At 66.4% G+C, this 55,203-nt stretch carries 59 protein-coding genes (1 of these 59 only partly in view); 36 read left to right on the forward strand and 23 right to left on the reverse strand.

Annotation, left to right across the window (positions count from 1 at the left end):
* Positions 1-88: 88 nt before the first annotated feature.
* Positions 89-706, reverse strand: coding sequence for a TetR family transcriptional regulator (locus AC3XQU_RS19860; protein WP_489875888.1), 618 nt, complete (start codon positions 704-706; stop codon positions 89-91).
* A 156-nt stretch (positions 707-862) separates the two neighbouring features.
* Between AC3XQU_RS19860 and AC3XQU_RS19865 the strand changes: the two genes are divergently transcribed.
* From AC3XQU_RS19865 to AC3XQU_RS19885, 5 genes are all read left to right on the forward strand, one after another.
* Positions 863-2,071, forward strand: a complete 1,209-nt coding sequence (locus AC3XQU_RS19865; protein WP_489875889.1) for an efflux RND transporter periplasmic adaptor subunit — start codon at positions 863-865, stop codon at positions 2,069-2,071.
* Positions 2,072-2,098: 27 nt separating this feature from the next.
* On the forward strand, positions 2,099-5,263 hold the full coding sequence (locus tag AC3XQU_RS19870) for an efflux RND transporter permease subunit (RefSeq protein WP_489875890.1): 3,165 nt from the start codon (positions 2,099-2,101) through the stop codon (positions 5,261-5,263).
* An 8-nt stretch (positions 5,264-5,271) separates the two neighbouring features.
* Positions 5,272-6,705, forward strand: coding sequence for an efflux transporter outer membrane subunit (locus AC3XQU_RS19875; RefSeq protein ID WP_489875891.1), 1,434 nt, complete (start codon positions 5,272-5,274; stop codon positions 6,703-6,705).
* 140 nt (positions 6,706-6,845) lie between these two features.
* Positions 6,846-7,286 (forward strand): thioesterase family protein, encoded by a 441-nt coding sequence (locus AC3XQU_RS19880; RefSeq protein WP_489875892.1) that lies wholly within the window; start codon positions 6,846-6,848, stop codon positions 7,284-7,286.
* Between the two features lie 103 nt (positions 7,287-7,389).
* Entirely contained in the window at positions 7,390-8,373 is a 984-nt protein-coding gene (locus AC3XQU_RS19885; protein WP_489875893.1) for a M28 family peptidase, read from the forward strand.
* Positions 8,374-8,537: 164 nt separating this feature from the next.
* Here AC3XQU_RS19885 and hemW read toward each other — a convergent pair whose 3' ends face one another.
* The 5 genes from hemW to AC3XQU_RS19910 form a co-directional block, all read right to left on the reverse strand.
* Positions 8,538-9,773, reverse strand: coding sequence for a radical SAM family heme chaperone HemW (gene hemW / locus AC3XQU_RS19890; protein WP_489875894.1), 1,236 nt, complete (start codon positions 9,771-9,773; stop codon positions 8,538-8,540).
* The gene (gene rdgB / locus AC3XQU_RS19895; protein WP_489875895.1) at positions 9,770-10,354 is read right to left on the reverse strand and encodes an RdgB/HAM1 family non-canonical purine NTP pyrophosphatase; all 585 of its coding nucleotides are present in this window, start codon (positions 10,352-10,354) and stop codon (positions 9,770-9,772) included. Before rdgB ends, hemW begins: the two co-directional genes overlap by 4 nt.
* Positions 10,355-10,492: 138 nt before the next feature.
* A complete protein-coding gene (gene rph / locus AC3XQU_RS19900; RefSeq protein ID WP_489875896.1) occupies positions 10,493-11,227 on the reverse strand; it encodes a ribonuclease PH in 735 nt (244 codons plus the stop codon).
* A gap of 13 nt (positions 11,228-11,240) precedes the next feature.
* Positions 11,241-12,164 carry a PP2C family protein-serine/threonine phosphatase gene (locus AC3XQU_RS19905; protein ID WP_489875897.1) on the reverse strand — a complete coding sequence of 308 codons (924 nt, stop codon included), beginning with the start codon at positions 12,162-12,164 and terminating at the stop codon, positions 11,241-11,243.
* 11 nt (positions 12,165-12,175) lie between these two features.
* Complete coding sequence (locus AC3XQU_RS19910; protein ID WP_489875898.1) at positions 12,176-13,168, reverse strand: serine/threonine protein kinase; 993 nt, start codon at positions 13,166-13,168, stop codon at positions 12,176-12,178.
* A gap of 111 nt (positions 13,169-13,279) precedes the next feature.
* Between AC3XQU_RS19910 and AC3XQU_RS19915 the strand changes: the two genes are divergently transcribed.
* The 4 genes from AC3XQU_RS19915 (at position 13,280) to AC3XQU_RS19930 (ending at position 17,603) form a co-directional block, all read left to right on the forward strand.
* Positions 13,280-14,167 (forward strand): YicC/YloC family endoribonuclease, encoded by an 888-nt coding sequence (locus AC3XQU_RS19915; protein WP_489875899.1) that lies wholly within the window; start codon positions 13,280-13,282, stop codon positions 14,165-14,167.
* Positions 14,168-14,386: 219 nt separating this feature from the next.
* A complete protein-coding gene (gmk, locus tag AC3XQU_RS19920) occupies positions 14,387-15,031 on the forward strand; it encodes a guanylate kinase (RefSeq protein ID WP_489875900.1) in 645 nt (214 codons plus the stop codon).
* 49 nt (positions 15,032-15,080) lie between these two features.
* Positions 15,081-15,284, forward strand: a complete 204-nt coding sequence (rpoZ, locus tag AC3XQU_RS19925; protein WP_091874733.1) for a DNA-directed RNA polymerase subunit omega — start codon at positions 15,081-15,083, stop codon at positions 15,282-15,284.
* A 75-nt stretch (positions 15,285-15,359) separates the two neighbouring features.
* On the forward strand, positions 15,360-17,603 hold the full coding sequence (locus AC3XQU_RS19930) for a RelA/SpoT family protein (protein WP_489875901.1): 2,244 nt from the start codon (positions 15,360-15,362) through the stop codon (positions 17,601-17,603).
* A gap of 39 nt (positions 17,604-17,642) precedes the next feature.
* Here AC3XQU_RS19930 and AC3XQU_RS19935 read toward each other — a convergent pair whose 3' ends face one another.
* From AC3XQU_RS19935 to greB, 4 genes are all read right to left on the reverse strand, one after another.
* A complete protein-coding gene (locus AC3XQU_RS19935; protein WP_489875902.1) occupies positions 17,643-18,122 on the reverse strand; it encodes a VOC family protein in 480 nt (159 codons plus the stop codon).
* A gap of 22 nt (positions 18,123-18,144) precedes the next feature.
* Positions 18,145-18,570 (reverse strand): YciI family protein, encoded by a 426-nt coding sequence (locus tag AC3XQU_RS19940; RefSeq protein WP_489875903.1) that lies wholly within the window; start codon positions 18,568-18,570, stop codon positions 18,145-18,147.
* Between the two features lie 102 nt (positions 18,571-18,672).
* Positions 18,673-19,263, reverse strand: coding sequence for a biliverdin-producing heme oxygenase (locus tag AC3XQU_RS19945; RefSeq protein ID WP_489875904.1), 591 nt, complete (start codon positions 19,261-19,263; stop codon positions 18,673-18,675).
* A 48-nt stretch (positions 19,264-19,311) separates the two neighbouring features.
* Positions 19,312-19,881, reverse strand: coding sequence for a transcription elongation factor GreB (gene greB / locus AC3XQU_RS19950; protein WP_489875905.1), 570 nt, complete (start codon positions 19,879-19,881; stop codon positions 19,312-19,314).
* A 58-nt stretch (positions 19,882-19,939) separates the two neighbouring features.
* Between greB and AC3XQU_RS19955 the strand changes: the two genes are divergently transcribed.
* The 4 genes from AC3XQU_RS19955 (at position 19,940) to AC3XQU_RS19970 (ending at position 24,408) form a co-directional block, all read left to right on the forward strand.
* Positions 19,940-20,596, forward strand: coding sequence for a hypothetical protein (locus AC3XQU_RS19955; protein ID WP_489875906.1), 657 nt, complete (start codon positions 19,940-19,942; stop codon positions 20,594-20,596).
* Positions 20,593-22,086 (forward strand): sensor histidine kinase, encoded by a 1,494-nt coding sequence (locus AC3XQU_RS19960; protein WP_489875907.1) that lies wholly within the window; start codon positions 20,593-20,595, stop codon positions 22,084-22,086. The genes AC3XQU_RS19955 and AC3XQU_RS19960 overlap by 4 nt, the downstream gene beginning before the upstream one ends.
* The gene (locus AC3XQU_RS19965) at positions 22,079-22,726 is read left to right on the forward strand and encodes a response regulator (protein WP_489875908.1); all 648 of its coding nucleotides are present in this window, start codon (positions 22,079-22,081) and stop codon (positions 22,724-22,726) included. Before AC3XQU_RS19960 ends, AC3XQU_RS19965 begins: the two co-directional genes overlap by 8 nt.
* A 113-nt stretch (positions 22,727-22,839) precedes the next feature.
* A complete protein-coding gene (locus tag AC3XQU_RS19970) occupies positions 22,840-24,408 on the forward strand; it encodes a GGDEF domain-containing protein (RefSeq protein ID WP_489875909.1) in 1,569 nt (522 codons plus the stop codon).
* 37 nt (positions 24,409-24,445) lie between these two features.
* Here the strand turns inward: AC3XQU_RS19970 and AC3XQU_RS19975 are convergent, their stop codons facing one another.
* Positions 24,446-24,706 carry a hypothetical protein gene (locus tag AC3XQU_RS19975; RefSeq protein WP_489875910.1) on the reverse strand — a complete coding sequence of 87 codons (261 nt, stop codon included), beginning with the start codon at positions 24,704-24,706 and terminating at the stop codon, positions 24,446-24,448.
* A gap of 243 nt (positions 24,707-24,949) precedes the next feature.
* On the opposite strand from AC3XQU_RS19975, the gene fliB reads away from it, so the two are divergent.
* From fliB to AC3XQU_RS20025, 10 genes are all read left to right on the forward strand, one after another.
* Complete coding sequence (gene fliB / locus AC3XQU_RS19980) at positions 24,950-26,185, forward strand: flagellin lysine-N-methylase (protein WP_489875911.1); 1,236 nt, start codon at positions 24,950-24,952, stop codon at positions 26,183-26,185.
* 334 nt (positions 26,186-26,519) lie between these two features.
* A complete protein-coding gene (locus tag AC3XQU_RS19985; protein ID WP_489875912.1) occupies positions 26,520-27,965 on the forward strand; it encodes a flagellin N-terminal helical domain-containing protein in 1,446 nt (481 codons plus the stop codon).
* 83 nt (positions 27,966-28,048) lie between these two features.
* Complete coding sequence (locus AC3XQU_RS19990) at positions 28,049-28,414, forward strand: flagellar protein FlaG (RefSeq protein WP_489875913.1); 366 nt, start codon at positions 28,049-28,051, stop codon at positions 28,412-28,414.
* Between the two features lie 215 nt (positions 28,415-28,629).
* A complete protein-coding gene (gene fliD / locus AC3XQU_RS19995) occupies positions 28,630-31,305 on the forward strand; it encodes a flagellar filament capping protein FliD (RefSeq protein WP_489875914.1) in 2,676 nt (891 codons plus the stop codon).
* A gap of 21 nt (positions 31,306-31,326) precedes the next feature.
* A complete protein-coding gene (fliS, locus tag AC3XQU_RS20000; RefSeq protein WP_489875987.1) occupies positions 31,327-31,791 on the forward strand; it encodes a flagellar export chaperone FliS in 465 nt (154 codons plus the stop codon).
* A 2-nt stretch (positions 31,792-31,793) separates the two neighbouring features.
* The gene (locus tag AC3XQU_RS20005) at positions 31,794-32,123 is read left to right on the forward strand and encodes a flagellar protein FliT (RefSeq protein ID WP_489875915.1); all 330 of its coding nucleotides are present in this window, start codon (positions 31,794-31,796) and stop codon (positions 32,121-32,123) included.
* A 23-nt stretch (positions 32,124-32,146) separates the two neighbouring features.
* Entirely contained in the window at positions 32,147-33,313 is a 1,167-nt protein-coding gene (gene fliK, locus AC3XQU_RS20010; protein ID WP_489875916.1) for a flagellar hook-length control protein FliK, read from the forward strand.
* Positions 33,310-33,669 (forward strand): EscU/YscU/HrcU family type III secretion system export apparatus switch protein, encoded by a 360-nt coding sequence (locus tag AC3XQU_RS20015; RefSeq protein ID WP_489875917.1) that lies wholly within the window; start codon positions 33,310-33,312, stop codon positions 33,667-33,669. The genes fliK and AC3XQU_RS20015 overlap by 4 nt, the downstream gene beginning before the upstream one ends.
* Entirely contained in the window at positions 33,662-34,411 is a 750-nt protein-coding gene (locus AC3XQU_RS20020; RefSeq protein WP_489875918.1) for a flagellar brake protein, read from the forward strand. Before AC3XQU_RS20015 ends, AC3XQU_RS20020 begins: the two co-directional genes overlap by 8 nt.
* 103 nt (positions 34,412-34,514) lie before the next feature.
* A complete protein-coding gene (locus tag AC3XQU_RS20025) occupies positions 34,515-36,155 on the forward strand; it encodes a PAS domain S-box protein (protein WP_489875919.1) in 1,641 nt (546 codons plus the stop codon).
* Between the two features lie 116 nt (positions 36,156-36,271).
* Here AC3XQU_RS20025 and AC3XQU_RS20030 read toward each other — a convergent pair whose 3' ends face one another.
* The gene (locus AC3XQU_RS20030; protein WP_489875920.1) at positions 36,272-37,045 is read right to left on the reverse strand and encodes a class I SAM-dependent methyltransferase; all 774 of its coding nucleotides are present in this window, start codon (positions 37,043-37,045) and stop codon (positions 36,272-36,274) included.
* Positions 37,046-37,361: 316 nt separating this feature from the next.
* On the opposite strand from AC3XQU_RS20030, the gene AC3XQU_RS20035 reads away from it, so the two are divergent.
* Positions 37,362-37,733 (forward strand): DUF427 domain-containing protein, encoded by a 372-nt coding sequence (locus AC3XQU_RS20035; RefSeq protein ID WP_489875921.1) that lies wholly within the window; start codon positions 37,362-37,364, stop codon positions 37,731-37,733.
* Positions 37,734-37,828: 95 nt separating this feature from the next.
* Here the strand turns inward: AC3XQU_RS20035 and AC3XQU_RS20040 are convergent, their stop codons facing one another.
* A complete protein-coding gene (locus AC3XQU_RS20040; protein WP_489875922.1) occupies positions 37,829-38,461 on the reverse strand; it encodes a LuxR C-terminal-related transcriptional regulator in 633 nt (210 codons plus the stop codon).
* A gap of 161 nt (positions 38,462-38,622) precedes the next feature.
* Here AC3XQU_RS20040 and AC3XQU_RS20045 point away from each other — a divergent pair, with 161 nt between their 5' ends.
* Positions 38,623-39,084, forward strand: a complete 462-nt coding sequence (locus AC3XQU_RS20045; protein ID WP_489875923.1) for an RrF2 family transcriptional regulator — start codon at positions 38,623-38,625, stop codon at positions 39,082-39,084.
* 88 nt (positions 39,085-39,172) lie between these two features.
* On the opposite strand, the gene AC3XQU_RS20050 is transcribed toward AC3XQU_RS20045, so the two are convergent.
* The gene (locus tag AC3XQU_RS20050; RefSeq protein ID WP_489875924.1) at positions 39,173-39,643 is read right to left on the reverse strand and encodes a hypothetical protein; all 471 of its coding nucleotides are present in this window, start codon (positions 39,641-39,643) and stop codon (positions 39,173-39,175) included.
* A gap of 89 nt (positions 39,644-39,732) precedes the next feature.
* Positions 39,733-40,608, reverse strand: a complete 876-nt coding sequence (locus AC3XQU_RS20055) for a hypothetical protein (protein ID WP_489875925.1) — start codon at positions 40,606-40,608, stop codon at positions 39,733-39,735.
* Between the two features lie 302 nt (positions 40,609-40,910).
* Between AC3XQU_RS20055 and AC3XQU_RS20060 the strand changes: the two genes are divergently transcribed.
* Positions 40,911-42,758: an ABC transporter ATP-binding protein/permease gene (locus AC3XQU_RS20060; protein ID WP_489875926.1), complete on the forward strand. Its 1,848-nt coding sequence runs from the start codon at positions 40,911-40,913 to the stop codon at positions 42,756-42,758.
* A gap of 69 nt (positions 42,759-42,827) precedes the next feature.
* Here the strand turns inward: AC3XQU_RS20060 and AC3XQU_RS20065 are convergent, their stop codons facing one another.
* Positions 42,828-43,259, reverse strand: a complete 432-nt coding sequence (locus AC3XQU_RS20065; RefSeq protein WP_489875927.1) for a CopD family protein — start codon at positions 43,257-43,259, stop codon at positions 42,828-42,830.
* Entirely contained in the window at positions 43,256-43,600 is a 345-nt protein-coding gene (locus AC3XQU_RS20070) for a DUF3817 domain-containing protein (RefSeq protein ID WP_489875928.1), read from the reverse strand. The genes AC3XQU_RS20065 and AC3XQU_RS20070 overlap by 4 nt, the downstream gene beginning before the upstream one ends.
* A 151-nt stretch (positions 43,601-43,751) precedes the next feature.
* Here AC3XQU_RS20070 and AC3XQU_RS20075 point away from each other — a divergent pair, with 151 nt between their 5' ends.
* From AC3XQU_RS20075 to AC3XQU_RS20095, 5 genes are all read left to right on the forward strand, one after another.
* Complete coding sequence (locus AC3XQU_RS20075) at positions 43,752-44,696, forward strand: GlxA family transcriptional regulator (RefSeq protein WP_489875929.1); 945 nt, start codon at positions 43,752-43,754, stop codon at positions 44,694-44,696.
* Between the two features lie 76 nt (positions 44,697-44,772).
* Complete coding sequence (locus AC3XQU_RS20080; protein WP_489875930.1) at positions 44,773-45,144, forward strand: DUF2946 family protein; 372 nt, start codon at positions 44,773-44,775, stop codon at positions 45,142-45,144.
* Positions 45,145-45,251: 107 nt separating this feature from the next.
* Complete coding sequence (locus AC3XQU_RS20085; RefSeq protein WP_489875931.1) at positions 45,252-45,869, forward strand: SCO family protein; 618 nt, start codon at positions 45,252-45,254, stop codon at positions 45,867-45,869.
* A complete protein-coding gene (locus AC3XQU_RS20090; protein WP_489875932.1) occupies positions 45,866-46,321 on the forward strand; it encodes a copper chaperone PCu(A)C in 456 nt (151 codons plus the stop codon). The genes AC3XQU_RS20085 and AC3XQU_RS20090 overlap by 4 nt, the downstream gene beginning before the upstream one ends.
* Positions 46,322-46,500: 179 nt before the next feature.
* A complete protein-coding gene (locus AC3XQU_RS20095; protein WP_489875933.1) occupies positions 46,501-46,779 on the forward strand; it encodes a hypothetical protein in 279 nt (92 codons plus the stop codon).
* Positions 46,780-46,892: 113 nt separating this feature from the next.
* Here AC3XQU_RS20095 and AC3XQU_RS20100 read toward each other — a convergent pair whose 3' ends face one another.
* The 3 genes from AC3XQU_RS20100 to AC3XQU_RS20110 all read right to left on the reverse strand — a co-directional run bounded on the left by AC3XQU_RS20100 (position 46,893) and on the right by AC3XQU_RS20110 (position 48,221).
* The gene (locus AC3XQU_RS20100) at positions 46,893-47,234 is read right to left on the reverse strand and encodes a YciI family protein (RefSeq protein WP_489875934.1); all 342 of its coding nucleotides are present in this window, start codon (positions 47,232-47,234) and stop codon (positions 46,893-46,895) included.
* Between the two features lie 26 nt (positions 47,235-47,260).
* A complete protein-coding gene (locus tag AC3XQU_RS20105) occupies positions 47,261-47,659 on the reverse strand; it encodes a VOC family protein (protein WP_489875935.1) in 399 nt (132 codons plus the stop codon).
* Positions 47,660-47,774: 115 nt separating this feature from the next.
* Positions 47,775-48,221, reverse strand: coding sequence for an SLAC1 family transporter (locus tag AC3XQU_RS20110; RefSeq protein WP_489875936.1), 447 nt, complete (start codon positions 48,219-48,221; stop codon positions 47,775-47,777).
* On the opposite strand from AC3XQU_RS20110, the gene AC3XQU_RS20115 reads away from it, so the two are divergent.
* Complete coding sequence (locus AC3XQU_RS20115; protein WP_489875937.1) at positions 48,208-48,642, forward strand: LysR substrate-binding domain-containing protein; 435 nt, start codon at positions 48,208-48,210, stop codon at positions 48,640-48,642. The two genes, AC3XQU_RS20110 and AC3XQU_RS20115, sit on opposite strands and share 14 nt — an antisense overlap.
* A 35-nt stretch (positions 48,643-48,677) precedes the next feature.
* On the opposite strand, the gene AC3XQU_RS20120 is transcribed toward AC3XQU_RS20115, so the two are convergent.
* Complete coding sequence (locus AC3XQU_RS20120; RefSeq protein ID WP_489875938.1) at positions 48,678-49,202, reverse strand: DUF1993 domain-containing protein; 525 nt, start codon at positions 49,200-49,202, stop codon at positions 48,678-48,680.
* Positions 49,203-49,455: 253 nt separating this feature from the next.
* Between AC3XQU_RS20120 and AC3XQU_RS20125 the strand changes: the two genes are divergently transcribed.
* The 3 genes from AC3XQU_RS20125 (at position 49,456) to AC3XQU_RS20135 (ending at position 53,569) form a co-directional block, all read left to right on the forward strand.
* Complete coding sequence (locus tag AC3XQU_RS20125) at positions 49,456-51,141, forward strand: diguanylate cyclase domain-containing protein (protein WP_489875939.1); 1,686 nt, start codon at positions 49,456-49,458, stop codon at positions 51,139-51,141.
* Between the two features lie 4 nt (positions 51,142-51,145).
* Positions 51,146-51,883, forward strand: a complete 738-nt coding sequence (locus AC3XQU_RS20130) for an EAL domain-containing protein (RefSeq protein ID WP_489875940.1) — start codon at positions 51,146-51,148, stop codon at positions 51,881-51,883.
* 105 nt (positions 51,884-51,988) lie between these two features.
* Positions 51,989-53,569, forward strand: coding sequence for a methyl-accepting chemotaxis protein (locus AC3XQU_RS20135; protein ID WP_489875941.1), 1,581 nt, complete (start codon positions 51,989-51,991; stop codon positions 53,567-53,569).
* Positions 53,570-53,579: 10 nt separating this feature from the next.
* On the opposite strand, the gene grxC is transcribed toward AC3XQU_RS20135, so the two are convergent.
* Together grxC and AC3XQU_RS20145 are read right to left on the reverse strand one after the other, a co-directional pair.
* A complete protein-coding gene (gene grxC, locus AC3XQU_RS20140; protein WP_489875942.1) occupies positions 53,580-53,834 on the reverse strand; it encodes a glutaredoxin 3 in 255 nt (84 codons plus the stop codon).
* A 59-nt stretch (positions 53,835-53,893) separates the two neighbouring features.
* Complete coding sequence (locus AC3XQU_RS20145; protein WP_489875943.1) at positions 53,894-54,430, reverse strand: carboxymuconolactone decarboxylase family protein; 537 nt, start codon at positions 54,428-54,430, stop codon at positions 53,894-53,896.
* 137 nt (positions 54,431-54,567) lie between these two features.
* Between AC3XQU_RS20145 and AC3XQU_RS20150 the strand changes: the two genes are divergently transcribed.
* Positions 54,568-55,203, forward strand: partial view of an AraC family transcriptional regulator gene (locus tag AC3XQU_RS20150; RefSeq protein WP_489875944.1) — the 5' portion only. Its footprint extends 300 nt past the window's final position; 636 of the gene's 936 nt are visible here — the first part of the coding sequence; its start codon is at positions 54,568-54,570; the stop codon falls past the right edge of the window.

Genomic DNA, 55,203 nt, shown 5'->3' on the forward strand with positions numbered 1-55,203 from the left:
AGACACGGGCTCATCTGGGACACGGCTGGGCTTGTGTCCGAATGTCAGACCTGACCCCGAAGTACGAAGTTTGAATGTCGTGCAGAGATCAGCACTCGCGCAGCCCCGCCAGATAGGTATCCACGACTGCCCCGCCCAGTTGTACCAGGTCGTAGGCCTCGGTATCGAACAGCCAGTTGCGGATCAGGCCATCCATGATGATCCACATGCCGTTGGCCACCGTCACCGGGTCGAGGTCCTGGCGGACCTTGCCCAGGGCCTTGGCCTGCGCCAGGCGCGTCTCGACCCGCTGCATCCAGATCAGCTGCTTTTCGCGCCGTCCTTCGCGCATGACGACGGCGTCGGCCACGAATTCCATCTTCAGCGTGACGATCTCGAACACGCGGCGCGCCTTCGGGTCGCTGGCGGTCACCCGCAAGACCGTCATCACATACTCGCGCAAATCCTGCACCGGATCACCGCCCTCGTTGGCGTCGAGCAGCAGCATCGCTTCTTCCAGGGGCATCTTGGCGCGCTCCATCATGGCCTGCAGCAGCGCGCCCTTGTCCAGGAAATGCCAGTAGATCGCGCCGCGCGTCACACCCGCTTCGCTGGCGATATGCTGTAAAGTTGTCCTTGAAACGCCTTGTTCGGCGAACAATTTTTCAGCAGCGTCAAGGATGCTGTCGCGGGTAGCGGCAGCCTCCGCCTTGGTTTTACGAGCCATTTTTTTCCTTGCTCTCGATTTGAAGAGCGCCTCAAACATTAAACATACAACCGTGATAGTATATAAAACTGCCAGCAATAGCCAGTGACGATTCGTATGTTGTGGAAATGCCCGCATACGGTAGTCGAATCGATAATCAGAAGGAAAGCACACGTAATGCGCGCACACCACAACCACGCCCTCACCCGGATCGCTGCCGGCACCCTGATGGCCGTCGCCCTGCTCTCGGCCTGCGGCAAGAAAGACGCGGCGCCGGCCGCTGGCGGCCCCGGCGGCGGCATGCCGGCGCCGGAAGTCGGCGTCATCACCACCAAATACGAGGCGGTTGCCCTGCAGACGGAACTGCCGGCACGCGCCGAGCCGGTCCGTACCGCCCAGGTCCGCGCCCGCGTCAACGGCGTGGTGCTCAAGCGCCTGTTCACCGAGGGTAGCGAAGTCAAGCAGGGTCAGTCCCTGTTCCAGATCGACCCGGCGCCTTACCAGGCGCAAGTGGCTGCCGCCCAGGCCGACCTCGGCCGCGCCCAGGCGACCCTGAGCCAGGCCGCCTCGCTGGCCGAGCGCTACAAGCCGCTGGTCGAAGCCAATGCCATCAGCAAGCTGGAATACACGAACGCCGTCGCCGCCCAGAAGCAGGCCGAGGCCGCGGTGGCCGCCTCGCGCGCCCAGGTGCGCATCGCCCAGATCAATTCCGGCTATGCCAACGTCAATGCCCCGATTTCGGGCCGCATCGGCCGCGCGCTGGTGACCGAAGGTGCCCTGGTCTCCGCAGCGGAAGCGACCGAAATGGCCGTGATCCAGCAGAACAACCCGATGTACCTGAACATTACCCAGTCGGCGACCGAATTGCAGCGCCTGCGCAAGCAGGCCGGCGGCGGCGCCAAGGATGCGCCGGTCACCGTGATGCTCGACGACGGCACCGAACTGGCGACCCGCGGCCGCCTGCTGTTCTCGGACGTCACCGTCGATCCGAGCACCGGCCAGGTCACCCTGCGCGCGACGGTGCCGAACCCGGACAACGCCCTGCTGCCGGGCCAGTATGTGCGCGTGCGCCTGGCCCAGGCCCAGGTCCCGAACGGCATCGTGGTGCCGCAGCAGGCCGTCACCCGCGGCGGCGCCCAGGGCGATACCCTGATGGTGGTCGGCCCCGACAACAAGCCGACCCCGCGCACCGTCAAGATCGGTTCGCAGCAGGGCAGCGCCTGGGTCGTCACCGAGGGCCTGAAGGAAGGCGAACGCGTGATGGTCGACGGCTTCCAGAAACTGCAGATGCTGCCGCCGGGTACCCCGGTCAAGGTGGTGCAGTGGACCCCAGGTACGGCCGCCCCGGCCGCCGGCTCGGGCGCCACGGCACCCGCCGCACGCTAAGCGCCGGCAACAAGAACAGGATTTAACATGGCACGCTTTTTTATTGACCGCCCTATCTTCGCCTGGGTGATCGCGCTGTTCATCATGGTGATCGGCGGCGTTTCGATCACCCAGCTCCCGATCGCACAGTATCCGAACGTGGCCCCGCCATCGATCGTGATCAATGCCGCCTATCCGGGCGCATCGGCCCAGACCCTGGAAGACTCGGTCATCTCCGTCATCGAACGCGAGATGAACGGCTCCCCGGGCCTGATCTACATGGAATCGAGCAGCTCGGCCAACGGCAGCGGCTCGATCACCCTGACGTTCGAGACCGGCACCAACCCGGACCTGGCGCAGGTGGATGTCCAGAACCGCCTGGCGCGCGCCACCCCGCGCCTGCCGCAGGCGGTGAACCAGCAGGGCGTGCGCGTCGACAAGGTGCGCGCCAACTTCCTGCTGTTTACCATCCTGTCGTCGAGCGACCCGAAATGGGATCCGATTGCGCTGGGCGACTACGCCTCGCGCACCGTCCTGCCTGAAATCCAGCGCATCAAGGGCGTCGGTACCGCGCAGCTGTTCGGTACCGAGCGCGCGATGCGCATCTGGATCGACCCGGCCAAGCTGGTGGGCTTCCGCCTGTCCCCAAGCGACGTGAACAACGCGATCCGCAGCCAGAATGCCCAGGTGGCCTCGGGCACCATCGGCGAACTGCCGCTGGCGCAAGGCCAGGAAATCAGCGCCACCGTGGTCGTCACCGGCCAGCTCACCACTGCCGAACAGTTCGGCAACGTCGTGCTGCGCGCAAACCCGGACGGCTCCACCGTGCGCCTGAAGGACGTGGCCCGCATCGAGATCGGCGGCCAGAGCTATTCCACCTCCGCGCGCCTGAACGGCAAGCCGTCCACCGGTATCGGCGTGCAGCTGGCGCCGAGCGGCAATGCGCTGGAAACCGCGCGCCTGGTGCGCGAGCGCATGGAAGAACTGTCGAAGTTCTTCCCACCCGGGATGAAGGCCACCGTGCCGTTCGACAGCTCGAAGTTCATCGATATCTCGATCGAGCAGGTGCTCCATACCCTGATCGAAGCGATCGTGCTGGTGTTCCTGGTGATGTACCTGTTCCTGCAAAACATCCGCTACACGATCATCCCGACCATCGTGGTGCCGGTGGCGCTGCTGGGCTCACTCGCCACCCTGCTGGCGCTGGGCTATTCGATCAACGTGCTGACCATGTTCGGCATGGTGCTGGTGATCGGTATCGTGGTCGACGACGCCATCGTGGTGGTCGAGAACGTCGAGCGCATCATGAGCGAGGAAGGCCTGAGCCCGCTGCTGGCGACGCGCAAGGCCATGGGCCAGATCTCGGGCGCCATCATCGGCGTGACCGTGGTGCTGATGTCGGTGTTCGTGCCGCTGGCCTTCTTCGGCGGCGCGGTCGGCAACATCTACCGCCAGTTCGCGGTGGTCATGGTGTCCTCGATCGCCTTCTCGGCCTTCCTGGCGCTGTCGCTGACCCCGGCGCTGTGCGCCCACCTGCTCAAACCGGTCGAAGCGGGCCACCACCACGAGAAGAAAGGCTTCTTCGGCTGGTTCAACCGCCGCTTCAGCCGCACCGCCAAGGGCTATGAAGGCTGGGTCGGCAAGATCATCCGCGGCTCCGGCCGTGCGCTGGTGGCGTTTGTCCTGATCGTCGGCGTGGTCGGCCTGCTGTTCGCCCGCATGCCGAATTCCTTCCTGCCGAACGAAGACCAGGGCTATGTGATCGCCAACATCCAGTTGCCGCCGGGCGCCACGCTCGAGCGCACCAACGAGGTGATGCGCACCGCCGAAACCTTCATCATGAAGCAGCCGGAAGTGGCCAACATGGTCAGCGTGCTGGGCTTCTCGTTCTCGGGCGCCGGCCAGAACATGGCGCTGGCCTTCATTCCGCTGAAGGACTGGGACGAGCGCAAGGGCGAAGGCTCGAGCGCGCAGGCGCTGGCCGGACGCATCATGGGCGGCCTGTCGGGCGTGCGCGACGCCTTCATCTTCGCCCTGTCGCCGCCGCCGATTCCCGAACTGGGACGCGGCACCGGCTTCACCTTCCGCCTGCAGGACCGCGGCGGCGCCGGCCACAATGCGCTGCTGGCGGCGCGCAACCAGCTGCTCGGCATGGCCTCGCAAAGCCCGGTGCTGGCCGGCGTGCGTCCGGAAGGCCTGGAAGACGCGCCGCAAGTCATGCTCGACATCGACCGCGACAAGGCGCAAGCCCTGGGCGTGAGCTTCGAGTCGATCAACTCGGCCATCTCGACCGCGCTCGGTTCGTCGTACGTGAACGACTTCCCGAACGCCGGCCGCCTGCAGCGTGTCGTGGTGCAGGCCGAGGCCAGCGCCCGCATGCAGCCGGACGACCTGCTGGAGCTGAACGCACTCAATACGCAAGGCCAGCCGGTGCCGCTGTCGTCGTTCGCCTCCACCCGCTGGGTGACCGGCCCGATGCAGACCATCCGCTACAACGGCTATCCGGCGATGAGCATCGCGGGCGACGCCAAGCCGGGCTATTCGACCGGCGACGCGATGGCCGAGATGGAAAAGCTGGCGGCCAAGCTGCCGCAGGGCTTCGCTTTTGAATGGACCGGCCAGTCGCGCGAGGAAGCGCAGTCCGGTTCGACCATGGGCATCCTGATGGCCTTCGCGATGCTGGCGATCTTCCTGGCGCTGGCGGCCCTGTACGAAAGCTGGTCGATCCCGGTGGCGGTGCTGCTGGTGGTGCCGCTCGGTATCCTGGGCGCGATCCTGGCGGCCATGATGCGCGGCTACCCGAACGACGTGTACTTCAAGATCGGCCTGGTGACCATCATCGGCCTGGCGGCGAAGAACGCGGTGCTGATCATCGAGTTCGCGAAGGACCTGCAGGCGCAGGGACGCTCGCCGATGGAAGCGGCAATCGAAGCGGCCCACCTGCGCTTCCGCCCCATCATCATGACCTCGCTGGCCTTCATCCTCGGCGTGCTGCCGCTGGTGATCGCAGGCGGCGCCGGCTCGGCATCGCAGCGCGCCATCGGTACCGGCGTGATGGGAGGTATGATTACGGCTACCGTGCTGGGCGTGCTGTTCGTGCCGATGTTCTTCGTGGTGGTGCGCAAGCTGTTCAAGGGCAGCGAGCGCCAGCGCAAGAAATACGCACATGAAGAAGAAGCCGCAGCCGCAGCGGCAGTCCATGAAAAAATATGATCGCCATGATGAAAACAACTAATCGACTGGTAAGGCTGGCGCCGATGGCGCTGGCACTGACGCTGGCAGGCTGCATGTCGCTGGCGCCGAAATACGAGCGTCCCGCGGCCCCCGTGGCCCAGGCCTTCCCCGAGCTGCCCAAGCCGGCCAACGCCCCAGCCGCCCAGGTGGCGAACGAAGCGCCCGTCAGCCTGGCCTGGCAGCGCTTCTTCCAGGATGCCCGCCTGCGCGGCCTGATCGAGCAGGCGTTGGCCAACAACCGCGACCTGCGCATTGCGGTCGCCAACATCGAGCAGGCGCGCGCGCAGTTCCGCATCACCCGCGCCGACCGCCTGCCGACCATCGGCGCCGCAATCAGCGGCCAGCGCCAGACCACCGGCGAAGACCAGCCGATCGACAGCGTCTACCAGGGCGGCTTGTCGGTCTCGGCCTTCGAGCTCGACCTGTTCGGCCGCGTACGCAACCTGTCGGACGCCGCGCTGGCGCAATACCTCGCCACCGAGGAAGCGCGCAAGACCACGCAAATCAGTCTCATCGCGTCGGTCGCCAACGCCTACCTGCAGCTGCTGGCCGACGAGGAACTGCTGGCCATCACCCAGCAGGCGCTGGGCACGCGCCAGGAGTCGATGCGCCTGACCCAGCTGCGCTTCGACAACGGCGTCGCGTCGCGCCTGGAACTGCAGCAGGCGCGCTCGCTGGTGGAAACCGCGCTGACCACGCTGGCCGCGCAGCAGCGCCAGCGCGCCCAGGACATCAACCTGCTCACGCTGCTGGTAGGCGGCTCGATCGATCCGAACCCGGCCGGCAGCACCCTGGCCGCGACCGACCTGCCGGACCTGCCGGCGGGCCTGCCGTCGGACCTCCTGATCAACCGTCCGGACATCCGCGCGGCCGAGCAGGAGCTGATCGGCGCCAACGCCAACATCGGCGCGGCGCGCGCGAACTTCTTCCCGCGCATCACGCTCACCGGCAGCGTCGGCAGCGCCAGCACCGAGCTGTCGGGCCTGTTCAAGAGCGGCAGCTTCGGCTGGACCTTCGCGCCGCAGGCGATCCTGCCGATCTTCGACTACGGCCGCAACGTCGCGGTGCTGGGCTCTGCCCGGGCCGGCCGCGACATCGCGGTGGCGCAGTACGAGCGCTCGATCCAGACCGCCTTCCGCGAAGTGGGCGATGCGCTGGCCGGGCAGTCGACCTTCAGCGAGCAGCTGCGCGCCCAGCGCGCGGTGGCCGAAGCCGAGGCCGACCGCTTCAACCTGGCCGATTTGCGCTACAAGAACGGCGCGGCCAGCTACCTCGACCTGCTCGATGCGCAGCGTTCGCTGTTCCAGGCGCAGCAGGCCGCGGTGCAGGCGAATCTGCAGCGCCTGCAGAACCAGGTGACCTTGTACCGCGTGCTCGGCGGCGGGTGGAGCGCGCCTGGCACGCCCGTGGCGGCGCGCTGAGCGTTTCGCGATCGATGAAAGGCCGGACTGTGCGCAGTCCGGCCTTTTTTTTGCCTGCCTTGTCGGTGCACTGCAAGCCGGTTCTGCAGCCACTATCCCGGCGCAGTAAAGTAGCGGCACGAACGAAAAAGGAGAACGCCATGTACCAGCAAACCTTGACCGCCGGTTGGGGCGACATGGACTTCAACGCCCACATGCGCAACACGGCCTATCTCGACAAGTCGGCCGACGTGCGCATGATGTATTTCGCCGAGCACGGCTTCCCGATGTCGGAGTTCGCGCGGCTGCAGCTCGGGCCGGTGGTGATGCGCGACCAGCTCGACTACTTCCGCGAATGCCGCCTGCTCGACCGGATCACGGTGACCCTGGCCCTGGGCGGCTTGTCGGAAGACGCCAGCCGCATGCTGCTGCGGAACGAGTTCTTCCGCGAAGGCGTGCTGTGCGCGCGCGTGACCTCGACCGTGGGCTGGTTCGACCTCCGCCAGCGCAAGCTGGCCGTGCCGCCCGCGAACCTGGCCGGGCTGCTGCGCGCACTCGAGCACAGCCACGACTTCCAGGTGCTGCCCAACAGCGCGCGCTGAGCCGCGCACCCGGGCTGAATTGAAGCGCGGAATTGGCGCGGCGGGGCTTTGCCAGTTTGGCTACACTGGACGCATCGACGCTTGAAGGCTGCTTTTTCCCGCCATGCGCAAATTCGCCCGCTCACACTGGAAGGTCGTCATTGCGATCCTGCTTGCGATTGCGCTGGCTACCCTGACCCTGGAAACCGATTCCGCCATGCCGGCTCCCGACCTCGCCGCGCGCCTGCGCACCCACGTAGAAGCCATCGCCAGCGAAGAACACAATACCGCCAACCCGCGCCAGCTCGAACAGGCCGCGCGCCACATCGAAGCGAGCCTGCAGGGTGTCGGCTACCGCGTGCAGCGGCAGGAATACCAGGCAGGCGGCCAGAAGGTGCGCAATATCGAAGTCTCGGTGTCGAACGCCGCGCCGGGCGCGAAGCCCGAACGCATCTTCATCGTCGGCGCCCATTACGATTCCGCGCCCGGCGCGCCGGGCGCCAACGACAACGGCAGCGGCACGGCGGCCGTGCTGGAACTGGCGCGCCTGCTGAAAACCATGCAGCCCAGCCGCGGCACCGAAGTGAAATTCGTCTTCTTCGTGAACGAAGAACCGCCCTGGTTCATGGGCGAGGAAATGGGCAGCATGCAGCATGCGCGGGCACTGAAGCAGGCCGGGCACAAGGTGGCAGGCGCCCTGATCCTGGAAACCATCGGCTGGTATTCCGATGCTCCCAACAGCCAGCGCCTGCCGCCGGAGCTGCAAGGCCGTTACCCGAGTACCGGCAATTTCATTGCATTCGTGGGGACGCTCGAATCGTCGGCGCTGGTACGCCAGGCACTGGCGGCTTTCAAGGCGCAGTCCGACTTCCCTGCCGAAGGGCTGGCGGCGCCGGCGCACGTGATGGGTGTGACGCTATCGGACCACACTTCGTACAACCGGCAAGGCTATCCGGCGTTGATGATCACGGATACCGCCTTCCTGCGCTACCCCTACTACCACACCGCCCAGGACACGCCGGACAAGCTCGATTACGCCAGCATGGCGCGCGTGGTCAAGGGCTTGGGGCGCACGATCGAGGCGCTGGCGGGGGCGAAGACGATTTGAGGCAGCGTGCCCCATTCTGGTGAATCAGCAAGACCCGTAGGGTGGGCGGATTCCGCCCACGCGGTGATCGTTAGCGCATTCAAACCGCACCGCGTCCGTGCTACAGCTGCTTGAACGCGTGGGCAAGGAACTTGCCCACCCTACGATGCGCAGGCTGCATTGCGTCAGCCGGCCAGGAACATTTCCTGCAAATCATTCAGGAAGCGCTGGCCCAGTTCGGTAGGCCGAATCAGCTTGTGGTCGCGGTACAGCAGCCCCTTGGCTTCGGCCGCGTCGAGTTGCTTGCCGATCGCGCCGATATTCATCCCGGTGCGCTCGCCGAACAGATTCGGATCGAAGCCGTCGACGAGGCGCAGCGTGTTGAGCATGAACTCGAAACCCATGTCGGCGCGGGCGATCTCGTGCTCTTCCTGCACCGGGTTGCCGCGCCTGGCCGCTTCCATGAAGGAGGCCGGCTGCTTGTAGCGCGCCTGGCGCAGCACGCGGTGCGGAAAGGAGATCTTCGAATGCGCGCCGGCGCCGATGCCGAGGTAGTCGCCGAAGCCCCAGTAGTTCAGGTTATGCCTGGCCTGCTTGCCGGCCCTGGCATAGGCCGAGACCTCGTAGTGCTGGTAGCCGCCGGCCGCCGTGGCTTCCAGGATCATGTCCTGCATGTCGGCGCTCAGGTCGTCGTCGGGCAGCGCCGGCGGGTACTTGGCGAAGACCGTGTTCGGCTCCATCGTCAGGTGGTACATCGACAGGTGGGGCGGCTCGAAGGACATCGCCGTCTGCAGGTCATGGCGCGCCTGCTCGAGCGTCTGCCCCGGCAGCGCGAACATCAGGTCGAGGTTGAAGTTATCGAAGGTAGAGCGCGCGATTTCCACCGCGCGCAGGGCTTCGCTCTCGTCGTGGATGCGGCCGAGGGCCTTCAGGTGGGCGCCGTTGAAGCTCTGGATCCCGATCGACAGGCGGTTCACGCCGCTGTCGCGGTAGGACCTGAAGCGCTCGGACTCGAAGGTCCCCGGATTGGCTTCCATCGTGATCTCGGCGCCGATCTCCAGCGGCAGCAGGGTGCGCACGTCGGACAGCAGGCGGTCCAGTCCCGCGGCCGACATCAGGCTCGGCGTGCCGCCGCCGATGAAGACGGTATGGATCTTGCGGCCCCAGATCATCGGCAGCGACTGCTCCAGGTCCAGGCGCACGGCGTCGAGGTACTCCTTTTCCGGCAATTCGCCCTTGGCCTCGTGCGAATTGAAATCGCAATACGGGCATTTACGCACGCACCATGGGAAGTGGATGTAGAGCGAGAGCGGCGGCAGGGCCGTCAGGTTCAGCGCGCCCGGCTTCAGGTATTGCAGGGCGGTCGTCGCCGGGCTACGCGGTTCGCTGGGCGTCGGGCCCGCGACTTTAATCGGGATCATCGCAGCTTCTCGACCAGTGCACGCAGGGCCTGGCCGCGGTGCGAGTGGGCATTCTTCACGGCCGGCTCCAGCTCGGCGGTGGTCTTGCCCAGCGACGGGATCAGGAAGTGCGGGTCGTAGCCGAAGCCGTTGGCGCCGCGTGGCGTAGCGATGATCTCGCCGTTCCAACGGCCGTCGGCGATGACCGGTTGCGGGTCGTCGGCGTGGCGCACATAGACCAGCACGCAGTAATAATAGGCCGACTTGTCGCTGTACTGGGCCAGGTCGGCCACCAGTTTCTCGCTGTTGCGGGCGTCGGATTTCGGCTCGCCCGCATAGCGCGCCGAATACACGCCGGGCGCCCCACCCAGGGCATTGACGCAGACGCCCGAATCGTCCGCCAAAGCCGGCAGGCCGGTCAGGCGGGCGGCGTGGCGGGCCTTGGCCAGCGCGTTTTCCACGAAGGTGCCGAAAGGCTCTTCCGCTTCGGGCACGTCGAATTCGCCTTGCGGGTGCAGTTCGAAGCCGATGGGGCGAAGCAGCTGCGCGAATTCCTTCAGTTTGCCGGCGTTGTTGGAGGCGAGGATCAGGCGTTGGGTCATGGCGTGCTTGGAGGTGGTTGCTGCGGGAGGGGTAGTATTTTAGCGTGTCAGGCCGAAGGATGCTTGTCGGCTGCAGTTGGGCATGGGGTCACGGCCTTGGCCGGGACCCCAGTTCCTTACCGAAGCCGCAACAGGAAATCAGCCGACCAGCCCGAGGGACTGCTTCTGCAACCTGATCAACTCCGTAATTGCCAGCTGCCCCAGATCCAGCAAGCGGTTCATCCCGTTGCGGTCAAAAGCCGCCCCTTCCGCCGTGCCCTGCACTTCGATGAAATGCCCCTGCTCGTTCATCACCACGTTCATGTCGGTATCGCAGTCCGAATCCTCGAGGTAGTCCAGGTCCAGCACCGGCATGCCCTTGTAGACACCCACCGAAATCGCCGCCACGAAGTGCCTGACCGGCACGGCAGGCAGCAGCCCCTGCCCCACCAGCGCGTTGAACGCGTCATAGGCCGCGACCATGGCGCCGGTGATCGAGGCGGTGCGGGTGCCGCCGTCGGCCTGGATCACGTCGCAGTCCAGGTGCAGGGTGCGCTCGCCAAACGCTTCGAGGTCGAACGCGGCGCGCAGCGAGCGGCCGATCAGGCGCTGGATTTCCTGGGTGCGGCCCGACTGCTTGCCGCGCGCGGCTTCGCGGTCCATGCGGGTGTGGGTCGAGCGCGGCAGCATGCCGTATTCGGCCGTCATCCAGCCCTGCCCTTTTCCTTTCAGGAAGCCGGGCACCTTTTCTTCGATGCTGGCGGTGCAGATCACCTTGGTGTCGCCGCATTCGATCAGCACCGAGCCTTCGGCATGCCGGGTGTACTGGCGGGTAATGCGGATTGCACGCAGCTGGTCGACCGTGCGGCCGCTCGGGCGTTGTTCGAAGCTCATGGAGGTGCCTTTGTTATTTGAGTAATTGGGAAGATTTTTCGATCGCCTCGCGGATCTCGGCAATCGCCTTTTCGATTTCGTCCTCGTCAAACGCGTCGGCGCCCGCATTGGCGGGCTGGCCGGCCGTGATGGTCGAGCTGACCGCGTCTTCGGCCAGCATCTGGGTCGAGATCGTGTCGGGCGCGGGGTTCGCCGCGTCTGCGCCCTGCCAGGTGATGGCCAGCGCCGTCGTGTTGTCGCCGCGCGCCCCGCCGATGGCGGCCGACATCGCCACCAAGTCCGGCACCGCCTGCACGATGGTCGAGGTGGAGAGGCGGTGCACGATCTCGGTTTCCGGCAGCACGCCCCATAGGCCGTCAGAACACAGCAGCAGGGTGTCGCCCGGTTCCAGGCTGGCCTGGTTCGAGATCTCGATCTTCGGTTCCTGGCCGGCGCCCAGGCAGTTGTACAGCTTGTTGCGGTCGGGGTGGGTATTGCGGTCCGCTTCGCTCGCACGGCCCTTGTCGATCAGGTATTCGAGGTGGGAGTGGTCGCGCGTGCGCGCCAGCACCTGGTTGCGGCGCACCCAGTACAGGCGCGAGTCGCCGCAATGGGCCCAGACCGCGCAGTTGTGCTGCACCAGGCAGGCCACGATGGTGGTGCGCGGCGTCTCGGGCAGCTTGTTGGTTTCGGCATAGGCCAGGATGTCCCAGTGCGCCTGCTGCAGCGCCTCTTCCAGGAAGCGCTCGGCCTTCTTGATATACGGGCGGGCCTGCATGCGGAACATCATCGACAGCGTCTGCAGCGCGATGGTGGCGGCGATCTCGCCGCGCAGGTGGCCGCCCATGCCGTCGGCCAGCACCAGCAGCAGCGCATCGCGCGTGAAGCTGTAGCCCATCCGGTCCTGGTTGACCTTGCGCCCGCCGATGTGGGTCTGCTGGTAGACGGAAAACTGCATGCTGCTCCCCTTTACTCTTCAGTGCGGGCCTTGCGGCCGATGCCGCCCAGCCGTTCGACCAGCCCGCGCCAGCCTGCCGCGGGCGCAGCCGCCTCGTCTTCTTCCGCTGCACCGGCTACCGACGGCGGCGCCTGCAGCACCTTCTGCATCGCAAAGACGCTCGGCAGGCGCGCCAGCGGATCGAGCGCCATGCACGACCCTACCATGTCCACCAGCTCCGGCGAATAGCTGCCCGCCAGTTTCGCCAGCTGCACGGCGGTCTTGTCTTCCTGTTTGCGCGCCTCGACCGGCTGCGGCATGGTGCGCGTCATGCAGGCATACATGGCCGCGCCGATGCTGTAGATGTCGGTCCAGGGCCCGAGGGTGGCGGCCTTGCTGTACAGCTCGGGCGCGGCAAAGCCCGGCGTGTACATCGGCGCCAGCATCGGCACGTCGATATTGATGGTCTGGCGCGCCGCGCCGAAGTCGAGCAGCAGGGGCGAGCCGTCGCTGCGCAGGTAGATGTTGGCCGGCTTCAGGTCCAGGTGCAGCAGCTTGTTGGCATGGACTTCGCGCACGCCCGCGCAGACGCCGTTGAAGAGCTGGCGGATCGAGGCCTCGCCCATGCGGCTGCCCTTGGCGTGCAGGCGTGCGATGTGGTCCTGCAGCGTGTGGCCGGATTCGTAGGCCATGACCATGTACACGGTCTCGTTCGCCCTGAAGAAATTCACCACCCGCACCACGTTCGGATGGACGATGCGCGCCAGCGCCCGCCCCTCTTCGAAGAAGCATTTCAGGCCGATGCGAAACACCGGCAGATTGGGCTTGGACACGCTCGGCGCGAGCTCGCCCGGCGCCCGCAAGGCGAGCTGGCTGGGCAGGTATTCCTTGATGGCGACGGCATTGCCTTCGGCGTCATATGCCAAATAAACAATACTGAACCCACCGGACGCAATTTTCTTTACAATGCGATATCCGGCAATTTCCAGGCCATCGGGCAGGGGTGCGTTGTTCTGTGCGGCCATCCAGGAAGGGTTCCTTGCTTAACGGGACGATTGTGTGGGATAAATGTTGGCTTTGTAAAGGGCAGCTGCCCTATAGAATAAAAACCGGGGACTTCTTTGAGCATTTCTAGCATGACAGGTTATGCGGTAGCGACCAGCGAAGGCGCTGCCGGCACCCTCACCATCGAGATCAAGAGCGTCAACTCGCGCTTCCTGGATCTGCAATTCCGCATCAACGACGACCTGCGCGCGCTCGAACCCGACCTGCGCGCCGCGATCATGGCCGCGATCACCCGCGGCAAGGTCGAAGTGCGCCTCTCCTTCGGCCGCAAGACCACCGGCGGCTCGCAGGCCCTGAACCAGGAACTGCTGGCCGACCTGGCCCGCCTGCAAGGCGAGATCGGGCAGCACTTCGCCGCCGCCGCGCCCATGACCGTCGCCGAACTGCTGCGCTGGCCCGGCGTGATCGAGGAATCGACCGTCGGCCAGGAGTCGCTCCAGCAGGACGTCGCGGCGCTGACCGCCACCACCGTCGCCGCGTTTGTGGACAGCCGCCGCCGCGAAGGCGCCGCGCTGGAAGCGATGCTGCAGTCGCGCATCGAGTCGATGGAAACCATCGTCAAGCGCATCACGCCCCTGATTCCGCAGGTGATCTCGCAGTTCCAGCAAAAGGCCATCGAGCGCATGCAGGACGCGCTGGGCCTGGCCGGCCACGGCAACCCGTCTACCCTTACGCGCCAGGAAGTGCTCGAGCGCATCCGCCAGGAAGTGACACTGTACGGCATCCGCATCGACGTGTCCGAAGAGTTGTCGCGCCTGTCGGCCCACCTGAACGAGACCCGCCACATCCTGAAAAAGGGCGGCCAGGTCGGCAAGCGCCTGGACTTCATGATGCAGGAGCTCAACCGCGAAGCCAACACGCTGGGCGCCAAGGCCTCGGTGAAGGAACTGGCCGACGCCTCGATGGAGCTCAAGCTCCTGATCGAGCAGATGCGCGAGCAGGTGCAGAACCTGGAATAAATAGAAGCAGGATGTTGTCGTCGCGCAACAATGTGCGGCGGTGACCTGAACGCGTGGGCAGGAGACCTGCCCACCCTACAACGGCAATGACATCGCGGCAAACGCATGACATGCCGCTTTTCGTAGGGTGGGCCGGTTTCTTGCCCACGCGTTCAACGTTATGATGAACACTTCGCGGCGATGAACTCGACGCAATTACACGCAAGAAGGAACACACCCATGATCACTCCCGCCCTCTCCGGCAGCCTGTTCGTCGTCGCCGCACCCAGCGGCGCCGGCAAATCGACCCTGGTCAACGCCCTGCTGAAGCTGGAACCGGGCATCAAGCTGTCGATCTCGACCACCACGCGCCAGCCGCGTCCGGGCGAGCAGGATGGCCGCGAATACCATTTCACCTCGGCCGAGGATTTTGTCGCGCGCGCCGATCGCGGGGAATTCCTGGAGTGGGCGGAAGTGCACGGCAATTACTACGGCACCAGCCGCTTGAGCGTGGAACAGGAAATGAAGCTGGGGACCGATATTTTGCTGGAGATCGACTGGCAAGGCGCGCGCCAGGTGCGCAAGCAGTTCCCGGATGCGGCCGGCATCTTTATCTTGCCGCCGTCGATCGAGGCGCTGGAAGAGCGCCTGCACAAGCGCGGCACCGACGAACCCCACATCATTACGCGCCGCCTGCTGGCGGCCGGGGGGGAGATCGCTCACGCTCCGGACTTCGAATATGCTATCATCAACGAAGAGTTCAATGTCGCCCTCTCGCAGCTGCAGGCGATTGTCATAGCGACACGTTGCCGCTTCGCCCAACAGGCGGCCCGCAATGCAGACTTGTTCGCCCAGCTCGGAATCCACGCGCAACAACCAACGTAAACGCGGCGCCGCAAGGCGTACCGCAAGAATGACCAATTAGGAGTGTCCCATGGCCCGTATCACCATCGAAGATTGCCTCAAAACCATCCCGAACCGCTTCCAGCTGACCCTGGCCGCCACCTACCGCGCACGCCAGCTGCTGCAGGGCCACACCCCGAAAGTCGAAGCCAAGGACAAGCCGACCGTCGTCGCGCTGCGCGAAATCGCCGCCGGCAAGGTGGGCATCGAGATGCTGAAAAAGGTACCGATGTAATACCCCGCGATGGCTTGAATTCGGGAATCGTTGAATCTGTTATTCTGTGCCTACACTGGCTGATCGATATAACGCATGAAACTGACTTCCCCGGATTCGACCCATCCAGGCACGACCCCACCCCGCGCCAAGCGCGCGGGTAAACCGCAAGACGCCGAAGCACCGGCGCCCGCCCCGGGCGTAGCTTCGGTCACGCAGCTGATCAACAAGCTGTCCGACTACCTCACTCCCGCCGAACTCAAGAAAGTCAAGGAAGCCTACCGCTTCTCGGACGAGATGCATCTCGGCCAGGTGCGCAAGTCGGGCGAGCCCTACATCTCCCATCCGATCGCCGTCGCGGAGATCTGCGCCGAGTGGAAGCTCGACGCCCAGGCCATCATGGCCGCGCTGCTGCACGACGTGATCGAAGACCAGGATGTGAAGAAGGACGACCTGGTCGAGCGCTTCGGCGCCCAGGTCGCGAACCTGGTCGACGGCCTGTCCAAGCTCGAAAAGATCGAATTCCAGAGCCAGGTCGAGGCGCAGGCCGAAAACTTCCGCAAGATGCTGCTGGCGATGGCCTCCGACGTACGCGTCATCCTCATCAAGCTGGCCGATCGCCTGCACAACATGCGCACGCTGGGCGTGATGGTCGCGGCCAAGAAGCGCCGCATCGCGCGCGAGACGATGGAAGTGTACGTGCCGATCGCCCACCGCCTCGGCCTGAACAACATCTACCGCGAGCTGCAGGACCTGTCGTTCTCGCACCTGTACCCGCTGCGCTACCAGACCCTGGCCAAGGCGATCAAGGCCGCGCGCGGCAACCGCCGCGAAGTGGTGAAGAAGATCCTCGAGTCGGTCAAGGCGCAGCTGGCCACCGCCGGCATCACGGCCGAAGTCTACGGCCGCGAAAAGACCCTGTACGGCATCTATAAAAAGATGCGCAACAAGCACCTGTCGTTCTCGCAGGTGCTCGACGTCTACGGCTTCCGGGTGGTGGTCGACACGGTCCCGAACTGTTACGTCACCCTTGGCACCCTGCACGCGCTGTACAAGCCGATGCCGGGCAAGTTCAAGGACTACATCGCGATCCGCAAGATCAACGGCTACCAGTCGCTGCACACCACCCTGATCGGCCCCTACGGCACCCCGGTCGAATTCCAGATCCGTACCCAGGACATGCACCGCACCGCGGAAAGCGGCGTGGCGGCGCACTGGCTCTACAAGACCGGCGACTCGAACATGTCGGACCTGCAGCAGCGCACCCATGCGTGGCTGCAGTCGCTGCTCGACATCCAGCAGCAGACCGGCGACTCGGCCGAATTCCTCGAGCACGTGAAGGTCGACCTGTTCCCGGATTCGGTCTACGTGTTCACGCCGAAATCGAAGATCATCGCCCTGCCGCGCGGCGCCACGGCGCTCGATTTCGCCTATTCGATCCACACCGGCATCGGCGACCACACGGTCTCGGTCAAGATCAACAACGAGACCGCCCACCTGCGCAACGAGCTGCACAACGGCGACATCGTCGAGATCGTCACCAATCCCGACTCGCGCCCGAGCCCGACCTGGCTGAGTTTCGTGCGTACCGGCAAGGCCCGTTCGGCGATCCGCCATTACCTGCGCACGGTGAACGTGAACGAGTCGGTGGAGCTGGGCCAGGAACTGCTGGCCGGGGCGCTGGCCGCCCGCAACATCAACCCGGACCTGTCCCCCGGCGCGATCGAAAAGCTGCTGGCCGAATCCTCGGCCAAGTCGATGGACGAGCTGTACGCCGACATCGGCATCGGCAAGCGCATGCCGGCCCTGGTGGCGCGCCACATCTTCGGCCTGATGGAAAGCGATCCGGACCACGCGCCTTCGTCCCAGGCGGTACCGAGCAGCGACATCGACCCGGTCACCATCTACGGCAGCGAAGGCGTGTCGGTGCAGCTGGCGCCCTGCTGCCTGCCGATCCCGGGCGACCAGATCCTGGGCCAGCTGCGGCGCGACCAGGGCCTGGTGGTGCACACCTGCGACTGCCTCCCGGCCAAGCGCGTGCGCGCCAAGGAACCGGACCGCTGGATCGCCGTGCAATGGGGCGAAGAGCTCAACCGCCGCTTCGACTGCCGCATCCGCCTGCTCATCAACAATGAGAAGGGCATTTTGGCGCGCGTGGCGGCCGAGATCGGCGAGTCCGACGCCAACATCACCTATGTCGGCATGGACGAGGACGACGAACACCTGATGACGCAGCTGCGCTTTACCATCCAGGTAAAAGACCGCGTGCACCTGGCCCAGCTGATCCGCAACCTGCGACGGGTGGCGGGGGTGAACCGGGTCGAGCGCGAGCGTTCTTAAGGGCGCACCGCGCGGCGGACCCGGCTGGCGAAAACCGGATCAGCCGCGCCGCGCCGCCTCGATCGCCGCAATGTCGATCTTCCCCATCCCCATCATCGCCTCGAATGCACGCCTGGCCGCGGCCTGGTCGGGATCGGTGTAGGCGTCGATCAGGACGCGCGGGGTGATCTGCCACGACAGGCCCCACTTGTCCTGGCACCAGCCGCACACGTTGGCCTGCCCGCCATTGCCGATGATGGCGTCCCACAGGCGGTCGGTTTCCTGCTGGTCGTCGGTGGCCACCTGGAAGGAAAATGCCTGGTTGTGGGTGATGCCCGGGCCGCCGTTCAGGCCGAGACAGGGAATGCCCATGACCGTGAACTCGACCGTGAGGATATCGCCCTGCTTGCCCGCCGGGTAATCGCCCGGCGCGCGGTGGACAGCCGTGACCGCGCTATCCGGAAACGTCGCGGCGTAAAACTGCGCCGCCTCCAGTGCCGCGCCGTCGAACCAGAGACACACCGTGTTTTTGGCAACCATGTCGTTTCTCCGGTGAGGGTGCTTATTGGGCCAGCGCAGCGCGCTGGCGCTCTTCCTGCTCGCGCAATTCCGGCGTCATGGTGTCGCCGAAGTCGTCCATTTCGAAGATCTGGCGGATCTCGATCTCGGCTTCGCCGCTCAACATGGGCATCGGCACGCGCTTGACCCAATCGATCGCTTCCTGCTTCGAGTTCACGCGCCAGATCCAGAAGCCGGCCAGCAATTCCTTGGTCTCGGCGAAGGGCCCGTCGACCACGCGCACGCCGCCGTCCCTGCTGAAATGCACCCGTGCGCCCTGGGATGATGGCTGCAGGCCCTCGCCCGCCAGCATCACGCCGGCCTTGACCAGTTCGTCGTTGAAATTGCCCATGGCCGTGAGCAGCTCTTCGCTCGGCATCACGCCCGCTTCGGTGTCCTTGTCCGCCTTCAGCAAAATCATGAATCGCATCGCATCCTCCGTGTGGTTGGGTTGACAACGGCTTTGCCAGCCGTTTGACAAGACGACGATCGGCGCGGTGCGGAATCGACACCGGCGCGCATTATTTTTGCATCAGGTATGCGGCGCCAGCTCCAGGATGCGGTCGAAGGCCGCGCAGGCCCCGGTGCAGGCTTCGGCGATGTCTTCCGGTGTGCGTACGTTCGCGCGCAGCGCCAGCATGAAGGCGCGCCAGCGCGGCCCCGGGCCGCCGGCTTCGCCGCGCAGGTAGCGCAGCGGATGCGGCGCGAAGCGCTCGGCCAGGCGGGCATGGAGCACGGCGCCGCCCAGCTGCGAGCCTTCGATCACATAGGCCACGCCCCAGCGGTAAGCCGCGCTTGCATCAAGAGGCCATGCGACGCCCGGACGCGGCGGCGCAGCTGCCGGCATGCCGGACTCGAGCAGGTCGGCTTCGATCAGGGACAGGCGGGAAGTGGCCGGCAGGCTGGCTTCGGCCTGGGGACCGTCGGCATAGCCGTCCAGCCAGGCCTGCAGGGGCAGCAGCCAGTCGCGCACCATCAGCAAATGCCCGGCGTAATCAGTCAGGGATGGGTCGGGTGCGGACAGGGGCAGGCCGCCGTCCAGGCGCTCGTGGCGGGCAGCGGTGGCGGTGCGCAGCGCGGCGAGGGCATCGGCCTCGCGCAGGGCATCGTGGGAACGGTTCATGGAAGACGGGACAATCGGCGAATCGCTCATCTTACCAGCCCGGCCCGGTCAATCCGCGACCGGCTCCGGGTAGTCGACCGAAAGAATCTCGAGTTCTTCGACGCCCAGCGGCGTCTGCAGGGTGACGAGGTCGCCCTCGCGCCCCTTGGTCAGGGCGCGCGCCACCGGGGACACCCAGCTGATCTTGCCCTTGAGCGGGTCGAGCTCGTCGATGCCGACGATGGTGACGGTATGCTCCTCGCCCGCCTTGTTCAGGTAGGCGACGGTGGCCCCGAAAAAAACCTGGTCGTTGCCATGGTGCACGGAAGGGTCGACCACGGCGGCCGAATCGAGGCGCTTGGTCAGGAAGCGGATGCGGCGGTCGATCTCGCGCAGGCGGCGCTTGCCGTAGATATAGTCGCCGTTTTCCGAGCGGTCCCCGTTCGAGGCGGCCCAGTGCACGATGCGCACGACCTCGGGACGGTCGACGTCGATCAGCTGCAGCAGCTCGTCCTTGATGGCCTGGTAGCCGGCCGGGGTGATGTAGTTCTTGGCTCCGGCAGGAATGGCCTGGGCAAGCGCCAGCGCTTCGCCGTCATCGTCGTCGTTGTCGGACTCTTTTACAAATGCCTTGTTCATGGTCCTTATTGTAACGGCAGCGGCGCCGGGAGTCCCTTGCTTGCCGTATCATGCGCTCATGGACGGAGAAAACTCGGCAGGACATCCGGTACACAAGGCGCGCCCCCATCCGCGCGTCGGCCAGCGCTCACGGCTGCTTGCGCCCCTGATGCAGCTGGCGGCGCTGGTGCTGCTGCTCGAAGCCTGGACCTGGCAGGTCGGCAGCCGCGCCGCCGCCCGCCTGGCCGCCTGGCCGCCGCTGCGCTGGCTGGAAGCGCATATCCGCACCCTGCCGCCCTGGGCCGCCCTGGGCCTGTTCCTGCTGCCCGGGCTGCTGCTGTTGCCGGTCAAGCTGCTGGCCCTGCTCGCCATCGCCAAGGGCCATGCGCTGGCCGGGATCTCCACCTTCGTGCTCGCCAAGCTGGGCGGCGCGATGGTGGTGGCGCGCATCTATATATTGACCTTGCCGACCCTGCTCGGCGTAGGATGGTTTGCCCGCTGCCATGGCGGCTTCATCGCCCTGAAGGACCGCTGGCTGGCCAGCCTGCGCGTAAGCAGCTTCTGGCGCCGCAGCCGCCTGGCCGTCAATGGCGCGCGGCGCGCCCTGCGCCGGCTGCTGCGCCGCGCGGGGCGCCAGCCCAGCCACCTGACGCGGGTGCTGCGGCGCTTCAGTGCGCGCTCCAAGGCGCGCCAGCAGGCGCAGCGTGTAGACGAACAAGAAACCGAACAGCCATGAGTCCGACGCCCACCCTGGCCGCCGAAATGCAGGCGGCCGCCTCCGAGATCTACCTGCTCGACGCCGCCACGCTGGCCATCGTCGACGCCAACCAGGCCGCGCGCCTGAACCTGGGCCATGATGCGGCCAGCCTGGGGACGATGGACGTCTACGCCATCGCCCCGGCGCTCGAACCCGGCGTGCTGTCCGCCCTGCTGGCCGGGCTGGGCGAGGAGATCGGCGCCCAGGTGGGCATCCGCACCCGCCTGCGGCGCGCCGACGGCAGTACCTATCCCGTCAAGCTGTCTTTCCTGCGCATCGTGCGCGACGGCCGCTCGCTGCTGCTGGCCATTGCCGACGACCTGACGCTCGAGCAGGCGGCGGCGCAGGCGCTGGCGCAGTCGCAGGCGCGCTTCGACGCCATCGTGCGCAATACGCCGGGGCTGGTGTTCCAGCTGGCGCACTATCCGGACGGGCGGCTGGAATTCCCCTGGCTCAGCGACGGCTGCCAGGCCCTGCTCGGCCTGTCGGTGCTGGAGCTGCAGCGCGACGCCTCCCTGTTCGAAGGGCTCATCCTGCCGGAAGACCGCAAGGGCTACCTGGACTGCATGCAGATTTCGCGCGACGGGCTCGGCGCATGGAACTGGGAAGGCCGGATCTGGATCGACGCCTGGAAAGACGTGAAGTGGATCAACCTGCGCGCCACCCCGCACCCGGCCGACAGCGGCGCGGTGCAGTGGGACGGCATCATGACCAACATCAGCGACAGCAAGCAGGAGCAGCACGAGGTGATGCGCTCGCGCTCGCGGCTGGCCGAGCTCACCGACCACATCGAGCAGGTCAAGGAACAGGAACGGGCCCGCATCGCGCGCGAGATCCACGACGACCTGGGCGGCAACCTCACGGCCATCAAGATGGCGCTGGCGATGCTGGCCGCGCGCCTGCCCGAGCAGCCGGCGCTGATCGACAAGGCGAATTACCTCGACGACCTGGTCGACCGCACGATCGAGGCGGTGCACCGGATCTCGCTCGACCTGCGCCCGACCATGCTCGACCTGGGGCTGGTGGCCGCGCTCGAATGGCAGGCGCGCGAGTTCGAAAAGCAGATGGGCATCGCCTGCCTGTTCCGCTGTCCCGACAAGGACATTCTTCTGGACGACGACCACGCCACCGCCCTGTTCCGCATCTTCCAGGAAGCGCTGACGAATATCGCCAAGCATGCCGGCGCCACCCGGGTGACGGTGTCGCTGCGCCGCCAGCGCGCCCACCTGACCCTGGTCATCTGCGACAACGGCCGCGGCATCGAACCGGCCGACCGCCTCAAGCCGCAATCCTTCGGGCTGCGCGGCATGAGCGAGCGCGCCAAGGCGCTGGGCGGCACGCTGGCCTTGTCGCCGGCGCCCGGAGGTGGCACGATGGTGACCATCAAGACCAGGCTGGCTGCCCCGCACGAAGCACGCGAGGCGGCCGCCCACCATGAGTTCAGCAATAGCGCAGGCCAGAATGACTGACAAAGCAACCATCCGTGTATTCATTGCCGACGACCATGCCATCGTGCGCGAAGGCCTGAAACAGATCCTGGCCGAGCAGGGCGACATCATCGTGGCCGGCGAAGCGGAAACCGGGCTCGACGCCATCAAGCTGGTCGGCAAGTCGCGTCCCCACGTGATGCTGCTCGACATCTCCCTGCCCGACCGCAACGGCATCGAAGTGCTGAAGCAGGTGCGCAAGGACCGGCCCGACCTGGCCGTGCTGATGCTGTCGATGCACCGCGAAGACCAGTATGCGATCCGCTCGCTCAAGGCCGGGGCCTCGGGCTACATGACCAAGCAGAGCGCCCCGCGCGAGCTCGTGACGGCCATCCGCCAGGTCGCGGCCGGCCAGAAATACGTCAGCGCCGCACTGGCCCAGACCCTGGCCGCGCAGGTCGGCGAAGACCACGACGCGCCGCCGCACGACTCCTTGTCGGACCGCGAATACCAGACCCTGACCATGATCGCCTCCGGGATGTCGGTAAGCGATATTGCCCGGGAATTGTCGCTGTCGGTCAAGACCGTCAGCGAATACCGCGCGCGATTGCTGGTCAAGATGAAGCTCAAGAACAGCGCGGAATTGACGCATTATGCGATTCGCAACCAGCTGGTGGGCTAGCCGGTCGCCGATGCAAGCGTTGTCGCAAGCATCTTTGTTACTGTTTTTTAATTGATGGTTGGCAATTAAACTGCTTATCATTACGCCAAACAGCAATCTGCGTCCTACCAGCCATGTCCACCACGTCGTCGCCCTCCCCCGTCGTCCCCGGCCAGAATCCTGCCGATATCGCCCGTGAAGCCTTCCGGCGCCTGGCCACGCGCCGCATCGCGCCGACCCCGGACGCCTACCGCGCCATCTACGACGAGATCGCGGGCGTGCCCCCTGCCGCGGCCGCGCCGGCCGCCAACCCGGCCGGCGACGTGCTCGAAACCTTTGCGCGCCGCCTGGCCGATACGCCCGGCGAAGTATCCGAATACGGCCGCCGCATGCTGCGCGCATCCAAGGGGGGCGACTGGAGCGGCTACGCCCAGGCGCTGAGCCAGATGGCCGAGCGCCACCTGCGCCGCAACACGCCGGTGATGGCCCTGGGCGACGAAGACCCCGACATGCGCCACCTGCGCGAGATGCTGGGACGTTCGCTGGCCTTTGCCCTGGCAACCCTGCTGGCGGGCAGCAAGGACCTGGTGCTGGAAGCCGAGACCCTCGGCGGCGCCGTCAAGCTGGCGCGCGGCGACGAGCTGGTGGACCTGTCGAGCCGCCTGAAGCAGCTGTGCTACCAGGTCGAGCTGCACAGCGGCGACCAGTCCGAGCAGCGCGAGCTGCTGCTGCGCCTGTTCCGTCTTCTATTAGATAACGTCAACGAGCTGCTCGACGACGACAGCTGGATGCGCGGCCAGATCGCCGCCGTGCAAGACCTGATTTCCGGTCCGCTCGACACCCGCTCGCTGGAAGACGCGACCCGCAGCCTGAAGGATGTGATCCTCAAGCAGGGCCAGCTCAAGCACAGCATCTCGGACGTGCGCGCCACCGTCAAGAACATGATGATGACCTTCATCGACCGTCTCGGCTCGGTGGCGGCCTCGACCGGCGACTACCATGCCAAACTGGGCACCTTCTCCAAGCGCATCAGCGGGGCCGCCAATATCGACGAGCTGGGCGGCGTACTGGAAGAAGTGCTGCGCGAGACCCGCCAGGCCCAGATTGATACGCTCGCCTCGCGCGACCGCATGGTGGCGGTGCACCGCGAAGTGCAGGAAGCCGAGGACCGCATCCGCATGCTCGAAGCCGAGCTCCAGCATATGAGCGAGCTGGTGCGCGAAGACCAATTGACCGGCAGCCTGAACCGGCGCGGCCTGGAAGAAGTGTTCGGGCGCGAAGCCGCGCGCGCCGACCGCCGCAACACGCCCCTGTGCGTGGCGATCCTCGACCTCGACAATTTCAAGAAGCTCAACGATACCTACGGCCACCTGGCCGGGGACGGCGCCCTGAAGCACCTGGTGACGGTGGTGCGCGAGACGCTACGCTCGATGGATGTGATCGCCCGCTTCGGCGGCGAGGAATTCCTGATCCTGCTGCCCGAGACCACGGTCGAGGCGGCGGCGGCGGCGATGGTGCGGGTGCAGCGCGAGCTGACCCGCCATTTCTTCATGTACGAGAACGAGAAGATGCTGATCACCTTCTCGTGCGGCGTGGCGCTGCGGGTGCCCAACGAAAGCCAGGAAAGCCTGATGGCGCGGGCCGACCGCGCCATGTACCAGGCCAAGCAGACCGGCAAGAACCGGGTCGTGGTGGCAAATTAAGCCGCGCTAACCCGTTTCAGTGCCGGATTAATTCTTCTTATTGAGTAAGCGCGCCCGGACGCGGTGCGTTGCGCATCTCGTCCTTGGCGCCCTGTGCGCCCACCGCCTTGAGCATGCGGTCGGTCGAGGTGCGCTTGGCCATCCTGGTGCCGGTCATCGCGTGGCCATCCTGTCCCGCGGTGTTGACTACGCCGGCGGATACTTCCGCCATGGTCGGCGCCGGATCGGAAACCGGCGCCGAGGCGCATCCGGCCAGCATGCATGCCGCGACCGCCAGTCCTGCTGTCAAAGCTTTCATTGCATCTCCTTTTTATGGGGTGGTCGCCAGGAAGGGGTACCGCAAGGCGAACAGTTGTCATAGTCTCACATGACAGGCCGGCATGGCCGGTTTGCCATCACTTCTGCCAGGAGCATACTGTCGAGTCGCAGCCATGCGACAGCCGGGCGCGGGTTTCGCCCGCCCCGGGTCCAGATGCTTGTGGGCAAGGTTCACCTGTCGTAGTATGGACGGCCGGAGCCACCCGGCAACTACTTAGATACCATGGCCATCCTTCATCGTACCCGCACCATCCCCGCCCTCGTTCCCCGCTACGTCACCCGCTTTCGCTGCACCGGCTCGGCCTGCGAAGATACCTGCTGCTCGACCTGGCAGGTCGACGTCGACAAGAAGTCCTTCAAGGCCCTGCGCAGCCTGGGCGAAGCGGAGATGGGCGAGGCCGTGCGCAAGCACGTGCGCCGCAACGACGATGCCGAGGGCGCCCATTACGCCACCCTGCACTTCGACCCCGCGACGCGCCAGTGCGGGCTGATGAAAGACCAGCTCTGCTCGGTCCACGCCAAGCTCGGCGACAGCTACCTGCCGAACGTGTGCTTCTCGTATCCGCGCGTCTCGCACACCGTGGGCGGCCAGGCCGAACAGGCCCTGGTACTGTCCTGCCCGGAAGCGGCGCGCCAGGCGCTGCTGGCCCCGGACGCCTTCGATTTCCTCGAGAGCGGCATTACCGTGCGCATGGAGAACCTGGGCGCGATCGGCGACCGCCATGGCGTACCGGCCGATATCGTCAACGAGCTGCGGGTGTTCTGCCTGAACCTGATGCGCCTGCAGGGCCCGAGCGTGTGGGAGCGCCTGGCGCTGCTGGGCGCGCTGTGCGACTCCCTCAACCAGCGCCTCGACGCCGGCCAGGGTGCGGACGTGCGCGCAGCCATCGACGAATTCACTGCACTCATAGAAGAAGGCAGCGTCTTCGACGCCCTGCGCGCCATCGAACCGAACCATGCGGGCCAGGCGATGGTGTTTTCGCTGCTGTGGAGCGATCCGGGCTTCGATGACAACTCCGCCCCGCGCGCCGCCGTCAGCGCGCGCGTCGCCCGCGGCCTGGGCGCCGACCCGGTGACCGGCAAGGTGGATGGCCAGACCCTGGTCGCCAACTACCGCGCCGGGCTGGCCCGGCTGCCCGAGGCGCTCGAAGCTGCCCCGCACCTGCTGGAACACTACCTGCTCAACGAAATCTTCACCAATATCTTCCCGTTCGACGGCGGCAGCCCGTATGAAAGCTTCCTGCAGCTCGCGGCGCGCTTCGGCGTACTGCGCCTGATGCTCGCCGCCCAGTGCAATACCGACGGCCCGCTGCCGGACGCGGCCATGCTGGTGCAGACCACCCATGTGCACTGCCGCCGCTTCCAGCACAACATCGGCTTCGCGCGTGAAGTGAAACAGGCGCTGGTCGACGCCAACCTGGCCTCGCTCGAAAAGCTGTACCCGCTGCTGCGGCCTTGAGAATCCTGCGGCCGATGCCGCATTGACAAGAAAACCCGCCCCGGCGACCTGCCGCGGCGGGTTTTTCTTTGGGCGCGGCGACCTGAAGCGAAAATATTTCCGTAAAAAAATAATTTATTTCGCCCTAAAGTTCGCGAAAACCTCGCCGTCTAGACGCAGCGCCTTCGGGGCCGAGTAACGAACAGGGCCATTTTTTCGCAAAAACGGCCCTAAAGTTTTCCCACAGGAACACGTTACCAGCATCAACAGCGGTTTGATCGTCACGGAACAGCGTGGCGGACCAAAGTGAACAGGGTAAAGTCGCCCGCCCCGAAATACAGCTTGGAGAATCACCATGGCATCCGTAATCAACACCAACATCGCTTCCCTCAACTCGCAACGTAACCTGAGCGCATCGCAGTCGTCGCTGACGACCTCGCTGCAGCGCCTGTCTTCGGGCCTGCGCATCAACAGCGCCAAGGACGACGCAGCTGGCCTGGCGATCTCGGACCGTATGTCGTCGCAGATCCGCGGCATGAATCAGGCGACCCGTAACGCGAACGATGGCGTGTCGATGGCGCAGACCGCCGAAGGCGCACTGTCCAGCTCGGGCGACATCCTGCAGCGTATCCGCGAACTGGCAGTCCAGTCGTCGAACGCATCGAACTCGTCGAGCGACCGCCAGGCACTGCAGACCGAAGTTACCCAACTCGGCTCGGAACTGAACCGTATCGCCCAGACCACTTCGTTCAACGGCCAGCAGCTGCTGGACGGCACGATGGGCACCGCCACCTTCCAGGTCGGCGCGAACGCCAACGAACTGATCTCGACCAACGGCGCCAACTTCACCACCTCGACCTACGGCAACAACCGTACCGAAGTGGACGCCAAGGCAGCCGCGGCCACCACCAACGTCGTCGCCTCGAAAGCTGTCGACGTCGCCGGCCACCTGGGCAAGTCGACCTACACCACCAAGGCAACCGATACTGCAAAGACCATCGCTGCCGGCATCAACGGTGAAACCTCGAAGACCGGCGTGACCGCAACGGCCAAGACCGAAGTGCTGATCAAGCCGACCGCCAGCAAGGACTTCGCGATCGACCTGACCTCGGACAACAGCACCGCCGTCACGATCTCGTTCTCGACCGGCGCCGGCACCAGCGCCGACGACTTCGCCTCCGGCGTCAGCGCCATCAACGCCCAGTCGGCCAAGACCGGCGTGACCGCTGAATACGACTCGAAGAACAAGGGCATCAAGCTGACCCACTCGAGCGGCAACGACATCAAGCTCACCAGCGGTGCTGGTTCGACCGGCGACGTCAACATGCAGACCTACGAAGCAGACGGCGACCTGACCGCCGCCCTGCCAGTGGCAACCGGCGCGACCGGTATCGCCAACGGCCGCGTGACGATGGACTCGGAGAAGAGCTTCTCGGTGACCGACGCCGGTTCGGGCCTGGGCCTGACCAAGGCTTCGACGCTGAAGTCGGTCGCTTCGCTGGACATCACCAGCTTCGACGGCGCCCAGCTGGCAATCAAGATTGCCGACGCTGCCCTGGCATCGGTCAACACCAAGCGCGCCGAATACGGTGCACTGCAATCGCGCTTCTCGTCGGCGATCTCGAACCTGCAATCGACCACCGAGAACCTGTCGGCATCGCGCAGCCGCATCGTCGACACCGACTTCGCCGCAGAAACCGCAAGCATGACCCGCGGCCAGATCCTGCAGCAGGCCGGTACCGCGATGCTGGCCCAGGCCAACTCGCTGCCGAACGGCGTGCTGTCCCTGCTGCGCGGTTAATCGCAAAGTAGTCACCACACGGTGTAATACGGTTCCCCGGCTGATGAAAATCAGCCGGGGAATTTTCACTAAGGGTCCCCGATATGAACATCAACACTGTCAGTACACCAGTCGCCCCGAAGTTCGAGGATCGCGCCGGCAGCGCGGTCGACAGCGCCGCACCGGCGCAGGCCGCAGCGGGCAAGCGCCTCGATACCGCAGCCGCGCCGGGCGAAGCCCAGCCCTCGCGCGAGCAGGTCGCCGACGCCGTCAAGAAGATCAACCAGTCGCTGCCCGCCTCGGCGCAGGGCCTGGAGTTCTCGGTCGACGACGACAACAAGCAGACCATCGTCAAGATCGTCGATATCTCCACCCGCGAAGTGGTGCGCCAGATCCCGACCGTCGAAGCGCTGGAAATCGCCAAGTCGCTCGACAAGATGATGGGCCGCCTGATCAGCGACAAGGTCTGAAACCGGCCTTGGGCCGCGTAGCGTTCCGGTGAACGCAACAGGACGTGACCGCCACTTTGCGCAAGAAGCGCAGGGGCCGTTGCGCTTTCTGCGTTTACCTTGCGCTTGTGGCAACCCGCCTGCGAATCTCCAAACAGGCGGGTAATTCCTCCTTTCAAGTTCCCTTTGCTCCTGCCGATAATGACTTACATTAACGTCTTTCGTAGGAGAAACAAGTGGCGCTCACTTCATCAGGAATTGGTTCAGGACTCGACGTCGACGGCCTCGTTGCGAAGCTCATGGCGGCCGAGGCTGCGCCACTGTCCAACTACGACAAGAAAGCGGCCCTCTTCCAGGCCAAGCTCGACGCACTCAACAAGCTCAGCGCGGGCATGGGCGCCTTCCAGACCTCGCTCGGCGCCCTCACCTCGCCGCTGACCTTCCGCGCCGTCAGCGCTACCGTGTCGGACGACAAGGTGCTGCGCGCCAGCGCCACCGCCGAAGCGGCGGCCGGCAGCTACAAGATCAAGGTCAGCCAGCTGGCTCAGGCCCAGACCCTCAACAGCGCCGGCAAGGCCAGCATGACGGCCATGATCGGCAGCGGCGCCCGCACCACCCTGACCTTCCAGTTCGGCACCGTGGGCGGCGGCCAGTACGGCACCACCGGCACGGCCCTGCCGGCCAGTGTCGCGAGCAACGGCATCGCCAGCGGTTCGCTCACCATCAACGGCGCCGCGATCGCCACCAGCGGCACCACCCGCAGCGCGCGCGAGCTGGCCGCGGCGGTCAACGCCCAGAGCGCCACCACCGGCGTGTCCGCCACCGCGGCGCGCACCGAAACCGGCGCCGCCCTGTTCGGCGGAGCCGGCGCACCGAACTTCGGCAACGTCTCGACCGACGCCGCCGGCAGCTACACGCTGTCGGTCGGCGGCGTGCAGCTGGCAACCCAGGGCGCGAACATCGCGGCCGGCGGCGTGGGCGGCGTCACCGCCGGGACCATCGACGCCACCCTGGCCGGCACCAACGCCACCACCACCGCGCTGGCCGCGGCGAACATCACCTTCACCGGCTCGGCCGCGAACGGCGACCTGCGCTTCTTCGCGGCCGACGGCGCCAACATCACGGTCAGCGAATCCGTGGCCGGCGTGGTCGAAGGCGGCATCGCCCATGCGGCCGGCAGCGCCAACAGCGGCAGCACCGTTACCGCCAGCAGCACCATCAGCTTGACCTCGAGCACCGCCAGCCCGATCACGGTCGGCGGCAGCAACCCGGCCCTGGCCGGCCTGGCCGCCGGCAGCGGCGGCAGCTACCTGGGCGCGGGCTTCACCCAGGATGGCGCCAAGGCCAGCGGCACCGTGGTGCTGGAAGCGGGCGACCAGTCGCTGCAAGGCATCCGCGACGCGATCAACAAGGCCAATATCGGCGTGCAGGCCAGTATCGTCTCGGACGGCAGCGCCTCGCCCTACCGCCTGGTGCTCACCTCGACCAAGACCGGCGCCAGCTCGTCGATGAAGATCAGCCTGAGCGGCGACGGCGGCGCGGCGCCCGACGCCGCCCTGAACGGCCTGCTCGGCTACGACCCGGCCGGCGCCCAGGCCCTGAAGCAGACCAGCGCCGCCCAGAGCGCCCTGCTGGACGTGAACGGCGTGGCCGTCACCAGCGACAGCAACACCGTCACCGAGGCGATCCAGGGCGTGTCCCTGAACCTGGCCCAGACCGGCAACAGCAACGTCACGATCGCCAAGGACACCGCCTCGGTCAAGGTCAGCGTGGAAGGCTTCGTCAAGGCCTACAACCAGCTGAACTCGACGATGAAGAGCCTGACCAGCTACGATCCAGAGACCAAGAAGGGCGGCGTGCTGGTGGGCGATTCGACCGTGCGCTCGGTCCAGGGCCAGCTGCGCTCGATGCTCGGCGCCGCCGTCGGCGGCGGCAAGCTCAACAGCCTGAGCCAGATCGGCATCTCGTTCCAGAAGGACGGCAGCCTGGCCATCGACTCGACCAAGTTGAACAAGGCGATGACCGACAACTTCTCGGAAATCGCCGGCATGTTCGCCGCCATCGGTACCGCCAGCGACAACCTGGTGAAATTTACCACCTCGACCGCCAAGACCGAGCCGGGCACCTATGCGATCAACCTGACCCAGGTCGCCAGCAAGGGCAGCCTGACCAGTGCCGCGGCGCTGCCGCCGACCACCACGATCGCCCCCAACACGACCTGGACCGTCACCCTGAACCAGACCGACCCGGTCACGGCCAGCAAGACCGCGAATATCTCGCTCAGCGCCGGCAGCTACACCCCGGCCGAACTGTCGGCCCTGCTGCGCGCGGCGATCAACGGCAATGCCGGCTTCGCCGAGAACGGCGACACGGTCGAGGCGGCGGTGGACGGCAGCGGCAAGCTGGCGCTGTCCTCCACGCGCTGGGGCGCCGGCTCGAACATCGCGATTTCCAGCCTGACCGGCACCAGCATCGGCACCGTGTTCGGCGGCGCGCAGCCGGCCAAGGGCACCGACGTGGCCGGCACCATCGGCGGCTACCCGGCCACCGGCAATGGCCAGACCCTGACGGCTGCTGCCGGTTCGCGGGTGGAAGGCCTGAAGCTCGAAGTGACCGGCGGCGCCATCGGCGAACGCGGCACCCTGACCTTCTCGCAGGGCTATGCCTACCAGCTCAACAACCTGGCGACCTCGCTGACCGGCAAGGATGGCCTGATCAGCGGCAAGGCCGATGGCCTGAACACCAGCATCAAGTCGGTGGCGTCCGAACGGGAGCGCTTCGGCGCCCGCCTGGACGGCATCGAGAAGCGCTACCGCGCACAGTTCACCGCGCTCGACACGATGCTCGCATCGATGCAGTCGACCTCGAACTACCTGACACAACAGTTGGCCAGCCTCGCCGCCAACTCGTAACCTGCACAACCGGAGAAGATGATGTTTGGATCCATGCAACGCGGCGTGAACGCTTACGCCAAGGTCGGTCTCGAGACCGGCGTCGGCGCCGCGTCGCCGCACAAGCTGATCGTGATGCTGTACGACGGCGCCCTGGTGTCCATCCTCGGCGGCATCAGCAACATGAAGGCCGGGAATGTCGCCGCCAAGGGCGCCGCCATCTCGAAGGCCATCAACATCGTCGACAACGGCCTGCGCGCGGCGCTGGACAAGAAAGTCGGCGGCGAGATCGCCCAGAACCTGGACGCCCTGTACGAATACATCAGCGCGCGCCTGCTCAAGGCCAACCTGGCCAACGACCCGGCCATGCTGGAAGAAGTCCATGCGCTGCTGACCGACCTGCGCGACGCCTGGAATGCGATCGACCCGCAGGCCGCGCCGGCAACCGCCGCCGCGCCGGCCGCTTCCGCTCCCGCGCTGCGCGCACCGACCCTGATGAGTGCCTGACCATGCCATCGATGACCAGCGAAGATATCGTCGACGTGTACGAGACCATGGCGGTGATCACCGACCAGATGCTGCGCGCTGCCAACGACAACGACTGGGACCGCCTGGCCCTGCTCGAGCAGCAGTGCGCCCTGCACGTGCGCCAGCTGAAGGAACACGAGCAGGCGGCGCTGGCCGGCCCGGCGCGCGTCAAGAAGGTCGATGCGATCCGCCGCATGCTCGACGCCGACCGCCAGATCCGCGACCTCACCACCCCGTGGATGGCGCGCCTGTCGGCCCTGATCAGCAACACCTCGACCGAACGCCGCGTCGCCCGCGCCTACGGCGTGTGAAGCCGCCAGGCCGTTCGTAACGCATGCTCCCGCGCGACCTCGTCTCCAGCGTCGTGCGCACCGGTCCGGTCCTTCCGGCCGAGCCGGTAGCCAACCCGCGCGAACAGCAAGCCTTCGCACGCGCCCTCGCCCCCCAGCTGGGCAAGGCGTTGCACGGTGAAGTCCTGGCCAAGCTGGCCGACGGCAGTTTCGTCGTCAAGGTCGCCAACATCGCCGCCCGCATGCAGCTGCCGGCAGGCGCCCAGGTCGGCGCCGACGTGCCCTTGACCTTGCTGTCGGTATCCCCGCGTCCCACTTTCCAGGTCGGCAGCGGCGGCAACCCGGTGTTTTCCGAAGCCGGCCCGCCGCTGCCGCAAGGCGCCGATCCAGCCAAGGCCCCGCTGGCCATGCGCGAAGGCGCCGCGCCGGCGGCCGGCGCCGCGGTCAACCGCGCCGCGGCCCTGCTGCAAGCCCTTGCTCCCGGCGCCGGCGCGCTGCTGGGCGGCGCAGAAGCCAACAACACTACCCTGAGCCAGGCCGGCAAGACCATCGGCGGCGTGCTCGCGGCCGCCCAGAAGGCCGAGACGCCCATGACGGCGCTGGTGGGCCGCGCGCCGCTGGTGGCAAGCAGCGGCGCCGATGCCGCCAGCATCGCCAAGGGGCTGGAGCAGGCGGTGGGGAAAAGCGGCCTGTTCTACGAATCGCACGTGGCCGAATGGGCGCAGGGCGCGCGCGGCCTGGCCGAACTGAACGCCGAACCGCAGCAGCAGCTGGCGCGCGAGGGCGTGCGCCAGTCGCCGCTGGATCCGGCCACCGCCCAGTTCATCAACCTGCAGCTGGCCACCCAGGAACAGGCCCACCTGGCCTGGCAGGGCAACCTGTGGCCGGGCCAGCCGATGCAGCTCGACGTCGCGCGCGACACCCGCGAAGGCCACGACGAAGCCGGCGAGGCCGAACAGGCCTGGCACAGCCGCCTGCGCTTGAGCTTCCCGGAACTGGGCGAGCTCGATGCGCGCCTGAGTTTCAGCGGCGCTCGCCTGCAGGTGCAGTTCGCGGCCGGCAGCGAAGCCACCGCCCTGCTGCTGCGCCAGCACATGGGCAGCCTGGCCGGCGCGCTCGATGCGGCCGGCACCGAGCTGGCCGGCTTCGAGGTGCGCGCAGCCGGCGCCGAGGCGGAGCCTGGTCCTGCGCCCGACCGGCAGGCCGGATGAGCGGCCCGGTTAAAAAGCGGCGGCAGAACGCCGTCGCGATCGCCTATGGCAGCGGCGACGCCGCCCCGAAGGTCGTGGCCAAGGGCCAGGGACTGGTCGCCGAGCAGATCATGCGCCGCGCCAACGAGGCCGGCGTCTTCGTGCACGAGTCGAAAGAACTGGTCCAGCTGCTGATGGGCGTGGACCTCGACCGTGAGATCCCCCCTGCCCTGTATCGGGCAATTGCGGAACTGTTGGCATGGCTATATCATATTGAGTCGGCGCAAAAGCATGGGACAGTCAAACCACCCCCGCCGGATCCGACGCCCCACCTCAACCTGGACGACGCGGCGAACGCTGGTATAAGCAATGAATAATCAGGAACTGGATAACTGGCACGACTACGAGGTGGAGTCGCGCCGTGAGATCGTGGCGCTGCTGCGCCAGATCGGCGAGAAGCACCAGCTGATCCGCATGCTGGTCAAGGGCGAGGCCGATGTCTGCGTCACCTCCATCCTCGACATCGATCCCGACACCAACACCATGGTGCTGGACCGCTCGATCGACCGCGGCCAGAACGAGCGCATCGTCGCCGCCGGCGAGGTGCGCTGCGAGACCTCGCTCGACAAGATCCGCATTCTGTTTTCCGCCGGCGAGCTGCGCCCGATCGAGTTCGAGGGCAATGCGGCGCTGCGCGCCGACATCCCGCCGACCCTGATCCGCCTGCAGCGCCGCGAATACTACCGGATGGAGACTCCGGTCTCGAACCCGGTGCGCGCGATCATCCCGCTGCCGCTGGAGCTGGGCGCCGGCACCGGCGTCTTCCCGCTGCACGACATCAGCTGCGGCGGCATCGCGATCCTCGACAACAAACTCCAGCTCGGCACCACGATCGGCGAGAACTTCCCCAACTGTCGCATCGAGCTGCCCGAGATCGGTCCCGTCACGGTGACCCTGCAGGTACGCAATTCGCTCGACATGACCCTGCTGAACAACAAGCCCTACCGGCGCCTGGGCCTGCAATTCATCGACATCTCGCGCGGCGGCATGGCGGGCGTGCAGCGCTACATCACCAAGCTCGAACGCGAGCGCAATGCGCGCCTGGCCGGGCTCGCCTGATTGCGGCGCGGCCTTTCCGGACTTGCTGTTTTGATAGGGAAAAACTGATTATCGGTCGCTAATTCGGCTACACTGTCGGGATCGAAATCCCGATCCCGTTGCCATGCATGCTCCCACGGCTGACTTCTTTTCGAGCGCCTTCGTCCACTCCGCGGTGGGCATGGCGCTGGTCGGCCTGCACGGCCGCTGGCTGGACATCAACCCGGCCTTGTGCCGGATGCTGGGCTACCCGCGCGAGCAGCTCATGGCCCGCACCTTCAAGGACGTCACCTACCCCGAAGACCTGCCGCGCGACCTGGAACTGCTGGACCAGGTGCTGGCCGAGGAAATCGACTGCTACCACCTGGAAAAGCGCTATCGCCAGGCCGACGGCGGCATCATGTGGGGCCTGCTCACCGTCTCGCTGGCACGCAACGACGCCGGCCGCCCGGAATGCCTGCTGGCGCAGATGATCGACATCACCCCCGAGAAACAGGCCATGGCCGAACGCGAGGCCTTCTTTGCGCTGTCCCCGGATCTGCTGGCCATTGCCGACCCGCGCGGTTTCCTGGTCCAGGTCAATCCCTCGTGGACCGAAACCCTGGGCTGGAGCGCACAGGAACTGACCACCCGCCCCTTCATCGAATTCGTGCATCCCGACGATGTCGCCCGCACCCTGGTTGAAGCCGAGTCCGTCAGGCAGGGCGGCCTGGTCAAGGGTTTCCGCAACCGCTACCGCGACAGCCGGGGCGGCTACCGCTGGCTCGAATGGAACACCCGCGCGTCGAGCAAGGGCCTGCTCTACTGCACGGTACGCGACATCACCGCACAGATCGAGAGCGAGGAGCGCCTGCGCAGCCAGGAGCGCAAGATCCGCCTCCTGATCGACAACGCCAACGACGCCTTCCTGGGCATGAACGAGCAAGGCATCATCACCGAGTGGAACAAGAAGGCCGAGACCACCTTCGGCTGGAGCGCCGAGGAAGCCATCGGCCAGCCGATGAGCGCACTGCTCACGCCGCAGCGGCTGCGCCAGCGCCACCACGACGGCGTGAGCAGCTTCCTGCTGCACGGACGCGACCAGGTCCGCAGGAAACGCGTCGAAGTGCCCGCCCTGCGCAAGGACGGCTCGGAAATCATGGTGGAAATCACGGTCGGGGTGGTGCCGGTCGCCGGCGAGCAGTATTTCCACGCCTTCCTGCGCGACATCTCCGAGCAGCGCCGCGTCAGCGAGCAGCTGCACTACCGCGCCACCCACGACTTTCTTACCGGCCTGCCCAACCGCTACGAATTCATGAGCCGGCTGCAGCACGCCATCGACGACGCCGCCCGTGCCCCGCGTCCGCTGGTGCTGCTGTTCATCGACCTGGACGGCTTCAAGGCCGTCAACGACCTGTGCGGGCACGAAGCAGGCGACGCCGTCCTGACCGAGTTCTCGCGCCGCCTGGAGCATGCGGTACGGCGCACCGACCTGGTGGCGCGGCTGGCGGGCGACGAGTTCATGGTGCTGTTCGACCATTTCGCCGAGCCGGCGCACGACGCGCTGGATGTGAGCCGCAAGGTGCTGGAAGCGGCAAGCCAGCCCTACGCGCACACGGCCGGCCGCGTCGAACTCGGCGCGAGCATCGGGGTGGCGCACTACCAGCAGGGCGATACGCCCGACAGCCTGCTGTCGCGCGCCGATGCGTCCATGTATGTCGCCAAGAATGCGGGGAAGAACCGGGTGGCGTTCCTGCGCGATGGGGCCTGGGTCGTCAGCCATTGACGCGTCCGCCAGTCCAGGCATGGGAGGCATTGTTGCGTCCGTCCAGCGAAGGACGGCGCCATGCAATTCAGCCCTCGGGCCGCTACCATCGATAGCAAGGGCTGGAAAATCTTCGCTCAGGGCTTGCGAAACACGATCGCATGCTGGATCGGCAGCGACGTGATGCTGCGTTCCCACGTCAGGCCATGCGCCGCGGCTTCACGCCGTACCTGCCGCTCGCTCATCTTGTGCAGCGGCTTGATCGCGACTGCGGGATCCTCGGCGCGGTATTCGACAAAGACGACGCGCCCGCCCGGCTTCAGGGCGCCGACGATGCTGTCCAGGACCTCCGCGGGATAGGCCAGCTCGTGATAGACATCGACCATGATCGCCAGGTCGACGCTGGCCGGGGGCAGCTTGACGGTGGTGTCGCTGCCCAGCACCGAGACCACATTGCGCACGCCGCGCTTGGCCATCTGGCTGTCGAGCATCTTGATCATTTCCGGCTGGACGTCGACCGCATAGACACGTCCGCCGGGCCCGACCTGTTTCGCCAGCTGCCAGGTGTAGTAGCCGGTGCCGGCGCCGATGTCGGCCACCGTCATGCCGGGCGCCAGCGCCAGTTCCCGCAGAAGCAATTCCGGCCGCTCCTCGCGTGCCCGGCTTTCGCGTTCGAGCCATTGCGCGCCCTCCCATCCCATCACGCCGGCGATCTCGCGGCCCATGTAGCGCTTGCCGATGCCATCCCGGCTGGGTACGACGCGTTCATAGCGCGTATCGGCGGCGGCTGCCTGAGGCGCTGCGTCGATACGCGCGGATGACAGCAGCATCAGCGCCGACAGGCAGGCCAGCAGGATAGGTTGCGTACGGCGAGTGTATGAGGTGCGGCAATTCAAGCGGGTGAGGTGCATGATGGGTTTCCGTAAGAAGTCGCCGCCTGCAACGACGCCGGCAGGCTAGCCGTGGATGGACATGACCAGTGTAGCGGCGTTGGCCGCCCGGCGCCAAGGCATCGTTCGCTACACGCCTTCGGCTCGTGACCGGTTTCCCGGCCGAGGCGCCTTGTTCATCGGTGAACAGCCATTGACAGCGCTCTCCTGGATCGCAGGCAGGCGACCGTGGTAGTCTGGTTTTGGCCGAGAACAGCCGGCCGGCGAACATCGACGTCGACGCGGCAGGGGGATTCCCCGCCACGCCTTTTCCATCAACTTTTCAGAGGTGTACCGTATGGACAAGACCATGAAGCTGCCCGGGCCGGACCATCCAATCGCGATCACACCCGCATCTCGCCGCGTGACAGTCAGCCTGGGCGGAATTGTCATTGCGGACAGCACGCGAGCGCTATCCCTGAAGGAGGCGAGCTATCCGGCAGTGCTGTACATCCCGCGCGACGACGTTCGCATGGACCTGCTCAAGCGCACCGAGCATACGACGCATTGTCCCTACAAGGGCGACTGCGCTTACTACAGCATTCCAGCCGGTGGCGAACGTAGCGTGAACGCGGTATGGACGTATGAACATCCGTTTCCTGCAGTCGCATCAATAGCGTCCCACCTGGCCTTCTATCCCGACCGGGTCGACGCCATCGACATCGCCTGAGGTTCACAGGGCTTTGTTGCGTGCGCCGGTAACGATCCCTGATGCGGCTGTTCGTATGCTACGTAGCGCAGCCAGGCGCCGGCCCAGCCGCCCTGCTAGCACCCAGCCGACACCCCGCCACCGGGCCGGATCAGCCCTCGCTGGGTCGCCACCACCACCGCATGGGTGCGCGCGGTCGCATCGAGCTTGCTCATCACGCCCTTGACATGGGTTTTCACGGTGCCGACCCCGATGCCGAGCTTGCGGGCGATCGACTTGTTGCAGCAGCCCTGGGCCAGCAGCTCGAGCACGTCGGTCTCGCGCCCGGTGAGCGCCTCGCGCGTGAGGCTGTCGGCGACGCTGCGCGTCATGGATTCGCTCAGGTAGCGCTGGCCGCGCGCGAGCATGCTGACCGCGTGCGACAGCTCGTCCGGCGCGCAGGACTGCAGCAGGTAGCCCGACACCCCGGCATCCATGGCCAGGCGCACTTCCCATTCCTTGTCGAACTGCGTCACTACCAGCACGCCGGGCGGCGGGCCGCTTGCCGCGAACTGGCTGGCCGGCTGGCGCGCCAGGGCGATGCCGGCGTCGTAGTCGGTGACCAGCACCCGCGCGACCCGCTGGGCTTCCGGCTGGCCGAGGTGGGTGGTCACGCGCAGGCCGGGATGCCCGGCAAGGACGTACTGCATGCCGACGGTCAGGAGGGGGTCGGCGTGCATGATATGGACGGCAGATGGTATCGGTTGCATGGGCATGCTCCAGACGGGGGGCAGCGGCAATGGCGCTGCCAGCTCCCATATTGAAACGACAACGCCGGCAAGGCAAGTAATGATATGTAAAAACCGGTTAAAGTGTCTCGCCGATGTCAGGCCCCGCCGTATCAGGGCGGTTGCGATATACTTGCCTGACCATGCGCCTGACTTCCTTCACCGATTACACCCTGCGGACCCTGCTCCACCTTGGCAGCAATCCGGGCCGGCTCGTGACGATCCAGGAAATCGCGGACCTGCACAACATCTCGAAGAACCATCTGATGAAGGTGGTGCATGAGCTGGGCCGCAACGGCGTCATCGAGACCATCCGCGGCCGCAACGGCGGCTTCCGCCTGGCCCACCGTCCCGCAGACATCAATATCGGCGCCGTGGTGCGCCAGAGCGAGAGCGATTTCTACATGGCCGAGTGCTTCGACCCGGACGGCAATCCCTGCGGCCTGGTCAAGGCCTGCGCCCTCAAGGGCGTGCTGACCAATGCCACCGCCGCCTATCTCGCCGAGCTCGACCGCCATACGCTGGCGATGCTGCTGCCGGAACCGGCGCCGCGCGACGGCGCCATCCCGGTGACCTTCCAGCGCAAGGAACGCGAGGCAGCCTGAGACGATCGGCCGTCGGCGATCGTGAAGATGCAGGGTAAGGGGCTGGTCGCGCCAGCCCGGGGCAGCGCCGGCGACGCTGACGCCTGGCTTACTTTGGCGTGACGGCTGCCATCATCAGCGCGTACTGGATGTTGTTGTAGGCGAGGATGGCCTGCATCGAGGAGCGCATCTGGTCGGCATGGCCGCATGCCCGGATATAGCGTCCGCTCTTCTTTTCGTTTTCCATACCCTCGGCCGAGCGCATGAAGGCCTGGAAATCCATCATCTTCTTCTTTTCGACGTCGATGAATTCGGGCGAGGTCATCATCGCGGCGAATACCTTGCCCTTTTGCTGCCTGGTCCATTTCCCCTGCTTGACCAGTTCGTCGGCGGCATCGTCGATTTTCTTTTGCGTCACCGCCTCGGTCAGCTTGCGGGTGCGCTGCAATTCCGCCATGTCGCTATCGAGTTTCAGGACACTCGCTTTCGCCTCGGCTTCGTTGCCGCAGGCGGCAAGCGCCGTACCGGACAATGCGGGAACGGCGGCGCCCAGCAGGCAGGCAATCCAGAGTACTTTCATGTGAGTCTCCATGAGGGGAAGTCGTCGGCCTGCGCCGAAACGCCGCCTGGCTTGTCCATGCCGGCAAGCCAGGCAGTGCGCCAGGTAGATCAGTTCGCCGGCATGGGCTTGAGCGTATGCACGAGCTTTTTATCGATCCTGTGCACGCCGAAAGCCATTCCGCCGCCCAGGCCGGTCATGTGCATGTTTCCCCTGAGGCGGACCATGACCTCGCCATCGGTTTCGTCGATCAGTTCGGCATTTTTGAAATGCAGCTCTTCCGGCATCGTGTAGAAACCTGCCCCGCCTACCTTGTTTCCAATAAGGTGGAGGCTGCCGAACGTGACCTTCTTTCCCGTTGCAGGCAAGGCGCCGGTCACGTCACGCTGCAGCAAGCCGGCGGCCTTCGCCGATCCATGTGCCAGTTCGCTGCGGTAGTTGGCGATCTCGTCGGCGCCGAGACTGGCGAAGCGCGCTACCGGATAGGCCGTGGGAAGATGGTAGACATACCGGCCAACCCAGGGGTCGCCCGCCTTGGCGCCTTCGACATGCAGCACGAGGGACAGGCGGAATTTGTCGTCGTAGCAGTGCTGGACGAATACGAATGGCTTGACGATGAACGCCGCATCGCCCGCGCTCTTTACGCCGGCCTGGGCCAACGCAGCCTGGGCGAACGTACTCGGATCGATCCCCAGGATGGAGTCCTTGTACTTCTCTGCCATCTCCCTCGTATTGGCGGCGATATTCAGGCTTCCGAGTATCGGCCCGAGCAGCAGGCTGCCGCCACCGGATTGGACCATGACATAGCGCGTGCCGGGCGCAATGGCAGACTGTTCGGGAAGGAAGTCCGCCTTCGGCATCTCGGGCGAGAGCGCTGCGCTCACTCCCGGTACCAGCGCGGGCGGCCTGCTTTCGTGAACCGTCATGCAACCGCTGACGGTGACCGCGACAATCAATGCCCAACTACGAAACAGGATAGTTTTCATTTTACGAATCGAAGAAGTGTGGAGACGGCCCTGGCGGCTATCGGATAGGGAATGCTGCCAGCTTTGCTGCCGGCAAGCAAGATTTAGCTATCCCGCATAGACGTGGCCGGTGGCCCGGGCGTGCGATCCGTTCTTCCCTGCCAGCCCATGCGGCAGGCCTTGCCCCGACGTCTTGGGCCTGCTATGTCTGTTTCCGCACTGAACGAATACTTGGCGGGGCATATGCTCAGGCTGTGCTTGGGATATTTCGCTCGATCCCAGAGTTCGACCACTGGCCGATTACCGCTTACTGAAACTGAACCATGCCATCCTCTGCCAGCACCGACGCCGCGACGAACGAGATCCCGGCCTCCACCAAGAACCGACGCCGGGCGCCCCTGTCGCTCGCCGCCTGGAAGCAGTTCGTCAACGTGGCCAAGCCGTACTGGCTGGAAGAAGAAAAAAAGAAGGCCTGGTTCCTGCTTTTCCTCCTGATCGCCCTGATGCTGGTCGAGACCAAGTTCGCCGTCATGCTCAACAACGAGACCGGCGAAATGACCTCGGCGCTGGCCGGCAAGGACGGCGGGCGCTTCTGGAAGTCGGTGCGCGCCTGCCTGTTCATCCTGGCTTTCGCGATACCGATCTACGCCTTCTACTATTACATGCGCGACCTGTTCGCCAACCACTGGCGGCGCTGGCTCACCAGCCGTTTCCTCGACAGCTACCTGAAGGGCCGCAAGTACTACGAGCTGGGCTCGAGCAGCGAGATCGACAACCCCGACCAGCGCATCAGCGAAGACATCAACACCTTTACCGGCAGGTCGATCCACTTCCTGCTGATCTTCCTGGGCTCGATCATGCAGCTGGTGGCCTTCAGCGCCGTGCTGTGGTCGATCTCGCATGTCCTGGTGGCCGTGCTGGCGGTCTATGCGCTGATGGGCACCGCGATTGCCCTGTGGGTGTTCGGCAACCCGCTGATCCGCCTGAATTTCTGGCAGCTGCGGCTCGAGGCGGACTTCCGCTTCAGCCTGATGCGCGTGCGCGAAAATGCCGAGTCGATCGCCTTTTATCGCGGCGAACCCCAGGAACGTGCGCATATCAACAGCAAGTTCGACAAGGTGATCCAGAATTTTGCCCTGTTGATCAAGAAGCAGCGCAACCTCAATTTGTTCCAACGCACCTTCAGCCAATTGACCCTGGTGCTGCCCTTCGTGATCCTGGCCCAGGGCGTGCTGTCGGGCGAACTCGAAGTCGGCCGCGCGATCCAGGCCGCCGGCGCCTTTACCGCCGTGCTCGCCGCGGTGGGCGTGATTGTCGATAACTTCGAGAGCCTGAGCCGCTTCGTGGCCGGCATCGACCGCCTGCAGGGGCTCTCCAGGCTGGTGCTGCCCGATACGGAATCCGCGCCCGATGCCGAAGCAAAGCATCCGCGCATCCAGCGCCGTCCCGGCGAGCACCTGGCGCTGGACGCCCTCACCCTGCATCCGCCGCGCTCCGAACGCGTCCTGATCAAGGAGCTGAGCCTGGCCCTGAAGCCGGGCGAGGCCCTCCTGATCACCGGCGACAGCGGCTGCGGCAAGAGTTCCCTGCTGCGCGCCATCGCGGGGCTGTGGCATACCGGCAGCGGCGCGATCCACCATCCGCCCGCCGAAGACTTCTTCTTCCTGCCCCAGCAGCCCTATCTGCAGCACGGCAGCCTGCGCAGCCAGCTGATCTACCCGAGCGCGCAATCGAGCCTGGGCGACGACGAGCTGCTGAGCATCCTGGAGCAGGTCCACCTGCCCCACCTGGCCGAGCGCGTGGGCGGCCTGGGCGCCGAGCACGACTGGGAAAAGCTGCTGTCGGTCGGCGAGCAGCAGCGCCTGGCGTTCGGCCGCGTGCTGGTGCACGCGCCGCGCATCGTGATCCTGGACGAAGCGACCAGCGCGCTCGACAGCAGCAACGAAGCCTCGCTGTATGCGCGCCTGCGCGAGAGCGGCACGACCCTGATCAGCATTGCGCACCGCCCTGCCGTGCTGCGCCACCATACCCATGTGCTGCGCCTGCTGGGCGACGGGGCATGGGAGGTGCACGAGGCCGACGGCTACCAGTTCGACGGGCATGCCGATCCGCGCGGCGCGGCCGGCGAGCACCCGGCGCCGGCGCCGCTCAAGGTCGTGGTCGGCGGCTAGTCAGGCCGTTTGCGGAGCTCGCACTCAATGACTGGCGCGCCGGCGTGGACCGGGGAATAGCGCCGCCAGCTACCAGGGCTTGAACACCGCCAGGCCGGTCACCACGCCGATCAGCAGGTAGACCGGCACTAGCGCGCGCCCTGCCACCGTCGCCTTGCCCGACGCTTGCGCCGCAAGCGTAAGCCGGCGCAGTTCGCCCGCTTGCAGGCCGTGCAGCATCGAGAGCACGACGACGCAGACCAGCTTGGCCTTGAGCCAGCCGCTGGCAAACCATCCCGCGTGCAGGGCTGCCGCCAGGCCGAAGATCCAGGTCAGGGTCAGCGCGGGCACCGTGACCAGGTTGTCCCAGTACTGGACGCGCAGCAGGAGCTGCCGCTCGTCCGGCATCTGCGGTACCGGCAAACCGCGATACAGCCGCAGGACGTGGGCCTGCAACAGCAAGCCGCTGGCAAAGCCGACCACCGCGACCACATGCAGCGATTTCAGCAGCAGATACATCATGCCTGCCGCCCGCGCGGCTGGCTGCCCGCCTGGCGCAGCCGCGACAGCGCCAGCATGCTTCCGAACGGGATGAAGGCAGCCAGCAGCAGCAAGACGAAACGCTTGCCCGGCCAGCCGGCGGCGCCCTGCAGCTGCATCAGGGTCCAGACGTAGGCGAGGAAGGCGACCCCATGGACCGGCCCCATCGCCTTGACCAGCGCCGGCTCGCCCGCCAGGTATTTGACCGGCACGGCCACGCAGACGAGCAGCAGCAGGGTCATGCCTTCGATCAGCGCTGCGCGCTGGAACAGGCGGGCTGGCCGCGCGACGGTATCGGCCAACAAGTCGGGATGGTCGGACATGCGTTTCCTCCAGGGTTGCAGCGCACGACGCTGGTCCGGCATTGTCAGTGATATGGCCGCGCGATACTATCTGGCCGTCAGCCAACTTTCGCTCGATTTCGGCCACCGGCCCCCGAGGCCTGCCGGGGCGCTTCCACACCGACCCAGACCCATGCCGCAGACCCACACGATCGCTGTACTTGCCTTCCCGGGCGTTATTCCGTTCGACCTGGCCATGCCCCTCGAAACGTTTGCACGCGTGCGCAACGCGCAAGGCGAAGCGCCCTATGCCATCCGGGTCTGCGCCGATGGCCCGGAGGTCGACGCGGGTTTCTTCAGCATCGCCAGCCGCTGGACACTGGCCGACGCCGCCGGCGCGGACACCCTCGTGGTTCCCGGCCTGGTCGATCCCGGGGCCGTTCCCGCCAATGTTTGCCGCATCCTTGTCCAGGCCGCGAGGGCCGGCGCCAGGATCGTGTCGATTTGCAGCGGCAGCTTCGTGCTGGCCGCCGCCGGCCTGCTCGACGGGCGGCGGGCGACTACCCACTGGGCTGGTGCGGCCGAGCTCGCTGCACGCTATCCGGCCGTGACCGTGCTGCCCAACGTGCTCTACGTCGAAGACGGCAGGCTCTATACCTCCGGTGGCGCCACGGCGGGGCTCGACCTGTGCCTGCATCTGATCGAGAAGGACCTCGGCAGCGCCGCCGCCGCCGAAGCCGCGCGGCTGGCGCTGGTGCCCCTGGTGCGCGAGGGCGGCCAGGCCCAGTTTCTCAAAGCCTCGCCCAGGCCGCAGCAGGGGAGCCTGGCGCCGCTGGTGGAATGGGCCCTGTCCCAGCGCACGGGCAGCATCGGGGTCGAGGCGCTGGCGCGGCATGCCGGCATGAGCGTGCGCACACTGACACGGCGTTTCCAGGAACAGTTCGGCAGCTCGCCCCAGCGGTTCGTGCTGTCCTTGAGCATCGACCAGGCCAAGGCATTGCTGGAAACCAGCCGCAAGCCGCTCGACCTGATTGCCGACGAGTGCGGCTTCAATTCCACCGTCACGTTCCGGACCTGCTTCACCCGCCTGGTCGGGATTGCGCCGGGCCGCTACCGCAAGGCGTTCAGGCAGGCTTGAGCGTCGACGGCGGCACATGCTGTCGCTTGGACAATATGTCCACTTTTTTTCGCAATGGCGGCAGTACAATCGGCCCATGTTCCGCCTGAGATCCCCGGCCTCGCGCCTTGCCAGCTTCGTGCTGTGCCTGCTGCTGCTCGCGCAGCTGGGCATGACAGGGCGCGCGCGCGCCGCCCAGCCGCAGTGGATCGAGCTGTGCAGCGTTGCCGGCACCCGCTACGTCCCGGCGACAACGGGCGACCTGGGCGCGGATGCCGGCGGCCACGACGCGAATACGCATTGCCCCGCCTGCCCGATCTGGCAACCGGCCGCCCTTCCCGTACCGCCTGCGGCGGCGCCCGTTCCGGCACGCATTGCGTTTCTGCTTGCCCCTCTTCCCAGCGCGCTGCCGCGCAGCGCGTCCCATTGGCACGCCTGCCAGGCGCGCGGCCCGCCCCTTTCCGCTTGATGCGACACCGCCCGGCCCTTGCGGCCGCGGCACCTTGATGCTTTCCCGCCGGTGCACGGTTCGCGTCCCGGCAGGAGGCGCCACGTCCATCCAGACAGGAACCAGTCATGCACATCCAACGACGGCATTTCCTTGCCATGACGCTGGCCTCGAGCTCGCTTGCACTCGCCGGCTGCGTCAAATCCTCCCCCGTCTTTCGTAGCATCAACCTCACCAATTCGTCCTATCCGGCCGACTTCACCCTCACCGACAGCGCCGGCAAACGCCACTTGCTGCAGGACTTCCGCGGGCGCTACCTGCTGATGTTCTTCGGTTACACCCAGTGCCCCGACGTCTGCCCGACTGCCTTGTCACGGGCAGTGGAGATACGCCGCCTGCTCGGCGAACGCAAGGATGCGCTCCAGGTCGCTTTCATTTCCGTGGATCCGGAGCGCGACACGCCTGCCATCGTCGCCGCTTATGCCAAGGCCTTCGACCCGGGCTTTGTCGGCATGTCCGGCCGCAGCGAGGAGATCGCGAAGGTGGCCGAGGGATACCGGGTGTTCTACCGCAAGGTGCCGACCGGGAGCTCGTACAGCATCGACCACACGGCGCTGAGCTATGTCATCGACCCTGAAGGACACGTGCGGCTGGCATTCCGGCACGACCAATCCGCGCGCGAATGCGCGGAAGACCTGCACAAACTGATGCGTTACGACGCCGAACGAAAAGGGAGCTGGGCATGAACTACCGACAATTTCTTACTGTATTTGCCAGCGCAGCCTGCGCTTGCACCGCGATCGCCGCCGAGCCGGTGCGGATCGACGATGCCTGGGTGCGGGGCACGGTGGCGCAGCAGCGCGCCACCGGGGCCTTCATGCGTTTGAGTAGCAGTGCGCCGGTGCGCCTGGTATCGGCCAGTTCGCCGGCCGCGGGCCGTACGGAGATCCACGAAATGCGCATGGTGGGCGACGTGATGCGCATGCGCGAGATCGGCGGCATCGAGCTGAAGCCCGGCAAGGCCGTCCAGCTGGCGCCGGGCGGCTACCACCTCATGCTGCTGGACCTGGCCCAGCCGGCCAGGCAGGGCGAGCGCATCACCCTGGTCCTGACCTTCGAAAGCCGGGACCGGCGCTTCAGCATGCAGGTCGAGGCGCCGGTACGGGCGCTCGGGCAGGAGCAGCCGGGCCATCACTGAACCGGCGTTCAGAAACCGGCTATGGCCGGTTTTTTCCCCAGCGGGCGTGCATCCCGCGTGGACGACATGCCTGGAACCGCCACATCGCAGGGTGTATCAGGCGTTAGCAAACGTAACGTCGGTTGAAACCGCCGGGCAGAAGCCTAGACTTGGTCCAATGCCAACTGTGGAGGTGGAAGATGAATGATCGAAGCGTACGCGTGCTACGACGCTGTGCGGCGGGTCTGCTGCTCGCTGCCGGCCTTGGTGGGTGCGCCGTCTATGGCCCTCCCCCAGGCTATGCCGGCTACGACCCGTACTACGGGAACAGCGGCTACTCCGGCTATTACGGTTCGCCCGTGGAACTGAACCTGGGTCTGAATTATTACAGCCGCAACCGTCACGGGGACTATCGGCGCGACGGCCACAGGCACGACCGGCGGCACCACGACGGCAGGCGATACCGCGACCGCTATTAAGTAACACGGGGCTGGCCATGCGCCATGCTCCCGCCGGACATGGCGACGCCGGCCCTGGGCTTGTTACGACGCCCAGGGCCGGCCGTCCTTCCCGAGCCCGCAAGGCCCGCCAGTCAGCTCTCGGCGTCGTAGTGGAACGCGCGCAGCTCCTGTGCACAGCGGCAGGCCGCCGCGAGCTTCGCCGCCCATTGAATCGCATCTTCCCTGGACGCAAGCTCCAGCACGCAAAAGCCCCCATCGAGCTCCCTGAGCTGCCGGTCAGCGCCGCTTGTGCAGCTGCCGTCCGCGGCGACGACTACCGGCGCGACATCGGCATTGATGCCGCCGCCAAACACGTAGACGCCGGCCGCTTTCGCCTCCCGGATCACCGCGCGCGAAGCATCGCTCACGGCAGGCAGGTCTTCAGGCGAGACATCCATGGCGCTTGCAGGAAAAGAGATCAGGAACTTGGTCATATCGTCGGTCTCCAGAGGTAAGCGGTTCAGGCTGTCGGCGCCATGTACACCAGGTTCCACAGGTGCCCGTCGAGGTCCTCGAAACCCTGGTCGACCATGAAGCCATGGTCCTCGGGCGGATGGGGAATGCGCGCGCCGGCGGCGGATGCCCTGGCGATCAGGCTGTCGAGTTCCTCGCGGCTCTCGCAGCTCAGGCACAACACCAGTTCGTTGGCCTGCCTGGCCGGCATGAACGGCTTGTCGATGAGCGACTGGAAAAAAGGCTCGGTCGTGAGCAGCACGTGGATGCTGTCCTGCGCGACGATCATCATGGCCGCGTGGTCGCCGCATGCATGCCGGTCGATCCGGTAGCCCAGCGCGGAAAAAAAGGCGACCGACTTGTCCAGGTCCTGCACGGGCAGGTTGATGATGATTTGCTTGTTCACGGTAACTCCAGGTCGAGGATGGTGTGGATGGGCTGCTTCATCGTCACGACGAACGGGGGCATCGAACATCGACATGGCGACAAACAATCCAGCCATTTTCCTTGCGGCGCCGGCCCTATCCGGGAAGGACGGCGGCGCACGCAACGGGTGCGTGCCGGGGCAGCAACCTGCCCGCGCCGATCAGCCACAGCGAGTATGCACCCATGATGCCGACCACGCCATTGGCCAGCAGGAACAGCCAGGGCGCGAGGGTTTGCGCGATGTCGAGTCCACCCGCGGCCAGCTTCCAGGCGCCGGTCGACAAGGCGGTGATACCGAAGGCAAAGCTCCAGAACGCCGGGCCGAGGCCGCCGGCGAGCAGCCAGCGCAGTAGCCGGAGCGCGAGCAGCAGCTGCGCCAGCGCGTAGCCGAACAGGATCAGGGCCAGGTGGTCCGGCACTGCCTCCCAGGCGGCAAACAGGGCAAGCAGGCCCACCGACGGCGGGGCCAGCTGGACGCCGAAGCTGGCGCGCATGGCCGGCGGCATGGCCTCGCCGTGCATCATCCGGTTGAGCAGGACCAACTGCCTGCCGGTATTCTCGGAACAACTCAGCGCCGTCGTCGCCGACCACCACCCGTGGGCCGGACGGGGGCAGGTCGAGGCCGCCGCGCTGGCGGAGATCGAACTGGGTTTGCTCAGCGCCGATTTCGTCACACGGGTGCACGTCGACCGCTACCTGCAGGAGCAGCACCTGGCGCCGGCCGTGGCGGTCGAGGCCAACACAATCGGCGCGCTGGTCGGCATCGTCCGGCACAGCCGTCTGGTGACCATCCTGCCGGAGGCCATCGCGGCCCGTACGCCGGGCCTGTGCAACGTCGCGCTGGCGCCCGCGCCGGCGCCGCGCACGGTGCGCCTGTTGCGGCGCAAGGATGCCTACCAGAGCGCCGCGGCGCGCGCGCTGATGGAAATGATCATGCGCGACGCCGCGCAATGGAGCGTGTAGGCCCTGCCCGTCCATGGGCCTGGGTGGCCCAGGCCTTATTCCTGCTGGGGGTAGGCGCCCAGGTAGTCGCTCTTGCCGATGCTTGCGCCCTGGTGGCGCAGGATGTCGTAGGCCGTCGTCACGTGGAAGAAGAAATTCGGCAAGGTGAAGCCGAGCAGGTAGCCTTGCGCGGTGAACACCGGGCCGCTGGCGGTCCAGTTGAGCCTGATTTCGCGTCCGAAGCTGGCGTCGATCGCGGCGGCGTCCACGCTCTCGATGAAGGCGATCGTCGCCGCCAGGCGCTGCCGCAGTTGCGCGAAGCCGGTCTCGTCGTTGGCGAACACCGGGCCGTTCACGCCGCCCAGGCGCTGGATGGCCAGCTTGGCGGTGTCGCAGGCCGACTGCACCTGCGCCGACAGCGGCAGCATGTCCGGCGCCAGGCGCGCGGCCAGCAAGGCTTCCGGCGCCATGCCGGCCGCGGCGGCGTGCGCCTCGCCCTTGTCCAGCAGCGCGCCCAGCACGGTCAAGCCGCGTACCAGCACCGGTAAGGATAGTTCCGACATCGTCATCGTCATCGTCATGTGCATCATTCCCGATCAATAAAAAAACGGTGAGGCCCTGCTGGCGCCTTCGGCCATGGGCAAACAGCCTCGAGTATGCCGTTCCGGCGCCGCGCCGATAAGGGCGGCGGCGCGCATATCACCTATGCGCTGCCTGCATGGAAAGGAACACGCCATCCCATCTGGTATGCAGATTTGTCCGCCAACTGGCCCTGTTTTATTGCCGACAAGCAGCGAATAATGCAGGCACTCCAACCCGCCAGTCGCTCCCGCCATGTCCGACCTGTCCCTTCCCCTGTCGCCGCCCCTGCCCGATCCCTCCGGCCGGACCGCGGATGTTCCCGCAGCCGGCCATGCCGGCTGCGGCCCGCTGGAGGCCAGCCTCACCCTCGACCGCGATGGCGTCCTGCTCGCCGTGGGCGAGGGCGTCGAGCGCATGATGGGCCTGGCCGCGTCGCTGCAGCCGGGCCTGCTGCTCGGGCGCAGCTGCGGCGACCGCGCCTTCGTCGACGCCATCGCCTTCGGCACCGCGGCGCCGGGTCCGCACCGCACCATGCTGGTGCGCCAGGGACTGGACGGCAAGCTGCGCCATGTCCTGATGAAGGTGGTGCCCGCCGGGCCCGCTCCCCTGCCCGTCCTGGTGCTGCTCAGCGACGCTACCCGCCAGGTGCAGCGGGAAGACGACTTGCTGGCGGCCTGCCGCGTACTCGACGGCATCTCGGAGGCGGTGCTGCTGGTCGACATGGCGAACTTCCGGGTGCGCCAGGCCAATGCGGCGGCGCTGATCATGCTGGGCCTGGACAGCGGCGAACTGCCGTCGCTGCAGTTCGACCAGCTGTGCGCCCGCTTGCGCGCGGAAGATGGCAGCACGCCGACGCCAGCGCAGCTGGCGGCGCAGATCAATCCGAGCGAATACGATTGCCGGCGTGCGGACGGCGGTGCGCTCAACGTGGAAGTACGCGTCGAGCGCATGCGCCTGGCCAGGCGCGATTTGCTGTCGGTCGTGATGCGCGACGTCAGCCAGCGCGTGCAGGCGCAGGCCCAGCTGCGCGCGGCCAGCTCACGCTGCGCCATCACCTTCAGCCAGGCCGCGACCGGCCTGGCGCACGTCTCGGTCGATGGGCGCTGGATCAAGGTCAACCACAAGCTCGCGTCGATCGTCGGCTACCCGGAACACGAGCTGCTGGCCATCCCGGCCAGGGAGTTCACCCACCCGCAGGACCACGCCTACGACGTGCTGGTCTACCAGCGCATGCTCGCGGGCGAACTGGTGTATTCGACGCGCGAGAAGCGCCTGCGGCGCAAGGACGGCAGCCACGCCTGGGTCAGCGTCACCAGTTCGATCGCCTACGACGAGCAGGGCGCGCCGTCCCACTTCATCTGCATGATCGAGGACATCGACGAGCGCAAGCGCGCCGACGAGCGCATGCGCCACCTGGCCCTGCACGACGTGCTGACCGGCCTACCCAACCGCGCCGGCCTGCACGACTACCTCGGCCAGGCGCTGGAGGCGGCCGCCACGGCCGGGCGCCGTATCGGCGTGGTGTTCCTCGACATGGACAAGCTCAAGTCCATCAACGACACCCACGGCCACGAAGAAGGCGATCGCGCCCTGGTCGGCTTCGCGCAGCACCTGCAGCAGGTGGTGCGCAGCGGCGACCTGGTGGCGCGCCTGGGAGGCGACGAATTCGTGGTCGTCCTGAACGACGTCGCGCGGCGCGCCGACATCGACGCCACGCTCCAGCGCACGCTGCTGGCCCGGCCCCCGGCAGGTGCATCGTGCAGCATCGGCGTGAGCATCTTTCCGGACGACGGACGCGACGCGCAGACCCTGATCCGTCACGCCGACATGGCCATGTACCGCGCCAAGCAGCGCGGCGGCAGCAGCTATGCCTACTACTCAGCCATGCCGGAGGGAGACGCCTCCTTCCCGGCCTTGCCGCCACTCCCACTGGAATAAGAACATGACCACGTCCCTCGGCACCCTCCTTCTCGACCACCGGCTGCGCGCCGTCTTCCAGCCGATCGTCGCCACCTTCGACCTGAGTATCGTCGGCTACGAAGCCCTGATCCGCGGCCCCGCCGGTTCGGATCTGGAATCTCCCGCCGCCCTGTTCGCCGCCGCCCGCAAGGAGCACCGGCAGCGCGAACTCGAATACGCCTGCCTGCGCACGATCTGGACGGCGTTCGGACGGCTCGACCTGCCCGGCAAGCTGTTCGTCAACGTCAGCGCCAGCCTGCTGCTCGCGCCCGACGCCGCCGGCCCGGAGCTGGAACAGGTTCTGGTGTCGCTGGACGTCGACCCGACCCGCGTCGTGATCGAAATCACCGAGGAACAGGCGGTGCACGACTACGCGCGCCTGCACGAGGTGACCCGCCGCCTGTCGGCCATGGGCTACGAGATGGCCATCGACGACCTCGGGGCCGGCTATGCCTCGCTGCGCCTGTGGCTGGAGCTGCAGCCGGCCTGCGTCAAGCTCGACAACGCGTTCGTGCAGGGCAGCGACGGCGATGTGCTCAAGCGCTGCTTCCTGGAGGCGGTGCAGCAGCTGGCGTCGTGCTCGCAGGCGCGGGTGATCGCCGAGGGCGTCGAAACCTTCCAGGAGCTCGACACCCTGCGCCGCCTCGGCATCGCCTACGCCCAGGGCTTCTACATCGCCCGCCCATCGGCCACCCCGCCGCTACGCATCAACCTGTCCTGAGCCGGGGCGCCGGCCGGACGCATGTCGCGGCCCTGCGTGCCCGGGCAGGCGATCGTTCGCCCGCGCCTTTCCCACCTATTCTCATTATTCTCATACTGGAATCCCATGAAAACCCTGTCGATCCGTGCCCGCCTGATCCTGTCGATGTCGATCATGGCCGCGCTGCTGGTGCTGAGCGCGGCCCTGGCCATCGTCGGCCTGTCGCACGCCAACGCCAATCTCGAGGAAATGTATACCAACCGGCTGGTCTCGGCCTCGGCGCTGGGCGAGTCGGTCGCCTACCTGCTGCGCGCGCGGACCGCTATCGACCGCGTGGTGCTCGATCCGGAATCGGGCGAAAACCGGCGCACGCTGGAGCGTGCGATCGGCTTCGTCGACAAGTCCGACGCCGCCTGGCGCAGGTACACCGAGCTGCCGGCCGATGCCGAAGAGCTCAAGCTCACCGAGGCTGTCCAGGCCCAGCGCGCCATCTATGTCCAGCAAGCGCACCAACCCCTGGTGAGCGCCCTGCGGGCCGGCCGCAACGACGAAGCGCGCTCGCTGGTATTGCACCGCATGGCGCCGATGTACAGTACGCTGAGCGAAAAGATCGATGCGCTGGCACAGTTCCAGACCAGCCGTGCGGCGGTCCTGTACCGGCAGAGCTCTGGTGATTACCGCGACTTCCTGTGGTGGACCGGCGGCGGCCTGCTGCTTGGCCTGGTGACGGTCGTTGTCTCGGCACGGCAACTGTCTGGCGCAATCCTTGGTCCACTTGACACGGCGCTGGCCCACATGCGCGCCATCGGCGACGGCAAGCTCACCGGGAAGATCGCCGCCTGCCGGCAGGACGAGATGGGCCGCATGATGGCCGGCCTGGACCGGATGCAGGCCAGCCTGGTCGACACCGTCGCCGGCGTGCTGGCCGGCAGCCAGGCGATCGGCGCTGCCACCCGTGAAATCGCGCAAGGCACCGCATCGCTGTCGGAGCGCACCGAAACCCAGGCCGGCGCGCTGGAGGAAACCGCTTCGTCGATGGAGGAACTGACCGCCACCGTGCAGCAGAACGCTGCCAGCGCGCGCAAGGCGGCCGAGCTGGCGCACCTGGCCAGGGAAATGTCCGACCATGGCAGCGCGCAGGTCGGCAAGGTGGCCGCGGTCATGCAGGAAGTGCTGGGCGCGTCGCGCCGGATCGAGGACATCACCGGGCTGATCGAAGGCATCGCCTTCCAGACCAACATCCTGGCCCTGAACGCGGCGGTGGAAGCGGCGCGCGCCGGCGAGCAGGGCCGCGGCTTCGCGGTGGTCGCCGCCGAGGTGCGCACGCTGGCCCAGCGCTGCGCCAACGCCGCCAAGGATGTCGGCAGCCAGATCGCCAGCTCGGTCGAGCTGGCCCAGTCCGGCGCCGGACTCGCACGCGAAGCCGGCGCCAGCGTGCAGGCCATCTTCGACCGCATCGGGGAAGTCAGCGGCATCGTCGCCGAGATCAGCAACGCCAGCCAGGAGCAGGCGGCGGGCATCGAACAGGTCAACGAAGCCATCTTGCAGATGGATCAGGTGACCCAGCACAATGCGGCGCTGGTCGAGGAAAACGTCGCCGCCTCGGCGGCCCTGCGGGAACAGGCGGAAACGCTCGAGCGCATGGTCGGCCGCTTCGAGCTCGGCGCCGGGCGCCGCCGCCAGGAACGGGTCGCGCTACCGTCCTGAACCGGTCGGCTCACGCCGCCAGCAGCGGATCGAGCTTGCCCGCGCGCGCCAGGGCGCTGAGGTCGTCGTAGCCGCCGACGTGGGTGGCGCCGATGAAGATCTGCGGCACCGTGCGGCGCCCGGTGATGTGGATCATTTCCCTGAGCTTGCCCGGCTCGTCGTCGACATGGATTTCTTTCGCGACCACGCCTTTTTCGGCAAGCAGGCGCTTGGCCTGGACGCAGTAAGGGCAGGTATGGGTGCTGTACATCGTGACTTCTTGCATGCTGTGCTCCTGTATGGTGGACCGGGGCGTGCGGCCGGGCCGCACGCCACCTCGCGCGCTCAATCGGCGGCCGGGAAATCGAGGGTCGTGTCGTTGACCCGGTTGAGCAGGTTGGTGAAGGTGATGCTGGCAATGGCGAGCATGGTGTCCACGATCTGCGCGTCGCTGTAGCCGGCGGCCTTGATCGCGTCGACTTCTTCCAGCGGCACAGTGCCGGTGGTGGTGACCAGCAGGCGGGCGAAATTGGCCAGCGCATCGGTGGCGGCATCGTCGCTGCCGGCGCCGCGTCGGATCGCCAGCATGCTGTCGCGGCTCAGGCCCGCTTTCTTGCCCATCAGGGTGTGCGCCGCCACGCAGTAGTCGCAACCCACCGTTTCGCTCACGGCGAGCTTGATGATCTCCACCTGCTTGGTCGACAGGCTGGTCTCGCGCAGCGCGGCGTCCAGGCCGAGCGAGGCTTTCAGGGCGACCGGGCTGTTCGAGCCGGCGGTGGCGTAGGCGTTGGGCACCATGCCGATGGCCTGCTTGATGGCGCCGAACAGGGTGGCGGCAGGACCGACGGCGTCGGCGGGAGCGATGGTGTGAAGACGGGTCATGATCATTCCTTCGTGGTTGGTGTGAGTGGCGCCGGCATGAATCTGTGTCGACGCAAACCAGTCTAGGCTTCCGGGGTCGCTTGTTGAATGCTCGCAACGCTCTATAATTTGCTCATTGCTCTCACCGGATTGCCGCCATGGGCGCCCTCAGCCAGCTGCTTGCCTTGTATCCCGTCCGTACCGCGCTCGACGTGCGCTGCCAGTTCGGCGCGCCCTGGGTGCTCGACCACCACGGCAGCGGCCCGGGCATCGCGCCCTACCACCTGATCGCCAGCGGCGAGTGCCTGCTCGAGGTCGGCAACCGCAAGGAGATCGCGCTCGGCGCCGGCGACATCATCCTGTTTCCAAGGGGGACCCCGCATCGCCTGCACACCCCGGGGCCGCACGAGATCCACTATGCCCCGCGCGAATCGCACGACCGCGGCCCGCTGCCGTTTCACTACAACGACAGCCCCGGACCGCAAACCCGCATCCTGTGCGGCCAGTTCGAGTTCGACCCGGACAGCGCCAGGGTGCTGCTGGCCTCGTTGCCGGAACTGGTGCATGTGAAATCCGCGCAGGGCGAGGGACTGGCCGTGCTGCAGCAGCTGATCGCCATGCTGCGCGCGGAAACCGAACAGGTACGCCCGGGCGGGCGGGCCGTGGTCTCGCAGCTGGCCTCGGCGCTGTTCGCCCTGCTCATGCGGGCCTGGGTCGAACAGGGCGCGGCGCTCGACGGCCTGTTCGCGCTGCTGGCCGATCCGCGCCTGCGCGGCGCCCTGCACGCCATGCTC

The sequence above is a fragment of the Telluria sp. AZSoR62 genome, assembly GCF_058111565.1.

Coding starts and splice junctions, on each gene's coding strand:
- AC3XQU_RS19960 (WP_489875907.1), top strand. CDS start 20,593: ATGAGTCCGACGCCCACCCTGGCCGCCGAAATGCAGGCGGCCGCCTCC.
- rpoZ (WP_091874733.1), top strand. CDS start 15,081: ATGGCCCGTATCACCATCGAAGATTGCCTCAAAACCATCCCGAACCGC.
- AC3XQU_RS19990 (WP_489875913.1), top strand. CDS start 28,049: ATGAACATCAACACTGTCAGTACACCAGTCGCCCCGAAGTTCGAGGAT.
- AC3XQU_RS19870 (WP_489875890.1), top strand. CDS start 2,099: ATGGCACGCTTTTTTATTGACCGCCCTATCTTCGCCTGGGTGATCGCG.
- fliB (WP_489875911.1), top strand. CDS start 24,950: ATGGCCATCCTTCATCGTACCCGCACCATCCCCGCCCTCGTTCCCCGC.
- rdgB (WP_489875895.1), bottom strand. CDS start 10,354: ATGACCCAACGCCTGATCCTCGCCTCCAACAACGCCGGCAAACTGAAG.
- AC3XQU_RS20120 (WP_489875938.1), bottom strand. CDS start 49,202: ATGACGATGACGATGACGATGTCGGAACTATCCTTACCGGTGCTGGTA.
- fliK (WP_489875916.1), top strand. CDS start 32,147: ATGCTCCCGCGCGACCTCGTCTCCAGCGTCGTGCGCACCGGTCCGGTC.
- AC3XQU_RS19955 (WP_489875906.1), top strand. CDS start 19,940: ATGGACGGAGAAAACTCGGCAGGACATCCGGTACACAAGGCGCGCCCC.
- rph (WP_489875896.1), bottom strand. CDS start 11,227: ATGAGCTTCGAACAACGCCCGAGCGGCCGCACGGTCGACCAGCTGCGT.
- AC3XQU_RS20035 (WP_489875921.1), top strand. CDS start 37,362: ATGGACAAGACCATGAAGCTGCCCGGGCCGGACCATCCAATCGCGATC.
- AC3XQU_RS19860 (WP_489875888.1), bottom strand. CDS start 706: ATGGCTCGTAAAACCAAGGCGGAGGCTGCCGCTACCCGCGACAGCATC.
- AC3XQU_RS19915 (WP_489875899.1), top strand. CDS start 13,280: ATGACAGGTTATGCGGTAGCGACCAGCGAAGGCGCTGCCGGCACCCTC.
- AC3XQU_RS19875 (WP_489875891.1), top strand. CDS start 5,272: ATGAAAACAACTAATCGACTGGTAAGGCTGGCGCCGATGGCGCTGGCA.
- AC3XQU_RS19940 (WP_489875903.1), bottom strand. CDS start 18,570: ATGCGATTCATGATTTTGCTGAAGGCGGACAAGGACACCGAAGCGGGC.
- AC3XQU_RS20095 (WP_489875933.1), top strand. CDS start 46,501: ATGAATGATCGAAGCGTACGCGTGCTACGACGCTGTGCGGCGGGTCTG.
- AC3XQU_RS20085 (WP_489875931.1), top strand. CDS start 45,252: ATGCACATCCAACGACGGCATTTCCTTGCCATGACGCTGGCCTCGAGC.
- AC3XQU_RS20050 (WP_489875924.1), bottom strand. CDS start 39,643: ATGAAAGTACTCTGGATTGCCTGCCTGCTGGGCGCCGCCGTTCCCGCA.
- AC3XQU_RS19985 (WP_489875912.1), top strand. CDS start 26,520: ATGGCATCCGTAATCAACACCAACATCGCTTCCCTCAACTCGCAACGT.
- AC3XQU_RS20135 (WP_489875941.1), top strand. CDS start 51,989: ATGAAAACCCTGTCGATCCGTGCCCGCCTGATCCTGTCGATGTCGATC.
- AC3XQU_RS20065 (WP_489875927.1), bottom strand. CDS start 43,259: ATGATGTATCTGCTGCTGAAATCGCTGCATGTGGTCGCGGTGGTCGGC.
- AC3XQU_RS20100 (WP_489875934.1), bottom strand. CDS start 47,234: ATGACCAAGTTCCTGATCTCTTTTCCTGCAAGCGCCATGGATGTCTCG.
- AC3XQU_RS19885 (WP_489875893.1), top strand. CDS start 7,390: ATGCGCAAATTCGCCCGCTCACACTGGAAGGTCGTCATTGCGATCCTG.
- AC3XQU_RS20090 (WP_489875932.1), top strand. CDS start 45,866: ATGAACTACCGACAATTTCTTACTGTATTTGCCAGCGCAGCCTGCGCT.
- AC3XQU_RS20025 (WP_489875919.1), top strand. CDS start 34,515: ATGCATGCTCCCACGGCTGACTTCTTTTCGAGCGCCTTCGTCCACTCC.
- greB (WP_489875905.1), bottom strand. CDS start 19,881: ATGAACAAGGCATTTGTAAAAGAGTCCGACAACGACGACGATGACGGC.
- AC3XQU_RS20040 (WP_489875922.1), bottom strand. CDS start 38,461: ATGCAACCGATACCATCTGCCGTCCATATCATGCACGCCGACCCCCTC.
- AC3XQU_RS20055 (WP_489875925.1), bottom strand. CDS start 40,608: ATGAAAACTATCCTGTTTCGTAGTTGGGCATTGATTGTCGCGGTCACC.
- AC3XQU_RS19905 (WP_489875897.1), bottom strand. CDS start 12,164: ATGCAGTTTTCCGTCTACCAGCAGACCCACATCGGCGGGCGCAAGGTC.
- AC3XQU_RS20130 (WP_489875940.1), top strand. CDS start 51,146: ATGACCACGTCCCTCGGCACCCTCCTTCTCGACCACCGGCTGCGCGCC.
- AC3XQU_RS20080 (WP_489875930.1), top strand. CDS start 44,773: ATGTTCCGCCTGAGATCCCCGGCCTCGCGCCTTGCCAGCTTCGTGCTG.
- hemW (WP_489875894.1), bottom strand. CDS start 9,773: ATGATCCCGATTAAAGTCGCGGGCCCGACGCCCAGCGAACCGCGTAGC.
- AC3XQU_RS20015 (WP_489875917.1), top strand. CDS start 33,310: ATGAGCGGCCCGGTTAAAAAGCGGCGGCAGAACGCCGTCGCGATCGCC.
- AC3XQU_RS20005 (WP_489875915.1), top strand. CDS start 31,794: ATGCCATCGATGACCAGCGAAGATATCGTCGACGTGTACGAGACCATG.
- gmk (WP_489875900.1), top strand. CDS start 14,387: ATGATCACTCCCGCCCTCTCCGGCAGCCTGTTCGTCGTCGCCGCACCC.
- AC3XQU_RS20045 (WP_489875923.1), top strand. CDS start 38,623: ATGCGCCTGACTTCCTTCACCGATTACACCCTGCGGACCCTGCTCCAC.
- AC3XQU_RS20060 (WP_489875926.1), top strand. CDS start 40,911: ATGCCATCCTCTGCCAGCACCGACGCCGCGACGAACGAGATCCCGGCC.
- AC3XQU_RS19945 (WP_489875904.1), bottom strand. CDS start 19,263: ATGAACCGTTCCCACGATGCCCTGCGCGAGGCCGATGCCCTCGCCGCG.
- AC3XQU_RS19930 (WP_489875901.1), top strand. CDS start 15,360: ATGAAACTGACTTCCCCGGATTCGACCCATCCAGGCACGACCCCACCC.
- AC3XQU_RS20020 (WP_489875918.1), top strand. CDS start 33,662: ATGAATAATCAGGAACTGGATAACTGGCACGACTACGAGGTGGAGTCG.
- grxC (WP_489875942.1), bottom strand. CDS start 53,834: ATGCAAGAAGTCACGATGTACAGCACCCATACCTGCCCTTACTGCGTC.
- AC3XQU_RS20075 (WP_489875929.1), top strand. CDS start 43,752: ATGCCGCAGACCCACACGATCGCTGTACTTGCCTTCCCGGGCGTTATT.
- AC3XQU_RS20145 (WP_489875943.1), bottom strand. CDS start 54,430: ATGACCCGTCTTCACACCATCGCTCCCGCCGACGCCGTCGGTCCTGCC.
- AC3XQU_RS19935 (WP_489875902.1), bottom strand. CDS start 18,122: ATGGTTGCCAAAAACACGGTGTGTCTCTGGTTCGACGGCGCGGCACTG.
- AC3XQU_RS19975 (WP_489875910.1), bottom strand. CDS start 24,706: ATGAAAGCTTTGACAGCAGGACTGGCGGTCGCGGCATGCATGCTGGCC.
- AC3XQU_RS19970 (WP_489875909.1), top strand. CDS start 22,840: ATGTCCACCACGTCGTCGCCCTCCCCCGTCGTCCCCGGCCAGAATCCT.
- AC3XQU_RS19865 (WP_489875889.1), top strand. CDS start 863: ATGCGCGCACACCACAACCACGCCCTCACCCGGATCGCTGCCGGCACC.
- AC3XQU_RS19910 (WP_489875898.1), bottom strand. CDS start 13,168: ATGGCCGCACAGAACAACGCACCCCTGCCCGATGGCCTGGAAATTGCC.
- fliS (WP_489875987.1), top strand. CDS start 31,327: ATGTTTGGATCCATGCAACGCGGCGTGAACGCTTACGCCAAGGTCGGT.
- AC3XQU_RS19965 (WP_489875908.1), top strand. CDS start 22,079: ATGACTGACAAAGCAACCATCCGTGTATTCATTGCCGACGACCATGCC.
- AC3XQU_RS20030 (WP_489875920.1), bottom strand. CDS start 37,045: ATGCACCTCACCCGCTTGAATTGCCGCACCTCATACACTCGCCGTACG.
- AC3XQU_RS20125 (WP_489875939.1), top strand. CDS start 49,456: ATGTCCGACCTGTCCCTTCCCCTGTCGCCGCCCCTGCCCGATCCCTCC.
- AC3XQU_RS19880 (WP_489875892.1), top strand. CDS start 6,846: ATGTACCAGCAAACCTTGACCGCCGGTTGGGGCGACATGGACTTCAAC.
- AC3XQU_RS20070 (WP_489875928.1), bottom strand. CDS start 43,600: ATGTCCGACCATCCCGACTTGTTGGCCGATACCGTCGCGCGGCCAGCC.